The sequence below is a fragment of the Bradyrhizobium lablabi genome (genome assembly GCF_001440475.1).
Taxonomy (GTDB): domain Bacteria; phylum Pseudomonadota; class Alphaproteobacteria; order Rhizobiales; family Xanthobacteraceae; genus Bradyrhizobium; species Bradyrhizobium lablabi.
The window spans coordinates 1-54,700 of record NZ_LLYB01000043.1 but is presented as its reverse complement, the minus strand read 5'-3'; the positions used below and the strand labels follow the sequence as shown (position 1 = coordinate 54,700).

The following is a 54,700-nucleotide window of genomic DNA, read 5'->3' as shown; positions in this document are numbered from 1 at the left end:
CGACAAGCAGCTCGGCACCATGGGATCGACCGCCGGCGGCCACGGCCTCGCGCTGCTCCGGATCGACCGCGTGGCGGATGCGCTCGATGCCGGACTTTCGTTGACCGCCGGCGGCCTTGCGATCCGGCTGACCGATCCGAACGACGTTCGCATCCCACCGAAGCAGACCGTCGCATGAGCAAATCTGCGCGCCTGCACCCTGACGGCAAGCTGCGGTGCCCGTGGCCCGGCGAAGACCCGTTCTACATGGCCTATCACGACACCGAATGGGGCGTGCCCGAATATGACGACCGCGCGCTGTATGAAAAGCTGATCCTCGACGGCTTCCAGGCCGGGCTGTCGTGGATCACGATTTTGCGCAAGCGCGAAAACTTCCGCAAAGCGTTCGACGATTTCCAGCCCGAGAAGATCGCGCGCTACAGCGACAAGAAAGTCCATGCGCTGATGAACGATGCTGGCATCGTGCGCAACCGCGCCAAGATCGAGGGCGCCGTCAACAGCGCCAAGGCCTACCTGAAGATCATGGAAGAAGGCGCGGGCTTCTCCAAATTCCTGTGGGACTTCGTCGACGGCAAGCCCGTCGTCAACCAGTTCAAGACCACCGCGAGCGTACCGGCCTCGACGCCGGTCTCGGTCAAGATCTCGAAAGAGCTCGGTGCGCGCGGCTTCAAATTCGTCGGTCCGACCATCGTCTACGCCTTCATGCAGGCCACCGGCATGGTCAACGATCATCTGGTCACCTGTTTCTGCCACGAGAGCTGCAGCGGCAAGCTGCGCAAGCCCCGCCTCAAGGCCAAATGACGCCGCGAAAATCGTCAGAAGTCGCCACCCGGGCCTGGCAGCGGATGCTGTCGGGGCGGCGGCTCGACCTGCTCGATCCCTCCCCGCTCGATATCGAGATCGCCGACATCGCTCATGGCCTGGCGCGCGTGGCGCGCTGGAACGGGCAGACCAGCGGCGCGCACATCTTCTCCGTGGCGCAGCACACGCTGTTGGTCGAAGCCGTCATGCGCGAGCAGATGCCACGCGTCGACGCCCGCTTCCGGCTCGCCGCGATGCTTCACGACGCTCCCGAATACGTCATCGGCGACATGATTTCGCCGTTCAAGGCCGTGCTCGGCGGCGACTACAAGGTGGTGGAGAAGCGCCTGCTGGCGGCGATCCATATTCGCTTCGGCCTGCCGCCTGTTATCGCCGACGAAATCACCAAGGCCATCAAGGCGGCCGATCGCGGTGCCGCCTATCTCGAAGCGACCCATCTGGCAGGATTTTCGGTCAGCGAAGCGAAGCGCCTGTTCGGCAGGGACCCCGGTCTGCCCGAGGCCACCGTGCGCGACTACCTGACGCCCTGGACCGCAGCGCGGGCCGAGAAGCAGTTTTTGGCGCGATTTACGCTGCTGCTCGGGTGAACGGAGCCCGCAATCCTGCTTTTACCGCCCCACCCGCGGGCCTATAATTGCGATAAAACAGGCCCTTCCAGGGAAACGCTTCGAAGGAACGCCATGCTTCACGTCTGCTCGCTTGCCGCACTTCCCGAGACCGTCAGGGCGACCGGCGCCAGCCACATTCTCACCGTGATGGCCAATGTCGATCAGGTGCTGCGCCCGGCTTCGATACTGGAGGCCAACCATCTGAGGGTGTCGATGGACGACATCACCGAGCAGATGGATGGCTTTGTCGCGCCGTCGGAGCAGCACATCGAGAGGGTCTTGAATTTCGTCCGAGGCTGGGACCGCAGCGCGCCGATGGTGGTGCATTGCTATGCCGGCATCAGTCGCTCGACGGCGAGCGCCTTTGCCGCCGCCTGCGCCCTCAATCCGCACCGCGACGAGATCGAGATCGCCCGGCAAATCCGCGCCCGCTCGCCGATTGCTTCCCCCAACCGGCTGATCGTCAGCCTCGCCGACAGGGCGCTGGGGCGTGAGGGGCGCATGCTGCGCGCGCTGGACGAAATGGGGCCGGGCAGCATGACGGTCGAGGGACGGCCATTCCAGCTCGATCTGGAATAGAATCTGCGCGCTCCTGCGCCGCATGGCGCGAAAAGGCCATATCCTTTGCAGCGCAGCGTGCGACAGTGCCGGCCGGGCGTGATTTGAACTTTTAGCGAACAAAGACGCACACAGGATTGCAACCGGGCTGCGGACGTGGCCGGTTAACGGTTTGATGCGCCCGCCTGGAGGCCCGATGTTCGACGACCCCTTCGTTTTCTTCGCGCTCGTGATAGCGATCGTCGCCCTTATCTTCGCGCGAAAGGCCATGAACCAGGTTGCGGCGCTCCGCGCGCGGCTGGACTTGATGCAGAAACTGGCGACGGCCGCCGCTGCCACCGCCATGCCGCCGCCGCTCACATCGCTGCAGGAATTCGAGCAAAGCCTGCCGCCCTCTTCGCCCGGCGTCGTACCGGAGCCGCCGCCAATCACTCCGGACATGGAATCCGTCGCCCCCGCCGCCATCCCTGACACAACAGAGCAAGCCGCGGACAAGCCAGCGGCAGCAGCACCACCGCCGCCGCTCCCGCAGCCCGATCGAGGCTTCGAGGAAACGATCGGCACCCAATGGGTGGTGTGGGTCGGCGGGCTGACGCTGGCGCTCGGCGGGTTCTTCATGGTGCGCTATTCGATCGAGGCCGGCCTGCTCGGCCCGGGCGTGCGCACGATTCTGGGCGGCCTGTTTGCGCTGGCCCTGCTGCTGGCCGGCGAATGGACGCGCCGCAAGGAGAGCGTGTCTTCCATTGCAGCACTCCCGATCGCCAATATCCCGGCCATCCTGACGGCCGCCGGAACGGCAGTGGCGTTCGCCACGGTGTACGCTGCCTATGCGTTGTACGGCTTCCTGGTGCCGGCCACCGCATTCATTCTGCTCGGGCTGGTGGCGCTGGGCACGCTTGCCGCGGCGCTGCTGCACGGCCCGGCGCTCGCCGGTCTCGGCGTCGTCGGCGCGTTCGTGACGCCTGTCCTGGTCTCATCAGGCAAGCCGGACTTCTGGGCGCTCTACATCTATCTCGCGATCGTCACTGCAGCCGCTTTCGGCCTTGCACGTGTCAGGCTGTGGCGCTGGCTCGCGGTCACCACGATCGCGTTCGCGCTGCTGTGGACGTTCCCCTGCCTGCAATGCGGTCCATCGATGGTCGGTCCACACGCGTTCCACGTGCTGGCTGGTTTCATTCTCGCCGCATTGCTTGTGGTGTGCGGTTTCATGTTCGGCCCACCCGCTAACGAGGGCGAGGTCGAGCCGATCTCGTCCGGCTCGTTAGCGGCCTATTTGCTCGGCGCGACCCTGATCGTGCTGGGCAGTTTTCATGCCGATACCGCGATGATCGTGTTCGGGCTGCTGGTGGCCGGCAGCCTCGCAGTTGCCTGGCGCAGCGATGGCGCCGCCGGCGCCGTCGGCGCCGCCGCTGCGCTGGTATTTGTCGTGTTCGCCGAGTGGGCCGTTCGCGCCAATCCCGACATGCTGGTGCTGCCCGGTGGGCCGTTGCCAGGGATTGGGCCGAACGTCACAGACGGATCGGTGTCGCTGCACCTGATCTCAGCCGCGATCTTCGCCGTGGGCTTCGGCGTGGCGGGATTCCTCGCGCAGAGCCGCTCTGTGGGGCCGGTCATACCGGTGATCTGGTCGGCCGCGGCGGTCTTCACCCCGCTGGCGCTTCTGGTCGCGCTCTACGCCCGTATCGCGCATCTCGACCGCTCGATTCCGTTTGCGATCCTCGCGGTCGCGCTCGCCGCGGCCTATGCGGCCGCGACCGAGATCCTCAGCAAGCGCGAGGACCGCCCGGGATTGCAGGCCTCGATCGCGCTGTTTGCGACCGGCACGCTCGCCGCGCTGGCTCTGGCGCTGACCTTTGCGCTGGAAAAAGGCTGGCTCACGATTTCATTGGCTTTGATGTCGGCAGGCACCGCCTGGATTTCGACACAGCGGCCGATCCCGTTCCTGCGCACGCTCGCTGCCATCCTCGCCGGCATCGTGGTGCTGCGGATCGCTGACGATCCGCGCATTGTCGGTTCCGCGGTCGGTACCACGCCGATCTTCAACTGGCTGCTGTGGGGCTACGGCATTCCGGCGGCATCGTTCTGGGCCGGCAGCATCTTCCTGCGCCGCGGCGGCGACGACGGGCCGCTGCGAACGGTGGAATCGGCGGCGATCCTGTTCACGGTGCTGCTGGCGTTCATGGAAATCCGCCACGCCGTCAATAATGGCGATGTGTACCGGCAGAGCGCCGGCCTCACCGAAGTCGCGCTGCAGGTCTGCGTCGCGTTGGCGATGGCGATCGGGCTGGAGCGTCTGCGTATTCGCACCGGCAGCGTCATCCACAATGCCGGCGCGATCCTGCTCACGGCCTTTGCCGGCCTTGCGACGCTGTTCGGGCTGTTGCTGCTGGAGAACCCGCTTCTCTGGACGATCGATGTCGGCGGCGTCATCATCAACCTGCTGCTGCTCGGCTACGCCCTGCCCGCGGTTCTCGCGCTGCTATTGTCCTATGCCGTCGCCGGACACCGTCCGGTCGCCTATGCCAACACGATCGCGGGAGCGGCGCTCATTCTCGCGCTGGCCTATGTAACGTTCGAGATCCGGCGGCTCTACCACGATTCGTTCATCGCCGAGGGTCCGACCACCGCCGCCGAGCAATACACCTATTCGATCGCATACCTGGCGTTCGGTGTCGTGCTGCTCGGGATCGGCATCCTCTTCAACTCAGAGCGCGCGCGGCTGGCTTCCGCGGTGGTCATCGGGCTGACGATCCTGAAAGCCTTCCTGATCGACATGTCGACATTGACCGGCGTCTATCGCGCGCTGTCCTTCATGTGCCTCGGCCTGGTGCTGGTGGCGATCGGCTGGCTGTATCAGCGGATCCTGTTCCGCAGACAAGCGGCCGCGCCGCCACCTGCGCCGGCCGTTTCCTCAGGGAGTTGATCCGTCAGGCAGCGCGCACCGACTCCAGGAATTTGGCAACCTCGACCTTGAGACGGTTGCTGTCGCCTGACAGCAACTGCGCCGCGGAGAGGACGTGCGACGAGGCAGTCTCGGTCTCGGTCGCGCCGCGCTGTACGTCGGTGATGTTGGCGGAGACCATCTGCGTGCCCTGCGCCGCCTGCTGCACGTTGCGGGAAATTTCCTGCGTGGCCGCGCCCTGCTCTTCCACGGCAGCCGCGATCGCCGAGGAAATTTCTGACAGCTTTGCAATGGTGCCCGATATCTCCTGGATGGCGTTTACCGAATCCTGTGTTGCCGCCTGGATGCCGGTGACCTGCTGGCCGATCTCGCCGGTTGCCTTTGCGGTCTGCTCGGCCAGCGCCTTCACCTCCGACGCAACGACCGCAAAGCCGCGGCCGGCCTCGCCGGCGCGCGCCGCCTCGATCGTCGCGTTGAGCGCGAGCAGATTGGTCTGGCCTGCGATGGTATTGATCAGCTCGATCACGTCGCCGATGCGGGCAGCTGCCTTCGACAATTCGCCGACACGATCGTTGGTCCTTGCAGCCTGATCCACCGCATCGCTTGCCATCCGTGCGGATTCCTGCACCTGCCGGCTGATCTCATTGACGGAAGACGCCATCTCCTCGGTGGCGGATGCGACCGACTGAACGTTGGTGGAGGCCTCTTCCGAGGCTGACGAGACGGTGGTGGCGAGTTCCTGCGCGCGCTCCGCGGTCGAGGTCAGGGTATCAGCGGAAGCCTCGAGCTCGGTCGAGGCGGAGGAAACGGTTTCGACGATCTCGCCGATCATGGTTTCGAAGTCCCGCGTGATGCTGTCGACGCGGCGACCGCGTTCGATTTTGGCCTCTGCATCGCGCGCAGCAGCTTCATCGGCGGCCTTCTTGGCGATCAGCGCATCCTTGAACACCTGCAAGGCGTCGGCCATGACGCCGATCTCGGTCTTCTCGCCGCGACGCGTCACTTCGGCGGTCAGATCCCCGCCTCCGAGCGCCTGCATCGGCTGAACGATGGCGGTAATCCCGCGCGAGAGATCGCGAACGAGATACATGCCGACGCCGACGCCGCAGATGATGACGCCAGCGACGATGCCCAGGACGATCCAGAATGCGAAATTATAACCTTCCGCGGCCTGCCTGGTCGCGGTGTTCGAGCCCCTGTTGTTGAGATCGATGGCCTTTTCCAGGAATCCATCGGATTCGGCGGCGATCACCGCAACCTTCTTGGAGATGGCCTCGCTCGCCTCATGCGGAATCCGCCCGATGCTCTGGCGCGACAGCTCGATGACTTCCTGAACGCCGGTGATGTACCTGTCCCAGGCGCGCGCCCAGTTGTCGTAGATCGAGCGCTCTTCGGCAGAGGTAATCAGCGACTCGTAAGCCTTGCGGTCCTTCGCGATCCGCTCGAGGATGCCGGCCAGCCGCTTGTCGTTGGCGGCCTTCGCCTCCAGCGTTTCCGCCATCACATGGGCGCGCAGCGCAATACGGAACAGGTTGATGTCGGCGCGCAGTTCGCCAAGCACGCGGACGCTCGGCAGCCAGCTTGTGGCGATCTCCACCGTGTGGGCGTTGATCACCTGCATGCTGCGGATTGCCAGCAGCCCCATGCCGGACATTGCGATGAGCATGAATGCGATCACCGCGATGACCTTGGCGCGGATGGAAAGTGCGGACATGGCTAGCTCTCTCAAGCGTTGGAGATAGGCGCCGCTGAATTATGAGGAACCGCCGTCAAATTTCGATGCGCCGGGAATATCCGGCAATCGTAGCCCATCAGGTTCCAAGCGATGGTTAACTGGAAGCTCAGTAAAATTACCCGGATGCGTAAAACTACCCGGATACAGGCGCGCGTCGCGATCGCACGCTAATTGATGGACTCGGCGACCAGGCGAATCCTGAATACCGGCTTCTTGGCTTCGTCCAGAAGCTCCATTTGCCACTCGGCGTTCTGTTTCAGGCTGCGTGAAAGGCTGCCGAGAAGGTTGCCGCAAACCTTGGTCATCTCGGACCAGGCGGCCTCGCGGCTTTCGAATTCGGACCCCTGATCAGATGCGCCCGTATAGCGACCATGGCTGATCCGAAAAAAATACAGCGGCATGATTGTTCTCATGTGTTGGACCGCCCCGGCCTTCCCCTGCCGGCCACCACTTCGAACGAGATTCGCTACCAGGACATGAATACGCCAGCCCGTATGACTACGGGTTCGCATTAGCCAATAGTGGGGGGTGGTCGATAATCCACCGGCTGCGCCGGTGGCCCACGAGGCGGCTGGCTTGTCGAGCCCGGCTGCTGCGGCTGTTGAGCGATCAATCGGTCGAGCGGCGGAGCTCCGAGGTGCCCTCGGCATTGGCGGGGGCGGACTTGGCCGGCTCGGACTTCACCGGCTCGAGCTTGGCGCTCTCGACCGCAGGCGTTTCGACCCGTGCGGTGACTTCGGCACGTGCGTCGACCGCGCGCGAGGAATCCTCCCCCCGCCGATGCAACGAACGTGGCCGCGCCACCGAGCGCGCCATCAGCATCTGCGAGGCGCCCTGATGGCGGAAATCGCAATAGGCGAAGCCCATGCCCGAGACTGAACCGCGGAACGAGCGATCGTCACGCTTGTCGAGATTGAAGCACGGCTCGAACGGCAGCCCCTTGATGGAAGCACAGACGGCCTGGCCGCGAATCTGCAGCGTGTTGCCGGGCAGACGGACATGGCGAATCGGCCCCGAGCCGCTGAACTGGATGGAACCGGCTGCGCCGAGATCGTCGAGAATGCGGCCCGCCCCGCGGGTGCCGTCAAAGCAGGTGAAGGCGAAGACCTTGCCGGACACAAACCTGCGCGCCTCGTCGGCGTTCATCATCCCGGCCACCGCAGGAACGATCATCGCGACTGCCGAGACGGCCCCCAGAACCAAACGCGCAAGCATGCAGCTACTCCAACTTAACCATAGCGCGGGCGCCCGCCTTTACCCCGTGCTTACCATACCAACCGTGGCAACATTGGAGCACGTTGGTTGGTAAAGTCTGAACGCCGTTAGAGAATTTTTACCACGATTCGACCGCGGACCTTGCCTGCGAGGATTTCGGCGCCCGCGCCGATCACCTGGTCCAAACCTATTTCGTGAGTAATATCAGCTAGTTTACCCTTGTCCAAGTCGCTGGCAAGACGGTTCCAGGCAAGCTTGCGCTGCTCGATCGGACACATCACGGAATCGATGCCGAGAAGGCACACCCCACGTAAAATAAACGGTGCGACCGACGACGGTAAATCCATGCCCGCTGCGAGGCCGCACGCAGCAATGGCGCCGCCATATTTCGTCATCGAAAGCAGATTGGCGAGCGTGGTCGAGCCGACGCTGTCGACGCCACCCGCCCAGCGTTCCTTCGCCAGCGGCTTGGCGGGCCCTGCGAGTTCAGCGCGATCGATGATCTCGGCGGCGCCGAGCCCCTTGAGGTAGTCCGCCTCCGATGTCCGCCCGGTGGAGGCGATGACGTGGTAGCCGAGTTTCGAAAGCACGGCGGTCGCGACCGAGCCGACGCCACCGGCCGCACCGGTCACCACGACCGGGCCGCTCTTCGGCGTCAGGCCGTGTCTCTCCAGCGCCAGCACCGACAGCATCGCGGTGTAGCCGGCGGTGCCGATCGCCATCGCATCGCGCGTGGAGATACCGTCAGGCAGCCGCACCAGCCAGTCGCCCTTCACGCGCGCCTTCTCGGCATAGGCGCCGAGATGGGTTTCGCCCATGCCCCAGCCGTTGCAGACGACCTTGTCGCCGGCCTTCCATGCGGGATGCGAGGATTGCTGGACCGTGCCTGCGAAATCGATGCCGGCGATCATCGGGAAACGCCGCACCACCGGCGCCTTGCCGGTGACGGCAAGACCATCCTTGTAGTTCAGCGTCGACCACTCGACCGCGACCGTGACGTCGCCTTCCATCAATTCGGCTTCGTCGAACTGCGTCAGCGCAGCGGTGGTGCCCTTGTCCGCCTTGTCGATCCTGATGGCCTTGAACGTTCCCACGGCAACCTCCCCGGACTTTTCGTATGTCGGGGAGTGTTTACCGCATCAGGCGGGTTGTGCAACCAGGCGCGCGACCGGCCGCTCGACGATCGGCAGGTTGATCAGCGCCGACAGCACACCAAACAGGATCGAAAGCCACCAGATCGGCGTGTAGGAGCCGAACTGCTCGAACACAATGCCGCCGAGCCAGACGCCAAGGAAACCGCCGACCTGATGGCTGACGAAGGCGAAGCCGTACAGGGTTGCGAACCAGCGCGTGCCGAACATCAGCGCCACCAGCGCCGAGGTCGGCGGCACCGTCGAGAGCCAGGTCAGGCCGGAGACGGCGCCGAACATGATCGCCGAGAAGGTCGTAATCGGAAACGAGATGAAGGCGATGATCGCTAGCGCGCGCGTCAAATAGATCAGCGACAGGATATAGCGCTTCGGAAACAGATTCTGCAGCCAGCCGACGCTGAGCGAGCCGACGATGTTGAACAGGCCGATCGCCGCGACCACCCAGCCACCGGTCTGTGACGACACGCCCTGATCGGCCAGATAGGCCGGCAGATGCACGGTGATGAAGGCGAGCTGGAAGCCGCAGGTGAAGAAGCCGAGTACCAGCAGAACATAGGAGCGGTGGCCGAACGCCTCCGCCAGCGCGGTCTTGAATGACTGCTCGTCCCCGACAGATTCGTTCGACGACGAAGAAGTCGAAGGCGGCGTCGCGATTGCGAGCGACAGCGGCACGATCAGCAGCATGAGAAGCGCAAAGACTGTCAGCGCCGCCTGCCAGCCGAAATTATCGATCATGGCGACGCCAAACGGCGCGAACAGGAACTGGCCGAACGAGCCGGCCGCGGTGCCGGCGCCGAGCGCAATGCCGCGCCGCTCGGGCGGCAAAAGCTTACTGAACGCCGACAGCACGAGATTGAACGAACAGCCTGATAGACCGAAGCCGATCAGGACGCCGGCGCCGATATCGAGCGACAGCGGCGCCGTGGAATAGCGCATCAGCAGCAGGCCGCCGGCGTAGAGCAACGCGCCGACGATCATCACCCGCAGGATACCAAAGCGATCGGCGATGGCGCCGGCAATCGGCTGCCCCAGCCCCCACAGCAGGTTCTGCAGCGCCAGCGCGAGACCAAAGACGTCGCGGCCCCAGGCGAACTCGCGGCTCATCGGCTGCACGAAGAAACCGAGGCTGGAGCGCGGCCCGAAGCTCAACAGCGCGATCGCGCAGCCGCAGATGATGATGACGAGCGGCGTGCGCCAGGTGCCGGAGGAAGAACTGGTGTCGCCGGTCGTTACAGTCATTGGTTTCCCCTGGGCGAATCCGCGCCCGGCATTGGCGGGCGAAAGGTTACGGTGAATTAATGCAGTTGCATGAAAAGCCAAGGGGCGGAGGGGAAGAATCTTCCGCTGCAGGGCAGATCTGCAAAATTGGCGAGGGCAATGAGAGCAATTTGGGGAGCAGTAGCCCGGATGGAGCGAAGCGCAATCCGGGCCGGTCTCACGCGTGGCACGGCCGTTCCCGGATTTCGCTTCGCTCCATCCGGGCTACTGGGCTACAGGGTCGAATAGCGTTACCGCTTCAGGATGGCCTGCTCGGCCGAGCTTTGCGCGGCTTCGGCGAGCTTGGCGGAGATCGCAGCCGTCTCGGCGGCGGTGCCCCAGCTCGGCGCATCGCTGCCATTGCCCCAGGCGCGCGGCCGGTAGAAGGTATGCACGCCGGTCTTGTACATCTTCTTCATTTCATTGACCCAGGACGGGCGCACCCAATAGGCGTGGTAGTGCGTCGACTTGTCGACCTCCGGCAGCCAGAGCTGGCCGTCGAGCATCGCCTTCGCGATCTTCTTCGCCCGTTCCCACATGTCGGGCTCGCGGATGACGTCCTTGTTGTTGTCGCAGGCGAAGGTGAACTGGCACGCCAGGTGGCGGTGCTTGTTCTGATAGACCACGCCGCACACGGTCTCCGGGTATTTGCCGGAGAAGGCGCGATTCAACACCACCTGCGCCACCGCGATCTGGCCACGCACCGCTTCGCCGCGGGCTTCGAAGTAGACGGCTTCCGCCAAACACTTCTCCGACTTGGCGCGCGATTTTTCGTCGAACAGGCCGAGCCGTTCAGCCGGCGTCTTGGCGCGCTGGTTGTCGGCGTTGACCTCGCCCTTCGGCGCGACGCTCTCGCCCATCTCGCCGGCCCGCACCGGCCCGTCGGCATCGACGGGAAGCGAGGCCATTACCTTCATGTCGGGATCGGGACGCGTGACCGGCATGACGATGACCGGCTCTTCGCCGGGCTGCCAGCGTTCGATGCTCTCGGGCGAGCCAAGCGACGAGCCGAAGAACAGACTCGAGGTCTTGACGGAAAACCCATCGCGCGGTGGCTTGGCTTCCTTCGGCGCGACCTTGAGCTCTTCCTGCGGTTTGCTCTCGAGCGATAGCGACATGTCCAGCGGCGGCGCGTTCAGCGCGGCCTGCAGCTCGGGATCGAGCGGTGCGCGCGCGACCGGAGGCGCGGTCTCGGTGGTCTTTGCTTCGGCAGTCTTGGCGCCCTTGACCAATGCATTCGAGTTTGCGGGATCCTCGATTGCAGGTGCGCGCTCGGCCGGGCTTGTCGGCTCCGCTGCCGGCGGAGGCGGCGCGATGACCAGGCGGTCGCCCTTCAGCGTGCGATCGACCTTGGGAAAGTCGGCGGCGTGATAGCGCGGCGGCGGCGCCACGATCGGATTGCGCGTCACTGAACCCGTGATGTCGATGCCCTGATTGTCGAGGCTGGCGAGGCGGTAGGTGGCGGTTTGCGGCGACGAGGTTCCGATCGGACGGCCGAACGAGAACGTCGCGACCTGGATGGTGCCGGCGGAGGAGAATACGCGCTTCTGCCAGCGCTCGGCGACGCCCGGCTGGCGCGCCAGCAGCGAGGCGATATCCTGATATCCGATCTCGGTCGGCATCAATGCGAAGATGCAGAGACCGAAGCCGAAGAGCGCGAACCGCGCGCCCTTCGGCTGGTTACGCAACACAAACATTGTACGCTCACGCAACGCTTACACGGGTCGAACGTCAGTACATCCGTGCAATTCGACCTTTTTTGTTGGTATCGAATTTAGGTTGCCGGGGAGTTAATCGGCGTGGCGCGTGCGCTACACGCAAGAGATCGCGCAAATTTTGCGGAGTGCATCAGAAGTGTTGGTAAACAGGCGCGCGATGAAAGTGGTAAATATCCCGTCAACGAAGATGATGAAGAAATTTTATATGCACGTGTGCGTGCAAGTGGATTCACGCAACCGGTCTTGCGAGTTCCAATTCACTGTAGCGTGCTGAAGTATTTCAGCGTCATTGCGAACGAAGCGAAGCAATCCATAGCGCAGCATAACTNTCAGCGCAAAATTGCTTTGCAATTTTGTCGCGAGCTCCTCGCAATGACGGCTCAGACATGTGCGCAAAAACGCAAATGCCCGGGACTGGCCCGGGCATCACGTTGTCTTAGTGATTGGCGATGAAAAAAACTTACGCTTGGCTCACCACCGTCTTGCCGAGCGCGGCCTGCGCTGCGGCCAGCCGGGCGATCGGCACGCGGTAGGGCGAGCACGAGACGTAGTCGAGACCGATCTCGTGACAGAACGCTACTGATGCGGGATCGCCGCCATGTTCGCCGCAGATGCCGACCTTCAGATTCGGCCGGACCTTGCGGCCGCGGGTGACGCCGATCTTCACGAGCTCACCGACGCCGTCGCGATCGACCGAGATGAACGGATCGATCTCCAGAATCCCCTTGCTGACATAGGTGCCGAGGAAGCTCGCCGCGTCGTCACGGCTGATGCCGTAGGTGGTCTGCGTCAGGTCGTTGGTGCCGAAGGAGAAGAACTCCGCGGTCTGCGCCACGTCGCCGGCCATCAGGCATGCGCGCGGCAGCTCGATCATGGTGCCGACCTGATAGGCGAGCTTCTTGCCGGTCTCCTTCATCACCGACTGCGCGGTGGCGTCGATGCGCGCCTTGACCAGGTCGAACTCGGCCTTGGTCGCGATCAGCGGCACCATCACCTCGAGGCCGACGGCCTTGCCGGTGCGCTTCTCGGCTTCGACCGCGGCTTCGAAGATCGCGCGCGCCTGCATCTCGGCGATTTCAGGATAGGCAATCGCAAGGCGGCAGCCGCGGAAACCCAGCATCGGGTTGAACTCGGCGAGATCGCGGGCGCGATCGGCGAGCTTGCGCGGATCGGTGTTCATCGCACGCGCGACTTCCTCGATCTCGGCCTGGGTGTGCGGCAGGAACTCGTGCAGCGGCGGATCGAGCAGACGGATCGTGACGGGCAGGCCCTTCATGATCTCGAACAGCTCGACGAAGTCGGCGCGCTGCATCGGCAGCAGCTTCGACAGCGCGGCACGGCGCGACTGCTCGTCCTCGGAGAGGATCATCTCGCGCACGGTGCGGATGCGGGTCTCTTCGAAGAACATGTGCTCGGTGCGGCACAGGCCGATGCCTTCGGCGCCGAACTTCACCGCGGTGCGCGCGTCATCGGGCGTATCGCCGTTGACGCGAACTCCGAGCTTGCGGACGGCGTCGGCCCAGCCCATCAGCGTGCCGAATTCGCCGGACAGCTTCGGCTCGATCATCGGCATCTTGCCGGCCAGCACCTGGCCGAGCGAGCCGTCGATGGTGATGACGTCGCCAGTCTTGAAGGTGCGCGAGCCGATGCTCATGGTGCCGCGGCCGTAATCGACGCGGATGGCGCCGCAGCCAGAGACGCAGGGCTTGCCCATGCCGCGCGCGACCACGGCGGCGTGCGAGGTCATGCCGCCGCGCGTGGTGAGAATACCCTCTGCGGCGTGCATGCCGTGAATGTCTTCCGGGCTGGTCTCGACGCGCACCAGAATGACGTTGCGGCCGTCGGCCTGAAGTTTTGCTGCCTCATCGGAGGAGAACACGATCTCGCCGGACGCAGCACCGGGGGAAGCCGGCAGGCCGGTCGCAATCACGTCGCGCTTGGCCTGGGGATCGATGGTCGGGTGCAGCAACTGATCCAGCGACGCCGGATCGATCCGCATTACCGCGTCCTTCTTCGAGATCAAGCCTTCATTGGCGAGTTCGACCGCGATGCGCAGCGCCGCCTTTGCGGTACGCTTGCCGCCCCGGGTCTGCAGCATCCACAGCTTGCCCCGCTCGACCGTGAACTCCATGTCCTGCATGTCGCGGTAGTGCTTTTCGAGCATCGTGTAGATGCGGGTCAGCTCCTTGAACGCCTCCGGCATCGCGCTTTCCATCGACGCCTTGTCGGAGCCGGATTCCTGGCGCGCTTCCTCGGTGATGTCCTGCGGCGTGCGGATGCCCGCCACCACGTCCTCGCCCTGCGCGTTGATCAGGAATTCGCCGTAGAGCTTGCTCTCGCCGGTCGAGGGATTGCGCGTGAACGCAACACCGGTCGCCGACGTCTCGCCCATGTTGCCGAACACCATGGCCTGGATGTTGACGGCCGTGCCCCAGGATTCCGGGATGTCGTGCAAGCGGCGGTAGGTCACCGCGCGCGCATTCATCCAGGATGAAAACACAGCGCCGATCGCGCCCCACAATTGCTCGTGCGGGTCCTGCGGAAAATCCTTGCCGGTCTCGCGTGCCACCGCTTCCTTGTACTTGCCGACCAGTTCGACCCAGTCGTCGCCGGACAGATCGGTGTCGAGCGTATAGCCCTGGCTGTCCTTGAACGTGTCGAGGATGTCCTCGAAGTGATGATGCTCGAAGCCGAGCACCACGTCCGAATACATCGTGATGAAGCGGCGATAACTGTCGTAGGCGAAGCGCCGGTCGCCGGAGAGTTCGGCGAGCGCTTCGACCGTCTTGTCGTTGAGACCGAGATTGAGCACGGTATCCATCATGCCCGGCATCGAGGCGCGGCCGCCGGAGCGGACCGACACCAGCAGCGGGTTCTTTGAATCGCCGAACGCCTTGCCGGTCAGCTTGCCGACATGTTCGAGCGCCTTCTCGACCTGCGTCTTCAGCGCGGCCGGATAGGATTTGTCGTGCGCATAAAAATACGTGCAGACCGAGGTCGGAATGGTGAAGCCGGGAGGCACCGGGAGGCCGAGATTCGCCATCTCGGCGAGGTTGGCGCCCTTGCCGCCGAGCAGGTCGCGCAGGCCCGCTTTGCCCTCTGCCTTGCCGTCCCCGAAGGTATAGACCCACTTGCCGGATTTTACCGCCTCAACAGCCGGTTTGCGGACCGGAGCCTTCTTGGCAGCGACCTTGGCGACCGGCTTGGCCGGGGCCTTGCTCAGCGCCTTGCGGGCTGCCGGCGCTGCGGCGGCCTTGGTTCGGGCGGATGGCTTTGATTTCGCTACAGATTTCACTGCAGCCTTCTTGGACTTCGCGACGGCTTTGGCCATGGATTCCAACTATCCGAAAAGGTGAGAAAGATGCGCGCCTTACACCATTTTGAGGGGTTCCGCGCAAGCCGCGAAACCCCGCTTTTCCCGCGCTAGAACCTCAACATCTTGAACACGCCCAGGCCGGCCAAACCGACCACGATCAGGTAGATGGCGACGATGAAATTGAGGAACCGCGGCATAATCAGAATCAGGACTCCCGCGATCAGGGCGACGATCGGGGAAATGTGCGCAGCAGTGATAGTCATTGAAATCTCCGGGATGATGTGGAGGCGGGAAATCGAATCGAGGGCGGCAACTTAGCCGCTGGCGCGGCGGGGGAATAGCAAGACGCTCAAGACCTTCAAGGGGTTCCAGCCTCCGCAACAATTCCCCAGAAATGCCTCGGATGAGGCCGCGGTTTTCCGGAACAATGCCGCACGGGATGAATTGGCACGCATTGTGTGCGCTGGCAAAGCCGGCGCCTCTTCTCGCGAAGGAGTAGATCATGCGGAACAGACTATTTGCCATCGCGGCGATCGCCGGCGCGATGGCCGCCCCGATCGCGGCGCAGGCGCAGACCACGATCGGCACAGCCGGCGGCAGCACTGTCGTCATCGGCGAACATGAAGGCATCGTGGCCGAGCAACGTCCCGCCTTCCGCGAATATATCGTGCGTGAACGCGTGCCGAATTACACGATCCCCGAACGCGTGATCGTCGGCGGCGTGCTGCCGGAAACCGGCGTCACCGTTTACGACGTGCCGCAATCATTCGGCATGACGCCCTATCGCTACACCGTGGTGAACGGCCAGACGATATTGGTCGAACCGCGTTCCCGTCGCATCGTTCAGGTGGTCGATTAGACCTCAGTAGCCTGAACGATTGGTCCGGGCGCCGCGCAAGCGGATGTGCGCGAGATACGACCGGACAAAAGCCCCGCCCGGCGTCCCCTCCGGGCGGGGCTTTCGTTTGTGTGAAAGGTGTCGCGTGATGCGTAGGATGGTAGAGCGCAGCGAAACCCACCGACTTCGTTCCGCGGATCGGCGTGGTGGGTTTCGCTTCGCTCTACCCACCCTACGGGCCACAGGCTATTCCCTGATTTCCAGCCCCGCCTTCTTCACCACCAGCCGGTGGATCTTCTTCCCCGATGAGGCGCTGACGACCTCTTCGTCGAGCAGCACAGTCGCATCCTTCAGCTCCGCCCGCACGACCGCCGGATCGAACGCGACGTAGAGCCGTCCCTGCGCGTCGCGCTGGTCGGCGCCCTCGGTGACGCGCCAGCTCAGATAGAGAATGCCGCTGGGCTTGACGATATCGAGCAGGCGGCGAACCGATGCCGCGATCTCCTTGCGGCCGAGATGCATGATCACGGTTTCGCACAGCACGTTGTCGAACGTACCGATGCCGTTCAGATCGGGCAATTCAGCATGCGCGAACTTGAAAGAGGGATAGCGCCGGCGCGCTTCGTTGAGCAGGCCCTCGGAGGCATCGAAGCCGGCGGCCGAAAAACCGTTCGCGTGAAGCCAGGCGACCTCGCGGCCGCAACCGCAGCCGATATCGGCCGAATTGCCGCCGCGCACAAAAAACCGCTCGACGATTTCCTGCAGATCGACCGGCGCCGGCTGGCCGAGCCAGTCCTTCGCGAACGCCGCCGCATCCTGGTCATAAGCGGCGAGCGTCTGACGATCCATGGTCTAGCCTTCGATCTTGGAAAAATCCGCCACCGCGCGGGTGGCCGCGCGGATTTCGTTCAGTAACTTTAGTCGGTTCTCGCGGACTTTGGGTTCATCGTCATTGACCTTGACCTTGTCGAAGAATGCATCGACTGCCGGACGGAGCTTTGCCATCGCGCTCATCGCGGCAGCGAAATCTTCCTTCTGCACCGCGGCCCCGGCCTCGCTCTTGACCTGGTCGATCGCCTTGGCGAGCGCCTTTTCTTCAGGAAGCGCATAGAGCCCGGCATCGGGTGCCCCGTCAAAGGTGCGCTTGTCCTTCTTCTCCTCGATCGCGAGGATGTTACTCGCGCGCTTGGTCCCCGCAAGCAGGTTCTTGCCGTCGTCGGTGTCGAGGAACTTGCCGAGCGCCTCGACGCGGCGCACCACCAGCAGCAGATCGTCCTGCCCGCCGAGCGCGAACACGGCATCGACGAGATCGTGCCGCGCGCCCTGGTCGCGGAGCTGGACTTTCAGGCGGTCGGCGAAGAAGGCGAGGAGATCGTCCGGAAGTTTTTGGGCATCGTCCTTTTTCGGCAAACCACCCAATGCCGACTTCGCCACGTTCAGGATCGGCAGCCGAAGCGCATTGTCGACGATCAACCTGATCACACCCAGCGCTGCGCGACGCAACGCATACGGATCCTTGCTCCCCGTCGGCTTCTCGTCGATCGCCCAGAACCCAACCAGCGTGTCGATCTTGTCCGCGAGCGCCACCGCCACGCTCACCTGATCAGTCGGAACGCGGTCAGCGGGACCTTGGGGCTTGTAATGATCCTCGCTTGCGGCGGCGACGGAGGCGTCTTCGCCTTGCGCCTGCGCATAGTACTTCCCCATCAAGCCCTGCAGCTCGGGAAATTCGCCGACGACTTCGGTCAACAGGTCGGCTTTGGCCAGATGTGCGGCGCGCTTGGCTTTTTCGACGTCGGCGCCGACCAACGGCGCGATCTCCGCCACCAGACGCTCGATGCGCTTGATCCGCTCAGCCTGCGTGCCGAGCTTCTCATGGAACACGATCTGCTCGAATTTCGGGAGCCGGCTTTCCAGCTTCGTCTTCAGGTCGGTCTCGTAGAAGAATTTGGCGTCGGAGAGCCGCGCGTGGATGACGCGCTCGTTGCCTGATATGATCACCTTGCCGCCGTCGGTGGCCTCGATATTGGCGGTCAGGATGAACTTGTTGGCGAGCTTGCCCGTCTTGGGATCGCGCACCACAAAGCATTTCTGATTGTTGCGGATGGTGGCGCGGATCACCTCGTCCGGGATCGACAAGTATTCCTTTTCGAACGATCCCATCAGCGCGACCGGCCACTCGACAAGGCCCGCCACTTCGTCGGCGAGTACCTGGTCTTCCACCAGCTCAAAGCCCTGTGCGAATGCCAATTCCTTGGCGTCCTCAAGGATGATGTCCTTGCGCGCCTGCGCGTCGAGCACGACCTTTGCGGCCTTCAACTTGGCTTCGTAATCCTCGAAACGGCGCACGGAGATTGCCGCCGGCGCCAGGAAGCGGTGGCCGTGCGTGGTCTGCCCGGCCTCGATGCCGTCGACGACAAACTTCACCACGTCGGGGTCTTCGGTCTCCGGACCGAAGGTCGCGATGATCGAATGCAGCGGCCGCACCCAGGAGAGCGAGCCTGACTTGGCCGAGCGTTCGCCCCAGCGCATCGATTTCGGCCACGGGAAGGTTCTGATGATGACGGGCAGAACCTCGGCCAGCACGTCGATGGTGGCGCGTCCGGGCTTTTCGATCAGTGCGATGTAGAAATCGCCCTTCTTCGGATCGGTCTGGATCTTGGCGTCTTCGATCCGGGCGAGACCAGTCGCCTTCAAAAATCCCTGGATCGCAGCATCGGGGCCGCCAACGCGCGGGCCACGGCGCTCTTCCTTCAGATCGGACTGACGCTGGGGAATGCCGTGCACGGTCAGCGCCAGCCGCCGCGGCGTCGCGAACGCCTTTGCGCCTTCGTAGACGAGGCCCTCGGCGACCAGCTTGTCGGTCACCATGCGGCGCAGATCGTCCGCCGCCTTGGCCTGCATGCGCGCGGGGATTTCTTCGGAGAAGAGTTCGAGCAGAAGATCCGGCATCAGACCGCCCTGCCCGCTTCGGTGTGAACCCAGGCTTCGCCGCAGGCTTTTGCCAGTTCGCGCACGCGCATGATGTAGCTCTGCCGCTCGGTCACCGAGATCACGCCGCGGGCATCGAGCAGGTTGAAGACGTGGCTCGCCTTGATGCACTGGTCGTAGGCCGGCAGCGCCATCAGGTGCTCTTTCTGATTGCCGGCCTCGCGCCAGCCCGCCGCGAGATATTTTTTGCAGGCGTCTTCCGCCATCCTGAACTGCTCGAACAGCATCGCAGTGTCGGCGTGCTCGAAATTGTGCCGGGAATATTCCTGCTCGGCCTGCAGGAAGACGTCGCCATAGGTGACCTTGTCGGCACCCTCGCGGCCGTTGAAGTTGAGATCGTAGACGCGGTCGACGCCCTGAACATACATCGCGAGACGCTCGAGCCCGTAGGTGAGTTCGCCGGAGACCGGCGCGCATTCGACGCCCGCGACCTGCTGGAAGTAAGTGAACTGGCTGACTTCCATGCCGTCGCACCAGCACTCCCAGCCCAGCCCCCAGGCGCCGAGCGTCGGGCTTTCCCAATCGTCCTCGACAAAGCGGATGTCATGTACGCCTGAATCGATGCCGATGGCGGCCAGCGACTTCAGGTACAGGTCCTGCAAGTTCGGCGGCGACGGCTTCATGATCACCTGAAACTGATAATAGTGCTGCATCCGGTTGGGGTTTTCGCCGTAGCGGCCGTCCTTCGGCCGGCGCGACGGCTGCACATAGGCCGCGTTCCAGCGCTTCGGCCCCAGCGCACGCAGGGTGGTGGCGGGATGGAAGGTGCCGGCGCCCATTTCCATGTCGTAGGGCTGCAGGATCACGCAGCCCTGCTCTGCCCAGAATCGCTGGAGGGCAAGAATAAAGCCCTGGAACGAACGTTCCGGGCGCATGTGATCAGGCAAGGCGTCCATCGGCAGAATCGGGCTCGCGAGGGGGTTTTAGAAGCGCGGGACCGTATCGGCGTAGGGACAGGGAATCAAGGCGAAGGAAGAGAACAAGAGACCCGGAATCCTTGGATTCCGGGTCGGTGCTTCGTTCACAGAAATGCGGAAAGTCAGCCCGGGCGATAGGCCCCGGTGACGGGGTCGCGGCGGAGGGTGGGAATATCGGCGGTCTGCGTAGCCTCGGCGACGCGTGCCAGGCGCGCCTCTTCCAGTTCCCGGTTGATGCGGACGGCAGTCTTGTAGGCCCAGCGGACCACGGCGAGCCCTCCCAGGGCACCCGCGAATGCAATCAGCGGCGGCATCGGTCGATCCTTGTCGTTCACGTATCGGCCCCCAATGTTCGCATTCTCGCTGAAGCCGGGCTGCGCCGCAATTGCGCTTTTGGGACTAAATGGCGCGCTCACTTACGCGTTAGAATCCGAATTTGGCCCAAATCGCCCTTGTCTCCAGCGCGGAAATCAGGTCGTCCGGTAGTCCCCCGATACCGTCAGCCAGCGAGCCCGCCCCCGGTGACCTCCGGCCGAGCAGCCCGGAAAGCATCCCGCTTGCCGGCGCAATGACCGGCGTCAGCACCTTCTCGCCGTAGCGCTCGCGCAGCGTCGATCTGATATCGCCAATCTTGTCGGCAAGGCCGAGCGCGACCGATTTCTCGCCCGCCCAGTATTCGCCGGTGAACAAAACGTCGTCGGCGCCCTGGAGGCGCGCGCCGCGGCTGCCCTTGACCAGCGCGATGAAGATGGCGTGGATCTCGCGCTGAAGCGTCTTCAGGCGCGCCACATCACCGGGGTCTTCGGGCAGGAATGGATCCAGCATCGCCTTGTGCTCGCCTGCCGTGTAGAGCCGCCGTTCTACGCCGATCCGCTTGATCAGGTCCTGAAAGCCGAAACTGCCGCCGACCACGCCGATCGAGCCGAGGATCGAGGACGGATCGCAAAAAATCTCATCGCCCGCACAGGCGATCATGTAGCCGCCGGACGCCGCGACGTCCTCGACGAACACCAGCACCGGCAGCTTCTTTTCCGCGGCAAGCTGCCTGATCCGCAAATAGATCTGACGCGATTGCACCGGCGAGCCGCCGGGCGAATTGATCACCAGCGCCACCGCCTTGGCGTGGCGGGTGGCGAAGGCGCGCTCCAGCGTCTTGGCGATGCCGGCCAGCGTCAGGCCCGGCCTGAGCGGCGTCACCGCGCCGATGACGCCCGACAGGCGCACGACCGGGACGATCGCAGCGTCGCGCCGGAATTTCGCCGGAATGAGTTGTTTCATCCGGTCAATGAGGTTCGGCAATCCCGCGCGATCACTTATTTGTTCACTCATGCCGTTACCTCGAATTAACCATTTTTTATCGCACCAGTGTCATTGCAAAGACGCAACGCCGTTTTCGGCCGGAACGCCTTTTGCCTTGCAGATGTTAAGGCTGCAACGGGGCAGCGGAGACTGACATGAAAATCTACCTGCTGATAATGCTCATCGGCAGCCTTCTGGCCGCGATCCACTTTACATCGTCGCCCAAACAACAGTCAGAGACGCTTCCGCAATAGCGTCCTGGACGGCGAATTTGGGGCGCGCGAACGCCTACGGGCTCGCGAGCGGCAAGGTTCCCTTTCCGACCAGAATTTCCTGCACCCTTTGGTTGGGTACGCCTGGCTCGTCATTGAGCATCAGGGCGGGATGGATTTGCGTCGGCGCCCGCCCACCCTTGGTGGCGCGGACGAGGATGCGGTTGGCGGGCGAGCGTGCGTCGCCATGAACCGGCAGAAGTTGCAGGCTCCCGAAACCGTGATCGAGCGCCGAGAGCACCTCGGCCAGAGCATCGGCGCGCCAGATCAGCGTCAGCGTGCCCTTTGACTTGAGAATGCGCCGCGCCGCATGCACCCATTTCGGAAGCGTCGCTGCGGTCGCCATGTGCGCGATGCCGCGCGCAGTGTCCGGCGAGACGCGATGCCGCGCGGAATCGTTGAAGGGCGGATTCGTCAGCACGGCATCGACGCTGTCGGGGCCTAGCCCAGCCGCCGCAAAGGCTGCGGCATCGGCTTCGACATCGAGCACGATCACGTCGGCTTGAATCGCATTCGCCTCCGCATTGGCGCGCGCAAGGCCGGCGAGCACGGCATCAATTTCCACCAGAACGAGATCAATGCCGGCGACACGCCTCGCAACCGCCAGCCCCGCAGCCCCGATGCCAGCACCGAGATCGGCGACGCGGTCGCCCGGACGGGCCGAACTCGCCGCCGCCAGCAGCATCGCATCGTGGCCGGCGCGGTGTCCCGCTTTCAGTTGCTTCAGACGCAATTGCCCGCCGAGAAACGCATCCTCGGTGAGGTCGAGGACAGGGTCACTCATCGGGGCGCAACTCGTGGGCAAGGCCCGCTTCCGCCAGCAGCCGCCGGGCCGCAAGGTTATCATCCTCGTGCACCAGGATACGGCGCGGCAGGATGCCGAGCGATCCCTCGATCACGCTCATGTTCTGGTCCAGCACCAGATGATGGATATTGGCGCCGTCGAGCAGCGCGCCTACAGCGGAAACCAGCACGATATCGTTGGTCCTGACCAATTCCCGCAACGGCTGTGCTCCTTTTTGCCCCGGGTGTGGCGGCGGCGCCGGGCCTGTCAACCGCTTCGTGCCCTTGCCGCCATCACCAGCACTTTCTATTGTAGAACAAGGATAGTGCGAATTGGCCAAAATTGGAGACCCGCGTGGCGGTTATTGTACCTTTCGAGAGCCCGAACGCTTCGATAGACGCGCTGGTCGGGCTCGTCGCCGCCGACATGGAACGGGTCAACGCCACGATCCTGTCGCGGACGGGGTCGGAAGTCACCATGATCCCGGAGGTCGCCAATCACCTGATCTCATCCGGCGGCAAGCGTCTCCGCCCGATGCTGACGCTGGCGATGGCCCAGCTCTCCAACTATTCCGGCGATGGCCATATCAAGCTCGCCGCCGCGGTCGAATTCATGCACACCGCGACGCTCCTGCATGACGACGTCGTCGACGAGAGCGAACTGCGCCGCGGCAAGCTGTCGGCGCGGATGCTGTGGGGCAATGAGGCGAGCGTCCTGGTCGGCGACTTCCTGCTCGGTCAGGCCTTCCGCATGATGGTCGAGGTCGGCTCGCTGCGCGCGCTGGACATTCTCTCTTCCGCCGCCGCCACCATCGCCGAAGGCGAAGTGATGCAGCTTGCGGCGGCCAAGAACACCGCGACCACCGAGGACGAGTATCTTGCCGTCATCCGCGGTAAGACGGCCGAACTGTTCGCCGCCGCCTGCGAGGTCGGTCCCGTCATCGCCAACCGACCCAAGGCCGAACAGACCGCGTGCCGCTCGGTCGGCATGAATCTCGGCATCGCCTTCCAGCTCGTCGACGACGTGCTGGACTATGGCGGCAAGGCCGCGAAACTCGGCAAGAACATCGGCGACGATTTCCGCGAGGGCAAGATCACGCTGCCGGTGGTGCTGGCGTTCCGCCGCGGCAATGACGGCGAGCGCAAGTTCTGGATCAAGGCGTTGGAACGCGGAGAGATCGGCGACAGCGACCTCGATCACGCGATCGGCCTGATGACCAAGCACCGCGCGCTGGAAGACACGATCAGCCGCGCCCAGCACTACGGCGCGATGGCGGTGGACGCCCTGGCGCTATTCCCGGCCTCGCCGATGAAGACCGCGCTCGAACAGGTCGTGGCGTTCTGTTTGGCAAGGTCGCACTAAGCGAAGATTCGTAGGGTGGGCAAAGGCGCGTCAGCGCCGTGTCCACCAACTTCACCTGGTTTGAGGACATGCTTCGGTGGGCACGCTTCGCTTTGCCCACCCTACGAAAGCAATTGAATGAACGGCACCAGTTTCACGCTATTTCTTGCAGCCGCCCTCGTCATCGCAGCCGTCCCCGGTCCCGGAATCTTTTACGTTGCGGCACGCACGCTTTCGGGCGGCAAGCGGGCCGGCATCGCCTCGACATTCGGCACCGCGCTCGGCGGGCTGGTGCATGTGATGGCGGGCGGGCTTGGCGTCTCAGCAATAATTCTTGCCAGCGCTGAACTCTTCACCGCGCTGAAATTCGCCGGCGCCGTCTATCTCGTGTGGCTCGGCATCAAGACGTTTCGTGAGGCCGGGAAATGGGTGCCGGAGCAGGCCGGCGCCGTCGGCACACAACGGGTGTTTCGGGAAGGCGCGCTTGTCGAAGCCTTAAATCCGAAGACCGCTGCGTTCTTCCTGGCCTTCATCCCGCAATTCCTCGACCCGGCCGGCAACTATCCGGCGCTCCAGTTCATGGCGCTGGGGTTGATCTCGGTCGCGCTGAATACGCTGCTCGATATCATCGTGGTGATGATGGCCACGACCGCGCGCGATAGCCTCACGCGCCGGCCGAATTTGCTTCAACGATTGCGGCAAGGCTCGGGGCTGTTCATTGCAGGCCTCGGTATTTCGCTGGCGCTGGCGCGGCGGCCCGCGAGTTAGCCTGTAGGATGGGTAGAGCGCAGCGAAACCCATCACGTCACGCGATTGGTGGTCGATTGATGGGTTTCGCTGCGCTCTACCCATCCTACGCAGAGAATCGCTAACTCAACGTTCCCGCGTGCACCCACCATCCCGGGTGATCGCGGCGGATCTTTTCCGCCGCGCGACCGGCTTCGGCGGTGTTCTCGTAGATCGCAAAGCAGGTGGCGCCGGATCCGGACATCCGCGCCAGCCAGGCGCCGTTGGTGGCGTTGAGCGCCGCGATGACGTCGCCGATCACGGGCTGGACGCGCATGGCGGGCGTCTCCAGATCGTTGGAGTTGGCGGCGAGCGCCTCGACCCATTCTTCCAGCGACGCCTTGTCGTCGGGCCAGCGGTCCCGCAGCAGCACGTCGGTGACGCCGACCAATAGTTCGCCGTTGCGCAGGCCCAGCGCGTTGAACACGTCGCGGGTCGCGACGGGAACGCCGGGATTGACCATCACGCAGGGCATTTTCGGCAGGCTGAGCGGCTGCAGCGCTTCGCCGACGCCGGTCATGACGCAGCCGCGCGAGTTGACGCAGACCGGCACGTCGGCGCCGGTCAGTTGCGCGACCTCGATGATGCGGGGATCGTCGAGCGAAAGCCCGTTCAACCGTGCAAGCAGCCGCAGCGCCGCCGCGGCATCGGCCGAACCGCCGCCGATGCCGGCCGCTACCGGCAGGACCTTGTCGAGCGTGAAACTGCCTGCCTTCATGCCGGGCACGCGTTCAGCCAGCAGACGCGCGGCCTTGATCACCAGATTGTCCGAGGTGTCGCCGCAGGCCTGCGCCAGCGGTCCCGACATCTTCAAATCCAGATCGGGGCCCGGTGACAGCGTCAGCCGGTCGGCACAGTCGGCGAACGCCACCACGCTTTCGAGATCGTGGTAGCCGTCGGCGCGACGGCCATTCACCCGCAAGGTCAGGTTGACCTTGGCGCGTCCCTCGTCACTCAATAGCGGCATTGCCGAACAGCCCCCAAACTCTTCCGTCAGCCGCCCTTGCCGTCTTCTTTCTTCTTGTCGGCAGAAGCCGCAGAGGAAGTGTCTTCGGGCAGGCCATTGGCAATCTTGGCTTCGATCTTCGGCAGTTCTTCCGCCTCGGGCTTGAGGTCGCGGGCATGGGCCCACTGGAACTTGGCTTCCAGCGTCCGGCCAACGCGCCAATAGGCATCGCCGAGATGGTCGTTGATGGTCGGATCCTCGGGCTTGAGGTCGATCGCACGCTCGAGATGCTTCACCGCGTCCTCGAAATTGCCGATCCGGTAAAACGCCCAGCCCAGCGAATCCACGATGTAGCCGTCATCCGGGCGCTGATCGACGGCGCGGCGGATCATCTTCATGCCTTCGTCGAGGTTGATGCCCTGGTCGATCCAGGAATAGCCGAGATAGTTCAGGACGTGCGGCTGCTCGGGCTGCAATTCGAGCGCCTTGCGCATGTCGGCTTCGGCCTTGCTCCACTGCTTGGAACGCTCCTCGCAGATGCCGCGATAATAGTAGGTGACCCAGGTGTTCTTGTCGGTCACGCCGGGCTGCGCGTCGATCGCCAGCGTATAGGTGTTGGCGCAATCGCCGAACTTCTTGCGGCCGCGCTCGATGTTGCCGAGCGCCATGATCGCCTCGATATCCTTCGGCGCCTCCGATGTGACGCCCTTCAGGATCTTGATCGCCTCGTCGCTGCGGTCGGCGGCGTCGAGATTGGTGGCGAGCTGGATCTGCGCGTTGCGCTTGAGCGGCGAAGTGGCCGGCATGCGCTCGTAGACCTTGATCGCCATCTGCGGCTTCTTCACCGATTCATAGAGATCGGCGAGCGACAGCAGCGCCAGCGGATGATTGGGCTGCAAATAGAGCGCAAGCTGCAGATAGACCAGCGCCAGATCCTCGCCGCCGCGGCGGGTCAGCGTGGCGCCGATGCCGTAAAGCGCCTCGGCCGCGCCGGCTTGCGCCGAATCCACCAGCGGCGGCAGTTTCTTGCCGGCCTTGGTGTCGCGCAGGCCTTCCTGCACCAGGGGATGCCGCGGCAGCTTCTTGTCGAAGGCCTCGTAGATGCCGGCCGCCGCCGCGCCATCCTTGTTGCGCGACAGCCAGCGCGCATAGGCATCGGAAACGCGCAGCATCGAATCGTCGAGCTTGTAGGCGCGCTCAAACCGCGTGCCGGCATCCTTGTCCTTGCCGGAGATCTCCATGATCATGCCGGTGTGGAGATCCTTGAAGATCGGATACCATTCGGGGCCGGTCAGCTTATCGATATTGGCAACCGCGGCCTTGGCATCGCCAGCGCCATAGCTCGCCCATCCCGACAGCAACGTCGCCACCAGGTCGGTGATCGGTCCGCGGATCGACTGGTTGATGTTGAGCTGCGCGGCCGGATATTTCTTCTGCTTGAGGTCGCGGACGCCGACCACAAGCCGCGCAACGCGGTTGGCCTTGTCCATCGTCAGGATGCGATCGGCGAGCTTGACCGCCTCGTCGATGTCGCCGTCGGCGAGCGAGGAGATGAAGGCGCGATCCAGCAGTTCGTTGTTCTTGGGATCGGTGCGCAGCGCGGAGCGATAGAATGCCGCAGCCGAGGCCGCGTCACGCTCGACGCTGGCATGCCGCGCGGCCAGATAGCTGCCCGCCGTCGTCAGCGATTTCAGATCGGCCTTGGTGGGGAATTGCGCAGCGCTGTCGGCCGGATGGTCGGGCGTCTGCGCCAAGACTGCAGCCGGTGCGGCCAGTGCGGCGAAAGTAATTGCGGCGATGGTCCAACGATTCATGCGGGTGGAAAGCATCACGGTTCGCCTAGCTCCAGGATGTATGGCGGGATCGTTACGATCGGTCTCTAATGCAAACCCAAGCGGCGGCATCTAGGGCAGCGACAATGCCGCGTTTGGCCCTCAACCGCAAGGATACGGGTTGGCGAATCGGTTGGCAGATGAGGCTCTTAGGGCTCCGATTTGGCCAGCCCAATCCGGAAACGCTCTTACTGTGGCGGTATCGTGGCTGGAGGCGGTATCACCCTCCTCCATCTCACGCAATCGTGGTTGATCCGGCTCNTCTACATGCCCTGGTAATTGGGGCCCCCGCCGCCTTCCGGCGGAACCCAGGTNGATATTGCCGTTCGGGTCCTTCACGTCGCAGGTTTTGCAGTGGACGCAGTTCTGGGCGTTGATCTGGAAGCGCGGACCGGAGGTCTCCTCGACCCATTCATAGACGCCGGCCGGGCAATAGCGGTTCGACGGACCGGCGAAGACGTCGTGCTCCGACGTCTTCTGCAGGTTCATGTCGGCGACCTTGAGATGAACCGGCTGGTCCTCTTCGTGGTTGGTGTTGGAGAGGAACACCGAGGACAGCTTGTCGAAGGTCAGCTTGCCGTCCGGCTTCGGGTAAGGAATCGGGGTGTGCGCCCTCGCCGCATCCAGCGTCTTGCGGTCCGGCTTGGCGTGCGACTGGGTTCCGAACAGCGAGAAACCCAGCGTGTTGCACCACATGTCGAAGCCGCCGAGCGCCACGCCGATGATGGTGCCGAACTTCGACCATAACGGCTTGACGTTGCGAACCTTGTGCAGGTCCTTGCCGACGGCAGAATCGCGCCAGGCGTTTTCGTAGCTGACCAGTTCGTCATTGGCGCGACCCGCGCCGAGCGCTTGCGCGACATGTTCGGCGGCGAGCATGCCGCTGCCCATCGCATTGTGCACGCCCTTGATGCGCGGCACGTTGACGAAGCCTGCCGCGCAGCCGATCAGCGCGCCGCCCGGGAAACTCAGGCGCGGCACCGACTGATAGCCGCCCCCGGTGATGGCGCGCGCGCCATAGGAGATGCGCTTGCCGCCTTCGAACACGGTGCGGATGGCGGGATGCGTCTTGAAGCGCTGGAATTCGTCGAACGGCGACAGATACGGATCATCGTAGTTGAGATGGACGACGAAGCCGACCGCCACCTTGTTGTCGTCGTAATGGTAGAGGAACGAGCCGCCGCCGGTCTTGTTGTTCAGCGGCCAGCCGAACGAATGCTGGATCAGGCCCTTCTGGTGCTTGGCGGGATCGATCTCCCAGACTTCCTTCAACCCGATGCCGAATTTCGACGGCTCGCTGTTGGCGTCGAGCGAATATTTCGCGATCAACTGCTTGCTGAGGCTGCCGCGCGCGCCTTCGGCGAACAGCGTGTATTTGCCGAGCAGCTCCATGCCGCGCGTGAAGGAGTCCTTCGGCTTGCCGTCCCTGCCAATGCCCATGTCGCCGGTCGCAATGCCGCGGACCGCGCCGCTGTCGTCACACAGCACCTCGGCCGCGGCAAAGCCCGGATAGATTTCGACGCCGAGCGCCTCCGCCTTTGGGCCCAGCCAGCGGCAGACGTCGCCGAGCGAGCCGATATAGCAGTGATGATTGTCCATCAGCGGCGGCATCGCGAAGTTCGGCAGCCGGATCGCGCTGGTCGCGGTGGTCCAGTAGAAGCGGTCGTCCTTCACCTGCGTCTTCAGCGGACACTCTGCGTCCTCGCGCCAGTCCGGGATCAACTTGTCGAGGGAAACCGGATCGATCACGGCGCCAGACAGGATATGCGCGCCGACCTCGGAACCCTTCTCCACCACCACGATGCTGAGGTCCGCATTGAGCTGCTTCAGCCGGATCGCCGCGGCGAGGCCGGATGGCCCGGCGCCGACGATCACGACGTCGAATTCCATGGATTCGCGGGGAGGAAGTTCTTCTGCACTCATGATCTGGTCTCAGCCCAATTGAGAACGGCTCTAAAGCGTCCTTGTTTACGATTTTTGGTAGGAGGACAACCATGGAAATGCAATGTGAGGCGGTTTCGCATCCGTCCAATTGATCCTAGATTGGCATAATGGATTTCATCCCCGAACCTGCCCCTAATCTCAGGCAATTGCTGGCCTTTTATCTGGAGGCCGGGGTCGATTGCGCGCTGGCGGAGGAGCCGGTCGACCGCCTTGCCGAACCGGACGCGCCCGCCCCCGCGCTCGTGCCGCGCGAGAGTGCGCCACCTCCTCCGGTTCGGGAAATGCCAGCGGCGATGCCGGCTGTTCCGCGCAGCGAAATCGCGCCCGCGCCGGAAGTTGCGATCGCATCCGCCCGGGAAGCAGCCCGAAGTGCACCGACGCTGGATGAACTGCGTGCACTTCTGGAAAAATTCGAAGGCTGCGCGCTGCGGAACACCGCGACGCGGCTGGTGTTTGCCGACGGCAATCCCAAGGCGCGCATCATGTTCGTCGGCGAGGCGCCTGGCCGCGACGAGGACATCGAGGGCCTGCCCTTCGTCGGACGTTCCGGCAAATTGCTCGACCGGATGATCGCGGCAATCGGGCTCGACCGCAGCAAGGCCTACATCGCCAACGTGATCCCCTGGCGGCCGCCCGGCAACCGGACGCCAACGCCGCAGGAGACGCAAATCTGCCTTCCCTTCATCCAGCGGCAGATCGAGCTGGTGAACCCCGACGTGCTGGTGACGCTCGGCAACCCGTCGACGCAGACGCTGCTGTCGACCCGCGAGGGCATCATGAGAACACGCGGGAAATGGTTCGACTACGATACCGGCACCCGCACCATCCGCGCCATGGCGACATTCCACCCGGCGTATCTGCTGCGCTCGCCGTCCTACAAGCGGATGTCGTGGCAGGATCTGCGCGCGATCGCAAAGGCGCTGGCGGCTTCGTAAATTCGTAGGATGGGCAAAGGCGCGCTTGCGCCGTGCCCATCATCCAGCCCGCGTTCGTGATAGTGGGCACGCTACGCTTTGCCCACGCTACGGATTTATTTAAGCGTCCGCGACCTCGCGGCCCGGCAAGGCTTGCGCCAGGCCGTAACGCTTCGCCAGCAGGCGTGCCAGCCATTCGCGTTCGACTTCGCTGACCTGTGACGCCAGCTCGATCCGTTGCGCGCCGAGATCGATCGTGAGGCGATTGCCGCTTTCGGTCTCGCGCAAACGCAGTGTTTGTAGCTGCGGCCGTTCGAAGTCCGCACGAATCCGCTTTGCGAACACCAAACTCCAGTATTCCCGGGTGCTCTTTCGCGTCTGGGTGTTGAGCTCGAGCGGCGGAATCCCGGAATCATAGGCAATGCTGCCGCGCCTCAGTTGCAGCGCTTCGGGTACGGTCGGACGAAATATCCGATAGGCCGTCAGCGCGGCGAAGATGCCGCCGACGGTCCAGCCGCCAAGCCAGAAGATGAGGAAGGCATCGCCGAAGACACCGCCCTTACAACAGTCCAGTGATGGCTGACTTCTCTCCCATGATCCATCCGCCCAGCCAAAACAGCAGGAACGCACCGCCGAAATAGCGCATCGAGCTGGCTGTTGCCGGAATGATGACGGTCGGATCGACGTCCTTACGATCGATCGAGATCTGCGAGCCCGCCGGCGGATTCAGATCCATGTCTCGCACTCACTTTCCTGGCGCTACTGCGCCTTCGGCCGCACGATGGCCCAGCCGACGCGCAGCAGCGGCTGGCGGCCGTTCACCATCCATTCGAAGACGCGCGGCACTTCCGGCACCAGGCCGGGAAAGCGTTGCGCGATATCGGGCGGCGGCATGCCTGAGGTATCGGAAGCGCGCCAGACCACGACGCCGCCGGTCTCGCTGAATTTCGCGACCGAAAGCCACGGGGTTTTTTCCGGCGTGGCATCGAGCAACAGATGCGGACGTCCGCGGTGCATGGCGACGATTCCAGCCAATTGCGGATCGCCGGTCACCGCGCGCAGGCGCTGGTTGGTTCGGCGCTCAAAATTGTCGCCGAAGAAACTCGCGATCGCCTTCGCCGGCAGCGCGGTCGGCACTTCGTTGTCCCCGGTCCAGGGCAGGAACAGGCTCGTCGCAATGGCCGCCACGGCCGGCGCGACAACGGCCGCAGCCCACACCGTTCGCAAGAGGCGCTGGCGCCGCAGATGAAGCAGGTCGCCGGTCGCCACGATGACGGCCAAGCCCGACATCAGCAGGGCGACGCCGGCGCCGCCCACCACGTGATCGAGGTTAAAGATCCCCGCAATCAGGCTTCCGAGCAGTCCGGGCGCCAATGCGAAGAAATAGACGAAGTCGCGCGCCAGCGGGTCGACCGGCGGCCGGTAAATGATCGGCGCCTCCTCGGCATGGCGGGTGAACCAGCCGGAGTTGAGGATTACGAGCAGCACGATGGCGGACATCGCCAGCACCAGGCCGACGAGCAGCCAGCCCCATTGCATCGCGCGCGCGCCAAGGTCGGAGAACGCGGGCCATGGCGGCATCGCGAGCGCATCGGCGCGGAGCAGCCAGATCAGATAGGGCAAGACCAGGACGGCGATCACGAGCAGCGCATAGAGCGGATCGAGCGACATCAGCACGCGCCGCCTCCGCTCCGTGGCCACGGCAAATCCGGCAAGCAGCAGCAGCAATCCAAGTGCCGCCGGCGTCGTCAGCAACAACAGCCCGGCCTCGATCGACCAGGCGAACCAGGCGTTGCGACGGTTCTGGCCGATCAATTGCCAGGAATGCAGCAGCAGCAGCGCCCATAGCGGGCACGCCAGCACCATGGGTCCGAATTCGACGCCGGGCGAGCTGAAGGCCACCACCGTCATCGACAAGAGGACCGCGAGCACCGCCTGCTGCCCGCCGACAATGGCGCGCGCCAGTTGATAGTAGATCCAGAAGGTGACGACGGCACAGACCTGCGCCAGGAGGTAGACGCCGAACATGCTGTTGCCGGCGGCGCGGAAGGCGATGTCGGCAAGCCAGAACGCCAGCGGCGGACCGAGCGAGGTTCCGACCTGATATTCCCGCCCAAAGGCCAGCACGGTCGCGAGGTCGCCGGGCGGGCTGCGATAGAGCAGCATCGGCAGGAACAGCCAAAGTGCGGCCTGGACCAGCACCACGAGCAAGACCACCAGCCGCGGCCGGGCGCGGATCAGTTCGACAACGAGCGAGGTGAAGCGCATGAAACGTCCGAATGCCCGGGCCTGGCGGCCCTGTCCCCAAGCCTGTCCCCCAAGCACATTTGATAGAGCGCAGGAGCCGCCGAGGCAACCGATCTCAGATCGTGACGGAGATATCGGAAGCGATCTCCCCATCCGCCGTGAAAAGATCGGGCTCGACTTCGACCGTCTCCGGAAAATGCTTCTGCCGCGCGGCAATCACGGGCGCGAAAAACCGGCGGTGGTGGATGCTCGGGCCGAGCCGGTCCAGCGCCTCGCGATGTTCCGGCACGGCGTAGCCCTTGTGGGTCTCGAAGCCGTAGCCCGGGCAGTCCAGCGCCAATGCGCTCATCAGGCGGTCGCGCGTCACCTTGGCGATGATCGAGGCGGCCGCGATCGACATGACGATGCCGTCGCCGCCGATCACGGCGTCACAGTCGCAGGGCGCGTCGATCTTGTCGCGGCCGTCGACGAACACGTGCTTGGGCATCTCGGGCAGCGCGCGCACGGAGCGCGCCAGCGCCCAGAGCGAGGCGCGCAAAATATTGTCGCGATCGATCCGCGCCGGCGAAGCAAAGGCAACCGCAAAGGACGCGGTCGCGCAGATCTCCTCGAACAGTTCCTCGCGGCGCTCCGCCGTCAGCCGCTTGGAATCGTCGATGCCTTTGGGAATCCGCTTGGGATCGAGGATGACGGCGGCCGCCACCACCGGTCCCGCCAGCGGCCCGCGTCCGGCCTCGTCGCAGCCGGCAACCGGCCAGACACCGCGCTTGATCAGCGCCCGCTCCCGGCGAAAGCTCGGCGGCGCGACGGCAATCACGCCTTTGGGTAGTCCGGCCTGTTCCATGCCGGCTTTTTTACCCGATTTTCTGTCAGTTTTTTTGGCGGACTTGTCCCGAATCATGGCCGGGATCGTGCGCAAGCGCGCGGCGGCGCGCAACCGGGAACCCGGCGCAATTCCCGTTATTCAGCACGACGCCGCCGCCATTCCCGGGCCTCAATCACATAAACGTCCCGGCTGCCGCGCTTGGGGTCCGCAATCGTCCGCAGGCGGTGCATTCCAAGCTTTTCGAGGGCATGAATGGACGGCGCGTTTCGTGGATCGACCAGTCCGAGCAATCTGCTGCATTTCAATTGATCGAACCCAAAGACGAGCTGCGCCTCGCCGATTTCGGTGGCGATCCCCCTGCCCCATGCCCGGCGGGCAAGGACAAAGCCGAGCTCAAAATCGTCGGCTCCCAACGCGTCACACGGGGACAGGCCGGCAAAGCCGATCACTTCGCCTGTGGGCTTTTCCGTGAGAATCGCCATCCCCGTGAGGCTGCCGCCGAAGGTGAAGAATTTTCGGACGAAATCCTCGGCGGCCTCCCTTGCCATCGGCGCTCCGGCGAAAGCAAAGCGCATCACATCGCCGTCGCCAAAAATCAGATCCTGCAGAATCGATATGTCATGTTCAGTCGTCGTCCGCAGCGTCAGCCGCGGCGTCGTCAAAATGACGAGCGGCTGCTCTTCCGATGCTGGTGTGGGTTTGCGGTCCATCGAGGCGCAATACAGCAATTCGCCGCCAGAGAGAAGCGGCGCTGCCATGACACCACGGGTTTTAATCCGGCAGATGAACCCGCCGGTCGTCGCCGACCTCGATGCCGGGCGCGACCACCACTTCCCAGGCGTGGTTGTCGGGATCGGCGAAATAGCCGGAGTAGCCGCCGTAGTCGGTTTTGTGCGCGGACTTCAACAGCGACGCGCCGCAGGCGATGGCGAAATCCAGCACCGTGTCGACCTCCTCGACCGAACTGCAATTCCAGGCGAGTGTCACGCCGCGAAAGCTGGTCGGCCGCGGCTGATCCGGCAACGTGGCGTCGCTCGCAAGTTGGTCCCACGGGAACAGCGCGATCACGGTGCCGCCGGTGTCGAAGAAGGCGACGGCCTCGCCGGTCGTACGCATTCTTCGGGAAAAACCAAGCGCTTCGTAAAAGGCGATGCTGGCGCGCATGTCGCTCACGCCGAGCGTGATGACGGTGAACCGCGGGATGGGCTTTATATTGCTCATGCTACTCTCTCTCCCCGTCATTGCGAGCGAAGCGAAGCAATCCAAAGCGCGGCGTAACGGAAAGAATGGATTGCTTCGTCGCTTCGATCCCTTGCGCAAACGCTTCGCGTTTGTCGCAGGCAATGACGACAACGCCTCAGAACAAACTCAGTTGCTGCCCGCTTCGCTTCGGCTTGACGAAATGATCGGTCGTCAGTTTCGAACGCCGCTTGTTGAGGCCGAGCTTCTCGCAGGCGATTTCGAAGCGGCGGCCGATCATCCAGGCCATCGGGCCGGTGCCCTTCATCCGTGTGCCCCATTGCGAATCGTAGTCGCGCCCGCCGCGCATGTCGCGGATCAGGGTGAAGACGTGGCGGTAGCGGTCCGGATAGTTCGCCATCAGCCATTCGCGAAAGAGGTCGCGTACCTCGAGCGGCAGCCGCAGCAGCACGTAGCTCGCTTCCTTGACGCCGGCATGCGCCGCGGCATCGAGGATGCGCTCGATCTCGGAATCGTTCAGCGCGGGGATGACGGGTGCGACCATCACGGTCGCGGGGATTCCGGCTTCCGACAATTGCCGTAGCGCCTCAAGCCGCTTCGGCGGCGTCGAGGCGCGCGGCTCCATGGTGCGCGCGAGCTTGGGATCGAGTGTGGTCACTGATAACGCGACCTTTGCCAGATTGCGCTTCGCCATCCGTTGCAGAATGTCGATGTCGCGCGTCACCAGCGCCGATTTGGTGACGATGCCGACTGGATGGCCGGCGCGATCCAGCACTTCGAGAATGCCGCGCATGATCTTGTGCTCGCGCTCGATCGGCTGATACGGATCGGTGTTGGTGCCGATCGCGATCATGCGCGGCTCATAACCGGGCGCCGCCAGTTCCTTCTCGAGCAGTTCCGGCGCGTCCGGCTTGGCGAGCAGCTTGGATTCGAAATCGAGCCCGGGTGACAGACCGAGAAAGGCATGCGTCGGCCGCGCGAAGCAGTAGACGCAGCCATGCTCACAGCCGCGATAGGGATTGATCGAGCGGTCGAAGCCTATGTCGGGCGAAACGTTGCGGGTGATGACCTTGCGCGAAGTGTCCAGCGACACCGTCGTCTTGAACGGCGGCAGGTCGTCGAGGCTCTGCCAGCCGTCGTCGAAGGCGACGCGCGCCTCGGCCTCGAACCGCCCGCTCTGGTTGGACTGCGCGCCACGGCCGCGCCGCCGCTGCTTTTCGACGGCAACAGCAAGCTCTGGGAAAGGTGTCGCACCCGCCGGCTCGGAGAGCGGCGTGACCGGCGGGTGCTTGAGGGCATGAGAGGATGCTCGGCTCATGGAAAGAACATAGCACGAGAAAGGAACAAATCAAGAACATCATCGACAACAATTCGCACGATGTCCACATGCCGGAAAGGACACCGGTGCCGCATGCCTTAAAAAACCGCACGCACACGGCTGTTTTGAATGTGACAAGGTGATAACAGTGCAGCGTTTTTCACCGTTTGAGCCAGCGAAGCCTCATTCATGTTGAGCGTGATCGTTCCGACCGAAGGAATAGAACAGCCGGCCGTCGCAACGCTGGCGGCGCTGGTGCCAGGCGCCGCAGCCGGAGTGATCTCCGAGGTGCTGCTGGTCGACGGAGCCGGTAACGGCGTGATCGAACGGGTGGCCGACGTGGCCGGCTGCCGCTTTCTCGAATTTGAGGGAACACGGGCCGCAGCGCTGGCCGCCGGCGCACGGGCGGCGCGCTCGCCATGGCTGATGTTCCTGCACGCCGGCGCGGTGCTCGACAGCGGCTGGATCGACGAGACCACGCAGTTCATCCAGACCGTGTCGGGCAGCGGCCGGCCGCGCGCCGCCGTCTTCCGCTATGCCCGCTCGCCCTATTCCGACACGCGACTGCGCGACGGCTTCAAATTCGTCGCCCGCATGATTGCCGGACCGTCGGCGGAACAGGGGCTGCTGATCGCCCGCGATCATTATGAGAGGCTCGGCGGCTACCGGCCCGATGCCCGCCGCTCCGAGGCGCGGCTGCTGCGCCAGCTCGGCCGCTCTGCGCGCACCCAGTTGCGCAGCCGGATCATGGTCGTCGCCTAAAGCGGTACTCCGCAGGGCCGGACACAAAATATCGAAAACAACCCGATGCAAAGTAGAAACGGCACGAGCCGGACGCGCCAGCCCTCGCGAATAAACTTGCCAAAGTCAAATATATATTTGACAATGGCAAATATCGAGGTGACCAATGTCGCAAATGAATTCCGAACAAGAAGTCGCGGCCGTTCGCGCCTTCAACCGCTTCTACACCCGCAAGCTCGGCATCATCGAGCCGAAGCTCCTGCACAGCCCGTTCACGCTGCAGGAAGCGCGCATCATGTACGAGATCAGGCATCGCCCGGCCTGCACCGCCACCGACCTGACCCGTGACCTCGGTCTTGATCCCGGCTTCCTGAGCCGCACGCTGCAAGGGCTGCAGCGCCGTCAGATCGTCACGCGAAGGCCCTCAAAGGACGATGGCCGTGTCAACGAGCTCTCGTTGACCGCGAAGGGCCGCTCCGCCCAGGCCGAGCTCGAGCGCATGACAAACGAGGAAGTTGGAAGCCTGCTCACCGCGCTGGACGGCAACCAGCGCGCCGCCGTCGTCCGCGCCATGACGACAATCGAGCAGACGCTGGAGCGCCCGACGGCGAAGCCGGCGGCCTTTATCCTGCGCAGCCACCGGCCTGGCGACATCGGCTGGGTGATCTCGAGCCAGGCAAGGGCCTATGCCGAGGAGTACGGCTGGGACATCAGCTACGAGGCGCTGGTCGCCGAGATCTGCGCGCAGTTCATCAGGAACTTTGATCCTTCGCGCGAGCATTGCTGGATCGCGGAAGCAGGCGGCGAGCCGCTCGGCTCGATCTTCCTGGTGAAAGGCAGCGACGAGGTCGCCAAGCTGCGGCTGCTATTGGTGGAGAAAAAAGCGCGCGGGCTCGGCGTCGGCCGCGCGCTCGTCGAGCAGTGCATCCGCGGTGCCCGCGAGAAGGGCTACAAGGAAATGACGCTGTGGACCCAGAGCATCCTTGTCGCCGCGCGCGGCATCTATCAGGCCGCAGGCTTCCGTCGCGTCAAGGAAGAGCCGCATCATAGCTTCGGCGTCGACCTCGTCGGCGAAACCTGGGAAATGAAGCTGTGAAGCCGGCGCGTCGCGATAGCCCGCGGCGCGTGACGCCAGCAATCATCGACTTCCATATCGCGCGCGCCCATCAGTTGCGCGCGGAGGCCTACCGCGACGTCGGGCGCGCGCTATGGACACTCCTGGTCAGGCTGAAGCGCCTTGTGCTTTAGGCCGCCGCAGGTGCTCGTCCAGCCGCGGCATGATCTCGACGAAATTGCAGGGCCGCGTGCGGTAATCGAGCTGGGCGGCGAGGATGCCGTCCCAGGCGTCGCGGCAGGCCCCCGGCGATCCCGGCAGGCAGAAGATGAAGGTGGCACCCGCTACGCCCGCGGTCGCGCGGCTCTGCACCGTCGAGGTGCCGATCTTGGCATGGCTCAGCATGTGAAAGGCGATGGAAAAGCCATCCATCCGCTTTTCGAACAGCGGCTCAATCGCTTCCGGCGTGACGTCACGGCCGGTGAAACCGGTGCCGCCGGTGGTGATGATCGCATCGACGCCCTCGTCGGCGATCCACCGCTTGATGATGACGCGGATCGCATCGACGTCGTCGACGATGATCTCGCGCGCGGCCAGATGATGCCCCGCCGCCGTCAGCCGGTCCGCCAGCGTAGCGCCGGATTTGTCGTCGGCCAGCGAGCGCGTATCCGAGACCGTCAGCACCGCGATGTTGAGCGGCACGAATTGTTTTGTTTCGTCGATGGAGGACATGACTGCTTTTCCCCTCATGCCCGGGCAAGAGCGCGAAGCGCGTCTTCGCGCAGACGTCCGGGCATCCGCGTCTTCGAACTCACTTGAAAGTATAGCCGTGGATGGGCCGGGACGTCTTGCGCGAAGACGCGCTTCGCGCTTCTGCCCGGCCATGACGGCAAAATACTTCCTTGGCTTCAACTTACAATGCGCCGGCTGCGAACGTGTTGCAGGCCTGCACGGTGCCCTGCTGGTAGCCGGTCATGAACCATTGCTTGCGCTGCGTGGCGGAGCCGTGGGTGAAGCTGTCGGGCACCACCCTGCCCGTCGACTGCCGCTGCAGCGTGTCGTCGCCGATCGCGGTCGCCGTCTTCAATGCCGCGTCGATATCGCCGGGCTCGACGAAGCCGGGACGCTTCTTCTCCTCGCGATTGACCCAGACGCCGGACAGGCAATCCGCCTGCAGCTCGACCTTGACCTGCAGCGCATTGGCTTCCGCCTTGCTGCCGGCCTGCTGCTGCAGCCGGTTCACGCGCGGCAGGATGCCGAGCAGGTTCTGGATGTGATGGCCCGCCTCATGCGCGATGATATAGGCCGTCGTGAAGTTGCAGGCGGATTTGCCCGAACAGCCGCGAAAGCGCGTTTCGACTTCGCGGAAGAAGGCGGTGTCGAGGAAGATCTGCTTGTCCGGCGGGCAGTAGAACGGTCCCATCGCCGACTGCGCCATGCCGCAGCGGCCGCCATTGGTGGCGTTGCGGAACAGCACGATGCGCGGCCCGGTATAGTTCTGGCCGCTGGACTGGAAGATCTCGCTCCAGCGATCGTCGATCTCACCGAGGATGCCGGCGATCATGCTGCCGACTTCGTCCTTCGGCGCACCGGTCTTGGCCGGCCCCGAGCGGCGATCGGTCTGATAGGACGGTGCCTGCTGGCCGCCGGTCAGGATCTCGGCGCCGCCGATCAGGATGCGCGGATCGATGCCGAAGGCATAGCCGACCAGACCGAGGATAATGATGGTGCCGATGCCTAATCCGCCGCCGCCCATCGGCAGCCCAAAACCACCGCCGCCACCACCCATTCCGCCGCCGCCCTCGTCGCGACGGTCATCGATGTCGTCGCTGCGGCGGAAATCATCGTAACGCATGGCGCTGTTTCCTCATCCCCGGCTGTTGGTCCGAATTACCCAACGCGGCAATCACGTAAAATTTCCATTCCATTAATCAATAGCCCGCCCGGCAAAAATTGCCTAGTGCGCAAGCCGTCGCAATCTCTGCTGGCAATGTTGCCGATGAACTCTCTTTGCATTCTGCATCGATAACATTCTTGGTTAAGTCGATTTTTACTTTGGCGGGTCAATGTATCGCCAGTCGGTTGTTTAGTCCCGCGTCGCCGACAGCGTCGCCTGAGTCAGAGTAATTGAGTCATGGTAGTGTCGCGTCGCGGGGCGTCTGCAAGGGCGCCCCGCACTAAATTTGAGTCTGAGTCCAGCGCTCGTATCGTCGTCGGCGATTGCGTCGCGGAGATGTCGAAGCTTCCGGCCGGTTCGGTCGATCTGGTATTCGCAGACCCTCCATATAACCTGCAGCTCAAGGGCGATCTCAAGCGCCCCGACGAATCCCATGTCGATGCCGTCAACAACGACTGGGACAAGTTTTCATCCTTTGGCGCCTATGACGATTTCACCCGCGCCTGGCTGCTCGCCTGCCGCCGCGTCATGAAACCGTCGGCGACGTTGTGGGTGATCGGATCCTATCACAATATTTTCCGCGTCGGCGCGATCATGCAGGACCTCGGCTTCTGGGTTCTGAATGATATTGTGTGGCGCAAGACCAATCCGATGCCGAATTTCCGCGGCCGCCGCTTCACCAATGCCCATGAAACCATGATCTGGGCGGCGCGCGACGAGAAGGCCAAGGGCTATACGTTCAATTATGAAGCCCTGAAAGCCGCCAACGAGGACGTGCAGGCGCGTTCCGACTGGCTGATACCGCTGTGCACCGGCGAAGAGCGCCTCAAGGGAGCCGACGGCAAGAAGGTGCACCCGACCCAGAAGCCGGAAGGCCTGCTGGCGCGCGTGCTGCTGTCGTCGTCAAAGCCCGGCGATCTCGTGATCGATCCCTTCAACGGCACCGGCACCACCGGCGCCGTGGCAAAACGTCTCGGCCGCCGCTACATCGGCTTCGAGCGCGACCGGACCTACGCGGCTGCGGCCGAAGCACGCATCGCAGCGGTCGAGCCGCTGCCCGAGGCAACGCTGGCGCCGTTCATGACCGCGCGCGACGCCCCGCGCGTCGCCTTCTCCGAGCTGATCGAGCGCGGCATGATCCCGCCCGGCACCAAGCTGGTCGACTCCAAAAAGCGTCATGGCGCGCTGGTCCGTGCCGACGGCGCCATCATGCTCGGCGACAAGGTCGGCTCGATCCACCGCATCGGCGCGGTGGCGCAAGGCTCCGGCGCCTGCAACGGCTGGACCTTCTGGCACGTCGAGACCAAGAACGGCCTCAGGTTGATCGACGAGCTGCGCGCCGAGATCCGCTCGGAAATGGCGGCGGGTTAAGAGGCGGTTTACCTCGTCACCAGGCGTCCGGCTGCGCAGGCCTTTGGCCGCGCCAAAGCACGGCAGCGTGCGCATTGCTTGCGGAGGCGACCTGACGCACAACGCGGTTTGCCCGCCTCTTGCGCAACCACCCCGATCAAAGGGGCATGGCAGCCGTGCCGGACGCGGGGGTGGTCGCGCGCCTTTTCGCCCTTATCTTAGTAGACAGTTGCGACATTCATTCTCCCCATGAGACTACTGCCATGCGCACGCGAGGCTCTGAGTCCTTCATTGTGCTGCCGCTGCTGCCGATTTTCCTGATCGGCGTATTTCCGATGCTGCTGCTGAGCCTGCTGGGTCCCGCCGGATTGATCATCCTCGGCATCCTGGTTGCCTGCGCAGGCCTGACCGACATCCTCGACGCCAGCGGCACCTTCAGCGAGCAGATCATCGTCCACGGCTACGCGCGGGGATCGGAGCGGGCGGGACAACGCACGGCGCTGCGCACGGAAATGCGCTTCGCCTCGATCATGATCGCTGCCGGTGCGGGCCTGGCGGTCGCCGGCATTGGCGGTCTGGCGCTGTCGTAAACGGTGGCGGGCGCGCCGGTCACGAACTCGTCGCTTGCGCATTCAATAAAAATTTGAGCATGGACGTGGCTCCCGGCGGCCATGCCGCCGCGTGCCGAGACAAGTTTCCTTGCAAGAAGCAATGGGGGAGAAATTCCAAATGCTCAAATTCTACTTCAACGGATCGCCCAACCCGACCAAGGTCGCCCTCTTCCTCGAGGAAGCCGGCCTCGCCTACGAGCCAGTCGCGGTCGACACCCGCAAGGGCGACCAGTTCAAGGCGGGATATCTCGCCATCAATCCGAACGCCAAGGTGCCCGCGATCGACGACGACGGCGTCACGGTGTTCGACAGCAACGCCATCCTGCTCTACCTCGCCGAAAAGACCGGCAAGTTTCTTCCCGCGAACACGCCGCAAAATCGCGCGCAGATGCTGTCCTGGCTGATGTTCGTGGCAACCGGCATCGGGCCATATTCGGGACAGGCGGTGCACTTCAAGCATTTCGCGCCGAAGGACCAGAACCACGACTATTCCAACAACCGCTATCAGTTCGAGGCGCAGCGCCACTACACTGTTCTCAACGACCATCTCGCCGGCCGCAAATATATGGTGGGCGACACCTATACCATCGTCGATATGGCGCTATGGGGCTGGGCGCGGATGGCCGCCTTCGTGATGGGCGAGGACGCCGCCGCCAAATATCCCAACGTCAAGCGACTGGTCGACGAAATCAGCGCGCGCCCTGCGGCGGCAAAAGCGATCGCGCTAAAGGACAATTTCAAGTTCAAGACCGAGATGGACGACGAAGCCCGCAGCAACATGTTCAAGCATATGTCGGTGAAGGCCGCCTGATCGGACCTAACTCAGCAAAAACGGCGCCCTCGCGGGCGCCGTTTTCATTTCAGACTTTGTTGTTTCCAGAACGGCTTGGCGACGTCATTGGCAACTTTCGACCAGCAGGTGCCGATATCCTGAAACTCGCGCTCGCTCATTGCGGCCAGCAGGCACCGGTCACGGCTGCGTTGGCGCCACGCCCGCACAAGCGCGAGCGCGCTTGCCGCTATTGCAACGACCCTGGACCGCTTCAAGCCCAGCCGCCGATGCAACCCGCGCGCCGCGTAAACGCTGCTCAACGTCTCAAACCGTAGCGGCAAACTTCCGCTCTGCGGGGAACGGCCCGAGCACGCGCTCGACCAGCGCGGAATCGCAGTATTCCTTGATCTCCTTGATCTTGCCGTCCTCGATGCGCCAGACCATGCAGTATTGGTTGTCGTAGCGCTCTCCGCTCTTGGCCACATTGTCGCCGCGCGCTTCGACGACGACGTAGTCGCCTTCCGCGATGAAGTTGAACGCCAGCGTCCGCGGCCGCGCGGCGGCAAGCAGCGAGCGCAAATGCCCCATCAAGCCGTTATTGATCGCCTCGCGGCCCCTGAACTCACCAGACCATGAATACTGGCCGGTGACGACCCAGGTGACATCCTCTGCCAGGTTGTCGAGAAAGGTCGTCCCGCTCCGGTTGGCAGAATCGGCATAGACCTGTTGCACGAGTTTCTTGTTCGCTGCTGCGCTCATGGCGGCTTCTCCTTTTGACAATTTATTGGTCAAGCTTTGGGAAATGGTCGACCCACTTCGGGTTCGAGCGGCAACCGCAGGGCGTTCGCGACATGGCCGACCGTCCGGTAGTAGCCGGCCATCACCAGCAGTTCGAGAATGGCCTCGTCGTCGAACGCCGGACGCAGCGCGCTCCATAGGTCGTCGCTGACGTCGCAACGCTCATGCAATTCATCGGCAAGCCGGATCAGCACGGCGTCGGCCGCGTCCCAGCACGCGCTCGCGGCATTGCCATGCACGGTGGCGCTGACCTGCGCCTCCGTCAGCCGCGCCTCCTCGGCAAAGTAATGCACGCGCATGCCCCATTCATACTCGCAGCCGCACCGCGCCGTGACGCGCAGCAGGAAAACTTCGCGCTGCCTTAGACTGACGTGCGAATCCCTGAGATAGGCGGGCGCGCCATTGATGAAGCGCTCGAACAGCGCCGGATGCCGTGCCAGCGTCGTGAATAGCCGGAACGGCGGCATCCAGGATCGCGGCAGTCTGTCGAAGATGGCCTGCACGTGCGCGTCATAGGGCTCAGTGGCAGGCTTCAGGCGATCGGTCATGCAAGTCCAGCTTCGTTGTTTGCTGGACGTAATCTCGCGCAGGCATCACCATTCTTCCAATCGATAGAGAATATGATATATATTCATCATATGAATTTGAATTCGCTTGACCTTAATTTGCTGGTCGCGCTCGACGCCCTGCTGAAGGAAACCAGCGTCAGCCGCGCCGCGATGCGGATCGGGCTGTCGCAGCCGGCGGCGAGCCATGCGCTGCAGCGGCTGCGCGACCTGATCGGCGACCCGCTGCTGGTGCGAACCGGCGCGCGCATGGAATTGACGCCGCGGGCACAAGCGCTGCGCGCGCCGCTGGCGCAGGCGCTCGACCAGGTGCGCTCGCTGTTCGTCGCCGACGCGTTCGACGCCGCCAGAAGCGAACGTCAGTTTCGCCTGATGATGCCGGATCTGGCGGTCGAGCTGCTGATGCCACCGCTGATGGAGAAGATCACGAAGGCCGCGCCGAACGTCCGGATCGACGTGGTGCCGTGGCGGGGTCCTGCGATCTTCACCGCGGAATTCGCCCGTACCATCGATCTCGTGATCTCGATCGGCAACGCCTTCACCGGCTTCCACCGGCAGCGGCTCTACACCGACAGCGACGCACTCGCCGTCCGCCGCGGCCACCCCGCCGGCACGCGGCTGAAGCGGATCGAAAGTTTTCTCGACGCCCGCCATGTCGCGGTCGTGATCCGCGGCCAGAGCGAGGACCTGATCGATATGTGGCTGCGCCCCAAGGGCATCGAACGGCGGATCGCGCTGGTCGTGCCCGGCTATATCGAGGCGCTGCATGTTGCCGCGCGCACCGACCTCGTCGCCTTCGTGCCGCGCCGCCTGATCGGCGCGCTGTCGAAGCAATTATCGCTCGCGACCGTCGCGCCGCCGCTCGACCCGGGCATCGACGAGCAGTACATGTTCTACCCGACCCGCGCGCAGATGGATCCGGGCTCGATCTGGCTGCGCAACCTCATGCTCGGCATCGGCCGCGAGATGGAGCGTGGGAGGAAGGCTTCGTAGAGTGGGCAAAGCGAAGCGTGCCCACCACTAAATATTGAGATCGTGAAGGTGGGCACGGCGCTATGCGCCTTTGCCCACCCTACGAGCTAAATTCTAAGCTTTCTCATCGGCCAGCACCTTCTGCACCGCCGGCCGCCCCTCCATCCGCTGGCGATGCGCGACGACCTTCGGCAGCTTGGATAGATCGACTCCGTCGCCCTCCAGCCAACCGGCGATGGTGTAGAGATAGGGATCGCAGATCGTGTACTGCTCGCCCATCACCCAGGGCCCTTTGAGCATGTCGCGCTCGATCAGCGTGAAGCACGCGGTCATCGTCTCCGGTACCTTGCGCTTGAAATCGGCGAACGACGTTTCCTCGGTCGCCCAGCGCGCGCCGCGCATCTTGTGGGCGTGCGCGACATGCACCGTGGAACAAAGATAGCTGTTGATCGACTGCACCTGTGCGAATGCAAAGGAGTCCTGCGGTGCGAGCTTCGCGTTCGGAAAGCTCTGCGCAATGAACGCAAGGATCGCCGGCGTCTCGGTCAGCACCCCACTGTCAGTCACCAGCGCGGGCACGCGGCCTTTGGGGTTGATCTTGAGATAATCCGGACTGTTCTGCTGGTTGTTCTTGAAGTTCAGCCGTTCGGCGCTGTAGGGCGCGCCGACCTCTTCGAGCGCGATATGCGAAGCCAGCGCGCAGGTGCCGGGGGCGTAGTAAAGCTTGAGCATGGCGGTCCTCATGGGGAAAGCCGGACGTTACCGGCATACCCCTGAGCCGTCCACCCCCGGTGGGTGGAGTATCCTTTGGCGGTTCAACTCGCCCGCGGCTGAAGCTTGCCCTCGATGTAGACGCTGACGATCGTATCGTCGGCGGGATAATGCTCAGGCGCCACCGCCGTAAGCTGGGCCTGAATGCACTTCCACGCGCCGTTCTCGAACAGATAGGTGTCGGTATACGTGGTCATGCCGGTCACTTCATGGCCATCGCGGCGGCGAATGTGCTTGTTGGTGGAACGCACCAGCGCAACATCGCCGACCACCGTGATCAGTTCGTCGCGAACGTCCCAATAAACGATGACCTCTGGATCGAAGGCGGTCGCCCAGTATTTCAGGTAGGTCGCGCGATCCCAGCGCTGGCCGGTGGGCCAGATATTGATGAAGCTGGGATGCAGGATGGCGTCGTGCGAGGGCACGTCGCTGGTCACGAAATTATGGATGAAGCGGGCATTTAGCGCACGCAGCTCATTCATTGTCTCGGCCGATTGATGGTCGCGCAAAGCAGCCTGCATCTCGATCTCCCGGGGTTGTTCAAAGGGCCATCTGGCGCGCCTTCTCGGCGGTCGCGTCATCAGCTGGAAAGAAGCATTCGATCTTGATCTGCTGCAGCGCAGCGTCCGTCGGCATCGCCAGCGTCGTGAAGGTGGAAAAGAACGCCAGGCGATAGTCGCCTTTCGCGAGCTGCATCGTCATGACCGGCGACGACGCCGACGAATGGCGCGGCAGCCGCCATTCGGCCGACAGCCCGGGATAGACCATGATCTCATCGAGCAGTTGCGCCGCGGCGCGGCTGCCTTGCGCGACATCGCGGTGCAGGATCTGGATCAACTGCCGTGCGAACTCGTCCCAGTTCAGCATGAACTGCCGCAGGCCCTTTGGATGAAAGACGACGTGCATCGCATTGTCGGCAAGCCCGTTTTCCATCTGGTATGAATCGCGAAACGGCTTGAGCAGACGCGCCGACGCCTGATTGCGGATGCGAACATCCCAGTGCCCGTCGATCACGATGCCCGGATAGGGCTCCTGCTGCCGCAGGATGAAATCCAGCGCCTGCCGCACCGGCTGCAGATTTTCGGCCGCCAACCCCTTGTCGCCATAGGGCGGCACGAAGCCCGCCGCAACATGCAGAGCATTGCGCTCCTCGAGCGGCAGGTCGAGCGCGCTGCCGAGCAACTGCACCATCTCGCGGCTCGGCTGCGAGCGGCCGGTCTCCAGAAAGCACAGGTGCCGGGCTGATACGTTGGCATCCGCCGCCAGTTCGATCTGGGTCAGGCGGCGAACGCTCCGCCAATGCTTTAGCAGGCGACTGAAATGTCCAGCCGATAGCTCGTGCGAGTTCGTGTCCGAAACACCCATGCCGGCAATCTAGACTATCGCATCAGAACGGCAATTACCTCCGATGTAAGTGACCCGTCCCGCAATTCCTTGCAGAGTGAACCCCTTGGAGACCAAAGCTCGAGGGAAGCATTGATGGACAAGAGCGCAATCGCGACCACCGTCACGCACTATATGGCGGCATGGAACGAGCCTGATGATACGGCCAGACGCGCCTTGCTCGCGCAATGCTGGGGCGAAGACGGCGTCTATCTCGATCCGAACGTCTCGCTGGCCGGGCGTGAGGCGCTGGCGAAGAAGATCGGCGAAGTGCTGGCGAGCCGGCCCGGGGCGCGGCTCGAGTTCATGAGCGGTATCGACGTCCATCACAACGTGGTCCGCTTCCTCTGGCGGCTGGTGCGCGCGGACGGAACCTGCGGCGACACGTCAATCGACTTCGGCGAGATCGGCCCCGACGGCCGGCTGGTGAAGATCGTAGGGTTCTTCCGTAAACCAAGCCGTCTGCTCATAAACTTGGTGACGCGAAATCTATGTTCGCTTTGCTCACAAAGGCGACCTAGGTCGTGGCGGTGCAATATGTCGCGATGGACCATGAGCAGACTCATGCAAACGCAACGAACGAGGTGCACGGACGCACCCACGTGTGGGATCAGCAGCACAGCAAGGCACTTGAGGCGCAGATGCTCGCCACGCCGGACCCGCAGGTATTGCGGACCCCGACCTGATTGCCCGCCAGATGGTGACGCGCGGTCGAGGCTCCGGCGTCGTGGACTACAATATCCAGGTCGCCGTCGTCTGCCGACCTATGGCGCGGACGAACGAATTGCTCTCAGGTCTTTGAGATCGCTTGCGATGCGAGCAAGGCGCTTGCTGAGCTGCGTGCGGTTGTGAGCCTCGATCTCGGGTCGCATGCTTTCGCCCGGCGAGTAGCGCGACTTTGGTCGCCGACAATTTTCCGACCTGGTCGCTCGCCTATATCGCGACGCGCCGACAAGACCTGACGCTAATCCGCCACTTGGTGGTTTCCGGATGCGTTGAAGTTATTCTTCGGACTGTACCCGGAGTCGTGTAGATTGCGGATATAGAGGGCGCGGTCGCTGCGATTCACAGCGCTCGGCCCGGCGACTGGCGGAGACGCGCGCATACTGGCAAATGCGTTCATCGGTTGGCGATTCGTCCGCTGCGCGGCCAGAGCGGTAGAAGTGGCGAGGGTGAGGATAGCAAGACTGACAAGAATGCTTTTGCTCATAGTCAGCTCCTCTGTATCCACCCCGTGGAGCGCAACCGAATTTATACCCACGGGAATATTAAGCCAGTCACGAAACAGCGACGCCAGCGAAAGCGCGAACAACCAAACACGAAGCAATCCCGAGTCTCAAAGTCGGCAAGCAATACCGGCTATACCCCTCAAATAAACGGAGCTGCTCGCAATGTTGCGCATGCAGCACGACGCGGATGGAGTCTCAGCGTCCTAATTCTGGGACCGACTCGACAGCGCGCAGTCGCGATCGATTTCGCGGGCACGAAACGATGGCCAGCACTCTGGCACGTGATCGATGGTCGCTCGGCGGCAACCTTTACGTTTTAGCGCCGCTTCCTCATCGTCGCGCGCGAAGCTCCGTGCCACGGTTAGGCGGACCTTACGTGGAGCTAGCTATATTTGGTGTTGCCGGGCCTTCGCAGTTGCCCCCTGCCCTCCCTCATGCCATGACGCCTGGGAAGCAACAGGGGCGTACCATGACTGTTCTCATCGCGGGTGGCGGCATCGGCGGGCTGACGCTGGCGCTCAGCCTGCACCAGATCGGCATACCTGCCAAAATATTCGAGAGCGTGCCCGAACTGCGGCCGCTCGGCGTCGGTATCAACGTGCTGCCGCATGCGGTGCGCGAATTGATCGAACTCGGCCTGCACGACAAGCTCGACGCGGCGGCCGTGCGCACCAAGGAGCTCGCGTATTTCTCCAAGCACGGCAAGCCGATCTGGAGCGAGCCGCGCGGCATCGAGGCCGGTTACAAATGGCCGCAATTCTCGATCCATCGCGGCACGCTGCAGCAGATCCTGCTCGATGCCGTGATCGAGCGGCTGGGAAGAGAGAATATCCTGACCAGCCACCACCTCTCCGGCTGGACCGATACGGAGAACGGCATCCGCGCCGAATTCATCGACAAGGCGACCGGCCAATCGCAAGGCAGCCACGACGGCGTGCTGCTGATTGCCGCCGACGGCATCCATTCGGCGGTCCGTGAAAAGCTTTATCCCAATGAAGGCCCGCCGATCTGGAACGGCCGCATCCTGTGGCGCGGCATCACCGACAGCGACGCCTTCCTGTCCGGCCGCACCATGATCATGGCCGGCCACGAAATCCTGAAGTTCGTCTGCTATCCGATTTCGAAGCAGGCCGACAGCAAAGGCAAGTGCAGGATCAACTGGGTGGCCGAACGGCACATGCCGCCGACCTACCAGTGGCGGCGCGAGGACTATAACCGCACGGCAAAACTCGAAGAGTTTCTGCCCTGGTTCAAGGACTGGAAATTCGACTGGCTCGACGTGCCCGGCCTGATCGAAAACTGCCCGCACGCCTACGAATATCCGCTGGTCGATCGCGATCCCGTCGGGCAATGGACATTCGGCCGGATCACCTTGATGGGCGATGCCGCGCATCCGATGTACCCGATCGGCTCCAACGGTGCATCACAGGCCATTCTGGATGCCCGCGTCATCACCCGCGAGATCCAGGCGCAGGGTCCCACCAATGCCGCGCTCGCAGCTTATGAAGCCGAGCGCCGCCCGGCGACGACGGACCTCGTGATGCTCAACCGCCGCAACGGTCCCGAGCAGGTGATGCAGATGGTCGAGGAGCGTGCGCCCAATGGCTACAACGTCGTCACCGACGTGCTGTCGCTGCAGGAGCTGGAAGATATCGCCGCCAATTACAAGCGTGTCGCCGGCTTCCAGGTCGAGGGCCTCAACGCCAAGCCGCCGATCGTCCAGCTCACGCCGGAAGCGCCGCGGGCCGCAGGCTAGCGGGCGCTATCGCCTTCACCGTCTCGACCAGCCGCGCGCTGGTCGTGGCGGTCGCCAGCACGGTGCCATCCTCGGCCATCAGCCGCCCCTCCACGAAGGCAACGGTCTTGCCGAGCTGTGTGACAGTGGCCTCGCCGGTGATCGGGCCCGGCCTGGCGGGGCTGAGAAAATTCACCGTCATAGTGATGGTCGCCGTGTAGAGTTTTCCCTCGGTCATGACGAACACGGCCGGCCCCATCGTGTCGTCGAGCATTGCCGAGAGAATGCCGCCCTGCACGAAGCCGGCCGGGTTGCAGAAATCCCGCTTGCCGTCGAAGCCGATGCGGATCCAGCCGTCCTTCGGCCGCGCGTCGAGCAGGTGCCAGCCGAGCAGTTTTGAGGACGGCGGGGGTTTTAGATTATCAAGAGCGGTCTCGACCATGGGAACCTCCGTGAGGCTCTCTGGTAACGCAACCCTGCTGCCAGCATGGTGTCAGCAGGATGAGCGTCATTCGCCGGAACGAGCGGCCGGTTTTGACAATTTCCAGGTCTGAGCCGGTGAATTTGGCTGGTGCCCGTCCGACGCCGCGGCTATGAAGCCGGTGCTGCGCGTCCTGCGCACCGTAAGCGTCTCACGTCAGGCAACGCATTCAACCGGTCGGCTCGACCGAGGTGGAATGCATCATACGCGCCCGTGATTGACCGACCGAAATTCCAATGAGTGATATCATGACCCCCTCTCCTGCTCCGCGCCGGCGCGGAAAATTGCCTGCGCGCTATGCGGCGATCGTCATGCCGCTGGTGCTGTCGGTGCTGATGACGTTCGTCGTATCCGCGATTTCGACGCTGAGAAGTCTCGGGCCGACATCAGCCTTTCTCGCGACCTGGCCCGCCGCATGGGCGATCTCGTGGCTGGTGGCGTTTCCGACCCTGCTCGCGGTGCTGCCGCTGGTGCGAAGGATCGTAGCGCTCGCCGTCGAGACATCGCGGCCAAACTGAAGGCAAACGGGCGCCGCCCGCGCGGTCGCGCCCGTTTCATTCCCTCAGCCTTCCCGGCACTGATTCCGCAGAAGTACGGAACGTTAATGCTTGCTCAACCATGCCGTTTCACGCGCGATTTAACACGATCGCATTGGCGCGAGCGGGCTTTAACATGTTGGAACGGGATCGCGCGAAAAAGGTCTGCAAACCGGAACCACGCCAATGCGCAATTTGCTGCAAAAGCTCGCTGACCGCCTGCATGCCATCGAAGACCGCCTGACCGTCCAGATGCAGATCGCCACGGCGGCGGCGGTCACGTCCGTTCTGCTGGTCGGAGCTCTGGCCGGCGGCGCAGCCTTCGTCAGTTATCGGAACACCGCTTCGCTGGTGAACAGCAGCCTCGCGACGGTGGCCTCCTCCACCTCCGGCCGACTCGACCGCTTCATGGCCGAACGTCAGCAGGAAATGAATCTTTTCTCGCAATTGCAGCCCCTGCAGAAACTGTGGCGGGATGATCCGGTCGAGCTTCGACGTTCGCTGGAGCAACTGCAATCGACCTTCTCCGATCTCGCCTGGATCGGCTTCGCCGACGTCAACGGCAAGGTCGTGGCCGCAACCGGTGGCCTGCTCGAGGGCGCCTCAGTCGCGGCGCGGCCCTGGTTCAAGGAGGGCCTGCAGCGGCTCGCGATCGGCGATGTGCACGAGGCGGTGCTGCTGGCGTCGCTTCTGGCGCAACGGGAAAACGGCGAACCCTACCGGTTCGTCGACCTCGCCTTTCCCGTCAAGGATTCCTCCGGCAAACTGCTTGGCGTGCTCGGCGGGCATCTGAACTGGGACTGGGCGAGCCAGTTGATCACGGATGTCGAAGCCAATGACGGCGACACCGACACGCGGCTTTCCATTATCGACAAGAACGGGGTCGTCCTTGTCGGCCCGGACAAGGGCACGACCCGCTACAGCGGCGAGCAGCTCGCCAATATTCTCAAAAAGCGCAAAGGCGCCTTCTCCGAAATCTCGGGCGACCAGCGCATGCTCACGGCGTTCTATGTCGGCATGGGTCACCGCGAATATCAGGGATTGAACTGGATCGTGACCGCAAGCCAGCCGACCGGTATCGCGCTCGCCGCCGCCATATCGTCGGCGGAAATTATTCTGGGCATTGGCGCCGTCACGGCCCTGATCGGCCTCGGTCTGGCCGTCGCCATTTCCCGGCGGATCGCGCGGCCCATCATCGCCCTTACAACGGAAGCCGACCGGATCGGACGTGCTTCGGGTCCAACCATGCTGGCGCGGCAAAGCGGTTCGGTGGAAGTCGTTCAGCTCACGCGGGCGCTGCGTTCGCTGCTGCGACGCATCGGCTTTGCCGAAGAGCGAACCAGGGAAGCCGAACTGCGCGCCACCGAAAACGCCCTGCAGTTCAAGGACGACCTCGTCAAGCTGCAGAAAATGGCTGACACCGACTATCTGACCGGGCTGATGAACCGGCGCGCCTTCCTCGCCGTCGCCGACGACACGGCGGAATTCTGCCGGCGCTACAAGCGCGGCATGGCGACCCTGATGATCGATATCGACCATTTCAAGAAGATCAACGACACCCATGGCCATGCGGCCGGCGACGATGCGATCAAGGGAGTCGCTGACATTATCGGCCAGTCGATCCGCACCACCGACAAGGCCGCCCGCTTCGGCGGGGAGGAGTTCGTGGTGCTGCTCCGCGAGATCGATCAGGAAACCGCCATGCTGCTGGCCGAGCGTATCAGGAGCTCGATCGAGCAAACCACCATCAGCCATGGCGAGACGAGCATTCCCGCGACCGTCTCGATCGGCGTCGCGATCAATGCGGAAAGCGACCGCGACGTCCAGGACATGATCGAACGCGCCGATCAGGGCCTCTATGTCGCCAAGAAAACCGGCCGCAACCGGACGTTCCTGATGGCAGCCTCCGAGGGACGGGAAGCCCGCGCCGCCTGAACTTCAATCCAGCCCGTGCGCGATCGCCTTGCGCATCACGTTGGGCAGCGCCTCGTCGGCCAGCGTCGCGACCGGCACCCAGCGCATGCCCGCCGGCGGCCGCGTGCGCGCGGCCACATCCGCGGTGTAGATCACGAGCTCGAGCGGAAAATGCGTGAATACGTGGGTGACCACGCCGACCTTGCGGTGCCAGCGCGTTATGCCTTTCAGCTCGGGTGCCTGTTTGAGCGCCGCCTTGTCGTCCTGCCCGGCCAGCCAGTCCGAGCCCGGCACTTCGGTCATGCCCCCGAGCAGGCCTTTTTCCGCCCGGGTGCGCACGAGGAGTTCATCGCCGCGCGTGACGATGAAGGCGGCCCCGCGGCGTAGCGTCCCTGACTTCTTCGGCGCCTTGCGCGGAAAACTCTCCTGATCGCCGCGCAAGCGGGCGGCGCAATCCTCGTTCAGCGGACACAGCGCACAGGCCGGCTTCTTCGGCGTGCAGATCGACGAGCCGAGGTCCATAAGCGCCTGCGCACTGTCGCCGGCGCGAGAGGCACCCAGCAGCGTCGCCGCCAGTTCCTGGATGCGCGGCTTGGCCTGCGGCAGCGGTTCCTCCACCGCATAAAGCCGCGACACCACCCGCTCGATATTGCCGTCGACCGGCATGGTCTGGATGTCGAAGGCAATCGCCGCGATCGCCCTTGCCGTGTAGGGACCGATGCCTGGCAATTGACGCAGGCCTTCCTCGCTACCGGGAAACACCCCGCCATGGTCGCGCAGCACCGCGACCGCGCAGGCATGCAGATTGCGGGCGCGCGAATAATAGCCGAGCCCGGCCCACATCCGCAGCACATCGTCCTGCGAGGCGCGGCCGAGCGCGCCGACATCCGGCCAGCGCGCCAGAAACTTTTCGAAATACGGCCCGACCGTTTTGACCCCGGTCTGCTGCAGCATGATCTCGGATAACCACACCCGGTACGGATCGGCCCGCTCGCCGGCCGCCGCCCGCCACGGCAGCCGTCGGCGATGGCGGTCGTACCAGTCGAGCAGCAGCGCGGGGCGGGAGGCGCTGCTTTCTGCGGCGGTCTGTTTCTTGCGGGCGGCGAGTGAGGGCACACTTCATCTTAAAATCGGATTCGAGCCATGACCAGAGTTTACAAACTATAACGCAACGCGTTATAGTTGCGCATGATTCAGAGCTTCTCCGATCCGGAAGCAGAGTTGATCTGGTCCGGACGGCGAAGCCGAAGACTACCGGCCGATATTCAGAACATCGCCCTGAGGAAACTTCGTCTCTTAAATCAGCCGCGGATACTCGCCGATCTCCGTGTTCCGCCTGGCAATCGACTTGAGGCTTTGAAGGCAGACCGGCAGAGCCAGCACTCGATCCGGATCAACGACCAGTGGCGGATATGCTTTGTCTGGCATGAGGGAGGACCGACGCATGTCGAAATCGTCGACTACCACGACTAGGGGCGGATTGCTTCAAAACCCGCATCCCGGCGAAATCCTGCTGGAAGAATTTCTCAAGCCGATGGGGCTCAGTCAGAACGGACTGGCGCGTGCGGTTCACGTGGCGCCGCGCCGGATCAATGAGATCGTATTGGGCAAGCGGGACATTACCGCCGACACCGATCTGCGGCTCGCGCGCTACTTCGGTATGTCCGAAGGATTCTTCCTCGGGCTGCAGATGGACTACGACCTGATGCAGCGGCGGCGTGAGATTGACCGCGATCTGAAGGCGATTCGTCCGCGTGCGGCGTGACCGCGGCAGCCGGCTCGGATAGAGTCGCCCCATGTCCAAGCCCGGCCCGTTCAGCGCAAAACCCCTCTCCGTCCTGCTCAGCGACGTCTTTTCCGACGCGTACGCAAAACAGGGGTTTGCAGCGCGCGAGCTGGTGACGCGCTGGGCCGACATTGCGGGAGCCGAAATCGCCGCCCATTCCGAGCCCCTGAAGATGCAGTGGCCGCGGCCAGTTGAGGGGCAGCCGCAGGAACCGGCGACGCTGGTGCTGCGGGTGGAAGGACCGATGGCGCTGGAGATCCAGCATTCGTCCGACGTCATCCTGCAGCGGGTCAACCGCTTCTTCGGCTGGAGCGCGGTCGGCCGGCTGGCGCTGCGGCAGGCGCCGCTGTCGCGCCGAAACCGCGCC

The 54,700-nt window shown here is 63.7% G+C and carries 58 protein-coding genes (1 of these 58 cut by a window edge); 23 read left to right on the top strand and 35 right to left on the bottom strand.

Annotation, left to right across the window (positions count from 1 at the left end):
- From ygfZ to CQ14_RS05060, 5 genes are all read left to right on the top strand, one after another.
- Positions 1-178, top strand: partial view of a CAF17-like 4Fe-4S cluster assembly/insertion protein YgfZ gene (ygfZ, locus tag CQ14_RS05080; protein ID WP_057856841.1) — the final stretch only. 704 nt of this gene lie to the left of the window's left edge; the window shows 178 of its 882 coding nt (coding positions 705-882); the start codon falls outside the window, past its left edge; the stop codon is at positions 176-178.
- Positions 175-801 carry a DNA-3-methyladenine glycosylase I gene (locus tag CQ14_RS05075; protein WP_057856840.1) on the top strand — a complete coding sequence of 209 codons (627 nt, stop codon included), beginning with the start codon at positions 175-177 and terminating at the stop codon, positions 799-801. Before ygfZ ends, CQ14_RS05075 begins: the two co-directional genes overlap by 4 nt.
- Positions 798-1,409 (top strand): YfbR-like 5'-deoxynucleotidase, encoded by a 612-nt coding sequence (locus CQ14_RS05070; RefSeq protein WP_057856839.1) that lies wholly within the window; start codon positions 798-800, stop codon positions 1,407-1,409. Before CQ14_RS05075 ends, CQ14_RS05070 begins: the two co-directional genes overlap by 4 nt.
- 93 nt (positions 1,410-1,502) lie before the next feature.
- Positions 1,503-2,009 carry a tyrosine phosphatase family protein gene (locus tag CQ14_RS05065; protein WP_057856838.1) on the top strand — a complete coding sequence of 169 codons (507 nt, stop codon included), beginning with the start codon at positions 1,503-1,505 and terminating at the stop codon, positions 2,007-2,009.
- A 175-nt stretch (positions 2,010-2,184) separates the two neighbouring features.
- Positions 2,185-4,911, top strand: a complete 2,727-nt coding sequence (locus CQ14_RS05060; RefSeq protein ID WP_057856837.1) for a DUF2339 domain-containing protein — start codon at positions 2,185-2,187, stop codon at positions 4,909-4,911.
- 4 nt (positions 4,912-4,915) lie between these two features.
- Here the strand turns inward: CQ14_RS05060 and CQ14_RS05055 are convergent, their stop codons facing one another.
- From CQ14_RS05055 to CQ14_RS41885, 8 genes are all read right to left on the bottom strand, one after another.
- Complete coding sequence (locus tag CQ14_RS05055) at positions 4,916-6,604, bottom strand: methyl-accepting chemotaxis protein (RefSeq protein WP_057856836.1); 1,689 nt, start codon at positions 6,602-6,604, stop codon at positions 4,916-4,918.
- Positions 6,605-6,792: 188 nt separating this feature from the next.
- Positions 6,793-7,026 carry a DUF6894 family protein gene (locus CQ14_RS05050; protein ID WP_057856835.1) on the bottom strand — a complete coding sequence of 78 codons (234 nt, stop codon included), beginning with the start codon at positions 7,024-7,026 and terminating at the stop codon, positions 6,793-6,795.
- A 208-nt stretch (positions 7,027-7,234) separates the two neighbouring features.
- Positions 7,235-7,840 carry a hypothetical protein gene (locus CQ14_RS05045; protein ID WP_057856834.1) on the bottom strand — a complete coding sequence of 202 codons (606 nt, stop codon included), beginning with the start codon at positions 7,838-7,840 and terminating at the stop codon, positions 7,235-7,237.
- A 107-nt stretch (positions 7,841-7,947) separates the two neighbouring features.
- Complete coding sequence (gene acuI / locus CQ14_RS05040; protein ID WP_057856833.1) at positions 7,948-8,934, bottom strand: acrylyl-CoA reductase (NADPH); 987 nt, start codon at positions 8,932-8,934, stop codon at positions 7,948-7,950.
- A 45-nt stretch (positions 8,935-8,979) separates the two neighbouring features.
- Positions 8,980-10,230 carry an MFS transporter gene (locus CQ14_RS05035; protein ID WP_057856832.1) on the bottom strand — a complete coding sequence of 417 codons (1,251 nt, stop codon included), beginning with the start codon at positions 10,228-10,230 and terminating at the stop codon, positions 8,980-8,982.
- A gap of 269 nt (positions 10,231-10,499) precedes the next feature.
- The gene (locus CQ14_RS05030; RefSeq protein ID WP_057856831.1) at positions 10,500-11,945 is read right to left on the bottom strand and encodes a cell wall hydrolase; all 1,446 of its coding nucleotides are present in this window, start codon (positions 11,943-11,945) and stop codon (positions 10,500-10,502) included.
- Between the two features lie 481 nt (positions 11,946-12,426).
- Positions 12,427-15,297 (bottom strand): pyruvate, phosphate dikinase, encoded by a 2,871-nt coding sequence (gene ppdK, locus CQ14_RS05025; protein WP_057856830.1) that lies wholly within the window; start codon positions 15,295-15,297, stop codon positions 12,427-12,429.
- Positions 15,298-15,389: 92 nt separating this feature from the next.
- Positions 15,390-15,545 (bottom strand): DUF3096 domain-containing protein, encoded by a 156-nt coding sequence (locus CQ14_RS41885; RefSeq protein ID WP_082649707.1) that lies wholly within the window; start codon positions 15,543-15,545, stop codon positions 15,390-15,392.
- A 239-nt stretch (positions 15,546-15,784) separates the two neighbouring features.
- Between CQ14_RS41885 and CQ14_RS05020 the strand changes: the two genes are divergently transcribed.
- A complete protein-coding gene (locus CQ14_RS05020) occupies positions 15,785-16,141 on the top strand; it encodes a DUF1236 domain-containing protein (RefSeq protein ID WP_057856829.1) in 357 nt (118 codons plus the stop codon).
- 225 nt (positions 16,142-16,366) lie between these two features.
- On the opposite strand, the gene CQ14_RS05015 is transcribed toward CQ14_RS05020, so the two are convergent.
- The 7 genes from CQ14_RS05015 to CQ14_RS04985 all read right to left on the bottom strand — a co-directional run bounded on the left by CQ14_RS05015 (position 16,367) and on the right by CQ14_RS04985 (position 22,603).
- Positions 16,367-16,969 carry a class I SAM-dependent methyltransferase gene (locus tag CQ14_RS05015; protein WP_057856828.1) on the bottom strand — a complete coding sequence of 201 codons (603 nt, stop codon included), beginning with the start codon at positions 16,967-16,969 and terminating at the stop codon, positions 16,367-16,369.
- Between the two features lie 3 nt (positions 16,970-16,972).
- Entirely contained in the window at positions 16,973-19,072 is a 2,100-nt protein-coding gene (gene glyS, locus CQ14_RS05010; RefSeq protein WP_057856827.1) for a glycine--tRNA ligase subunit beta, read from the bottom strand.
- Positions 19,072-20,007: a glycine--tRNA ligase subunit alpha gene (locus CQ14_RS05005; RefSeq protein WP_057856826.1), complete on the bottom strand. Its 936-nt coding sequence runs from the start codon at positions 20,005-20,007 to the stop codon at positions 19,072-19,074. Before CQ14_RS05005 ends, glyS begins: the two co-directional genes overlap by 1 nt.
- Positions 20,008-20,150: 143 nt before the next feature.
- Complete coding sequence (locus CQ14_RS05000; RefSeq protein ID WP_028346932.1) at positions 20,151-20,342, bottom strand: hypothetical protein; 192 nt, start codon at positions 20,340-20,342, stop codon at positions 20,151-20,153.
- Between the two features lie 109 nt (positions 20,343-20,451).
- Positions 20,452-21,357 carry a S49 family peptidase gene (locus CQ14_RS04995; protein ID WP_057856825.1) on the bottom strand — a complete coding sequence of 302 codons (906 nt, stop codon included), beginning with the start codon at positions 21,355-21,357 and terminating at the stop codon, positions 20,452-20,454.
- A 258-nt stretch (positions 21,358-21,615) separates the two neighbouring features.
- Positions 21,616-22,383: a tRNA1(Val) (adenine(37)-N6)-methyltransferase gene (locus CQ14_RS04990; RefSeq protein ID WP_057856824.1), complete on the bottom strand. Its 768-nt coding sequence runs from the start codon at positions 22,381-22,383 to the stop codon at positions 21,616-21,618.
- On the bottom strand, positions 22,376-22,603 hold the full coding sequence (locus tag CQ14_RS04985; protein ID WP_057856823.1) for a putative signal transducing protein: 228 nt from the start codon (positions 22,601-22,603) through the stop codon (positions 22,376-22,378). The genes CQ14_RS04990 and CQ14_RS04985 overlap by 8 nt, the downstream gene beginning before the upstream one ends.
- 134 nt (positions 22,604-22,737) lie before the next feature.
- Here CQ14_RS04985 and CQ14_RS04980 point away from each other — a divergent pair, with 134 nt between their 5' ends.
- Entirely contained in the window at positions 22,738-23,745 is a 1,008-nt protein-coding gene (locus tag CQ14_RS04980) for a polyprenyl synthetase family protein (RefSeq protein ID WP_057856915.1), read from the top strand.
- A gap of 117 nt (positions 23,746-23,862) precedes the next feature.
- Positions 23,863-24,492 (top strand): LysE family translocator, encoded by a 630-nt coding sequence (locus tag CQ14_RS04975; RefSeq protein WP_057856822.1) that lies wholly within the window; start codon positions 23,863-23,865, stop codon positions 24,490-24,492.
- Positions 24,493-24,592: 100 nt separating this feature from the next.
- Here CQ14_RS04975 and CQ14_RS04970 read toward each other — a convergent pair whose 3' ends face one another.
- From CQ14_RS04970 to CQ14_RS04960, 3 genes are all read right to left on the bottom strand, one after another.
- Positions 24,593-25,477: a 4-(cytidine 5'-diphospho)-2-C-methyl-D-erythritol kinase gene (locus CQ14_RS04970; RefSeq protein ID WP_057856821.1), complete on the bottom strand. Its 885-nt coding sequence runs from the start codon at positions 25,475-25,477 to the stop codon at positions 24,593-24,595.
- 26 nt (positions 25,478-25,503) lie between these two features.
- A complete protein-coding gene (locus CQ14_RS04965; RefSeq protein WP_057856820.1) occupies positions 25,504-27,285 on the bottom strand; it encodes a tetratricopeptide repeat protein in 1,782 nt (593 codons plus the stop codon).
- A 318-nt stretch (positions 27,286-27,603) separates the two neighbouring features.
- The coding region (locus CQ14_RS04960) for an electron transfer flavoprotein-ubiquinone oxidoreductase (protein ID WP_245320195.1) at positions 27,604-29,211 on the bottom strand (1,608 nt) is incomplete at its 3' end.
- 128 nt (positions 29,212-29,339) lie between these two features.
- On the opposite strand from CQ14_RS04960, the gene CQ14_RS04955 reads away from it, so the two are divergent.
- Positions 29,340-30,167 carry a uracil-DNA glycosylase gene (locus tag CQ14_RS04955; protein ID WP_057856819.1) on the top strand — a complete coding sequence of 276 codons (828 nt, stop codon included), beginning with the start codon at positions 29,340-29,342 and terminating at the stop codon, positions 30,165-30,167.
- 99 nt (positions 30,168-30,266) lie between these two features.
- On the opposite strand, the gene CQ14_RS43255 is transcribed toward CQ14_RS04955, so the two are convergent.
- The 7 genes from CQ14_RS43255 to CQ14_RS04925 form a co-directional block, all read right to left on the bottom strand.
- Complete coding sequence (locus tag CQ14_RS43255) at positions 30,267-30,776, bottom strand: hypothetical protein (RefSeq protein WP_156434688.1); 510 nt, start codon at positions 30,774-30,776, stop codon at positions 30,267-30,269.
- A complete protein-coding gene (locus CQ14_RS43250; RefSeq protein ID WP_156434687.1) occupies positions 30,706-30,882 on the bottom strand; it encodes a hypothetical protein in 177 nt (58 codons plus the stop codon). The genes CQ14_RS43255 and CQ14_RS43250 overlap by 71 nt, the downstream gene beginning before the upstream one ends.
- A gap of 23 nt (positions 30,883-30,905) precedes the next feature.
- Positions 30,906-32,414 (bottom strand): glycosyltransferase family 39 protein, encoded by a 1,509-nt coding sequence (locus CQ14_RS04945; RefSeq protein WP_057856817.1) that lies wholly within the window; start codon positions 32,412-32,414, stop codon positions 30,906-30,908.
- Positions 32,415-32,508: 94 nt separating this feature from the next.
- Complete coding sequence (gene rnhB, locus CQ14_RS04940; protein ID WP_057856914.1) at positions 32,509-33,294, bottom strand: ribonuclease HII; 786 nt, start codon at positions 33,292-33,294, stop codon at positions 32,509-32,511.
- Positions 33,295-33,353: 59 nt separating this feature from the next.
- On the bottom strand, positions 33,354-33,929 hold the full coding sequence (locus CQ14_RS04935) for a GNAT family N-acetyltransferase (protein WP_057856913.1): 576 nt from the start codon (positions 33,927-33,929) through the stop codon (positions 33,354-33,356).
- A gap of 61 nt (positions 33,930-33,990) precedes the next feature.
- Positions 33,991-34,440: a VOC family protein gene (locus CQ14_RS04930; protein WP_057856816.1), complete on the bottom strand. Its 450-nt coding sequence runs from the start codon at positions 34,438-34,440 to the stop codon at positions 33,991-33,993.
- Between the two features lie 136 nt (positions 34,441-34,576).
- Positions 34,577-35,737, bottom strand: a complete 1,161-nt coding sequence (locus tag CQ14_RS04925) for a PA0069 family radical SAM protein (RefSeq protein ID WP_057856815.1) — start codon at positions 35,735-35,737, stop codon at positions 34,577-34,579.
- A gap of 189 nt (positions 35,738-35,926) precedes the next feature.
- On the opposite strand from CQ14_RS04925, the gene CQ14_RS04920 reads away from it, so the two are divergent.
- The 3 genes from CQ14_RS04920 (at position 35,927) to CQ14_RS48080 (ending at position 37,726) form a co-directional block, all read left to right on the top strand.
- Positions 35,927-36,499 carry a glycosyltransferase family protein gene (locus CQ14_RS04920; RefSeq protein ID WP_057856814.1) on the top strand — a complete coding sequence of 191 codons (573 nt, stop codon included), beginning with the start codon at positions 35,927-35,929 and terminating at the stop codon, positions 36,497-36,499.
- A 145-nt stretch (positions 36,500-36,644) separates the two neighbouring features.
- Positions 36,645-37,574 (top strand): bifunctional helix-turn-helix transcriptional regulator/GNAT family N-acetyltransferase, encoded by a 930-nt coding sequence (locus CQ14_RS04915; RefSeq protein WP_057856813.1) that lies wholly within the window; start codon positions 36,645-36,647, stop codon positions 37,572-37,574.
- Positions 37,571-37,726: an RSP_7527 family protein gene (locus CQ14_RS48080; RefSeq protein ID WP_430650135.1), complete on the top strand. Its 156-nt coding sequence runs from the start codon at positions 37,571-37,573 to the stop codon at positions 37,724-37,726. The genes CQ14_RS04915 and CQ14_RS48080 overlap by 4 nt, the downstream gene beginning before the upstream one ends.
- On the opposite strand, the gene moaB is transcribed toward CQ14_RS48080, so the two are convergent.
- Positions 37,701-38,264, bottom strand: coding sequence for a molybdenum cofactor biosynthesis protein B (gene moaB, locus CQ14_RS04910; protein ID WP_057856812.1), 564 nt, complete (start codon positions 38,262-38,264; stop codon positions 37,701-37,703). The genes CQ14_RS48080 and moaB overlap by 26 nt on opposite strands.
- Before the next feature lie 181 nt (positions 38,265-38,445).
- On the bottom strand, positions 38,446-39,387 hold the full coding sequence (gene ypfJ / locus CQ14_RS04905; protein ID WP_057856811.1) for a KPN_02809 family neutral zinc metallopeptidase: 942 nt from the start codon (positions 39,385-39,387) through the stop codon (positions 38,446-38,448).
- A 279-nt stretch (positions 39,388-39,666) separates the two neighbouring features.
- Between ypfJ and CQ14_RS04900 the strand changes: the two genes are divergently transcribed.
- The 3 genes from CQ14_RS04900 to CQ14_RS04890 all read left to right on the top strand — a co-directional run bounded on the left by CQ14_RS04900 (position 39,667) and on the right by CQ14_RS04890 (position 42,201).
- On the top strand, positions 39,667-40,800 hold the full coding sequence (locus CQ14_RS04900; protein WP_057856810.1) for a site-specific DNA-methyltransferase: 1,134 nt from the start codon (positions 39,667-39,669) through the stop codon (positions 40,798-40,800).
- Positions 40,801-40,946: 146 nt separating this feature from the next.
- Positions 40,947-41,369 carry a hypothetical protein gene (locus CQ14_RS04895; RefSeq protein ID WP_245320193.1) on the top strand — a complete coding sequence of 141 codons (423 nt, stop codon included), beginning with the start codon at positions 40,947-40,949 and terminating at the stop codon, positions 41,367-41,369.
- Between the two features lie 139 nt (positions 41,370-41,508).
- Positions 41,509-42,201 carry a glutathione S-transferase family protein gene (locus tag CQ14_RS04890; protein WP_057856808.1) on the top strand — a complete coding sequence of 231 codons (693 nt, stop codon included), beginning with the start codon at positions 41,509-41,511 and terminating at the stop codon, positions 42,199-42,201.
- Between the two features lie 285 nt (positions 42,202-42,486).
- Here the strand turns inward: CQ14_RS04890 and CQ14_RS04885 are convergent, their stop codons facing one another.
- Positions 42,487-42,921 (bottom strand): nuclear transport factor 2 family protein, encoded by a 435-nt coding sequence (locus tag CQ14_RS04885; RefSeq protein ID WP_057856807.1) that lies wholly within the window; start codon positions 42,919-42,921, stop codon positions 42,487-42,489.
- 29 nt (positions 42,922-42,950) lie between these two features.
- A complete protein-coding gene (locus CQ14_RS04880; RefSeq protein ID WP_057856806.1) occupies positions 42,951-43,508 on the bottom strand; it encodes a carboxymuconolactone decarboxylase family protein in 558 nt (185 codons plus the stop codon).
- Positions 43,509-43,598: 90 nt separating this feature from the next.
- On the opposite strand from CQ14_RS04880, the gene CQ14_RS04875 reads away from it, so the two are divergent.
- On the top strand, positions 43,599-44,519 hold the full coding sequence (locus tag CQ14_RS04875; protein ID WP_057856805.1) for a LysR family transcriptional regulator: 921 nt from the start codon (positions 43,599-43,601) through the stop codon (positions 44,517-44,519).
- A gap of 93 nt (positions 44,520-44,612) precedes the next feature.
- Here the strand turns inward: CQ14_RS04875 and CQ14_RS04870 are convergent, their stop codons facing one another.
- The 3 genes from CQ14_RS04870 to CQ14_RS04860 form a co-directional block, all read right to left on the bottom strand.
- Entirely contained in the window at positions 44,613-45,230 is a 618-nt protein-coding gene (locus CQ14_RS04870) for a glutathione S-transferase family protein (RefSeq protein ID WP_057856804.1), read from the bottom strand.
- A gap of 83 nt (positions 45,231-45,313) precedes the next feature.
- Complete coding sequence (locus tag CQ14_RS04865; RefSeq protein ID WP_057856803.1) at positions 45,314-45,790, bottom strand: nuclear transport factor 2 family protein; 477 nt, start codon at positions 45,788-45,790, stop codon at positions 45,314-45,316.
- 19 nt (positions 45,791-45,809) lie between these two features.
- Positions 45,810-46,634, bottom strand: coding sequence for a helix-turn-helix domain-containing protein (locus CQ14_RS04860; protein ID WP_057856802.1), 825 nt, complete (start codon positions 46,632-46,634; stop codon positions 45,810-45,812).
- Positions 46,635-47,176: 542 nt separating this feature from the next.
- Between CQ14_RS04860 and CQ14_RS43245 the strand changes: the two genes are divergently transcribed.
- Positions 47,177-47,338 carry a hypothetical protein gene (locus CQ14_RS43245; RefSeq protein WP_156434686.1) on the top strand — a complete coding sequence of 54 codons (162 nt, stop codon included), beginning with the start codon at positions 47,177-47,179 and terminating at the stop codon, positions 47,336-47,338.
- A 278-nt stretch (positions 47,339-47,616) separates the two neighbouring features.
- Here the strand turns inward: CQ14_RS43245 and CQ14_RS04855 are convergent, their stop codons facing one another.
- Positions 47,617-47,862 carry a hypothetical protein gene (locus CQ14_RS04855; protein ID WP_156434685.1) on the bottom strand — a complete coding sequence of 82 codons (246 nt, stop codon included), beginning with the start codon at positions 47,860-47,862 and terminating at the stop codon, positions 47,617-47,619.
- A 488-nt stretch (positions 47,863-48,350) separates the two neighbouring features.
- On the opposite strand from CQ14_RS04855, the gene CQ14_RS04850 reads away from it, so the two are divergent.
- On the top strand, positions 48,351-49,637 hold the full coding sequence (locus CQ14_RS04850) for a flavin-dependent oxidoreductase (RefSeq protein WP_057856800.1): 1,287 nt from the start codon (positions 48,351-48,353) through the stop codon (positions 49,635-49,637).
- On the opposite strand, the gene CQ14_RS04845 is transcribed toward CQ14_RS04850, so the two are convergent.
- Positions 49,606-50,058, bottom strand: coding sequence for a PaaI family thioesterase (locus tag CQ14_RS04845; RefSeq protein ID WP_057856799.1), 453 nt, complete (start codon positions 50,056-50,058; stop codon positions 49,606-49,608). The two genes, CQ14_RS04850 and CQ14_RS04845, sit on opposite strands and share 32 nt — an antisense overlap.
- A 287-nt stretch (positions 50,059-50,345) precedes the next feature.
- Here CQ14_RS04845 and CQ14_RS04840 point away from each other — a divergent pair, with 287 nt between their 5' ends.
- Together CQ14_RS04840 and CQ14_RS04835 are read left to right on the top strand one after the other, a co-directional pair.
- Positions 50,346-50,615 (top strand): DUF2798 domain-containing protein, encoded by a 270-nt coding sequence (locus CQ14_RS04840; RefSeq protein ID WP_057856912.1) that lies wholly within the window; start codon positions 50,346-50,348, stop codon positions 50,613-50,615.
- A gap of 204 nt (positions 50,616-50,819) precedes the next feature.
- A complete protein-coding gene (locus CQ14_RS04835; protein WP_057856798.1) occupies positions 50,820-52,568 on the top strand; it encodes a sensor domain-containing diguanylate cyclase in 1,749 nt (582 codons plus the stop codon).
- Between the two features lie 3 nt (positions 52,569-52,571).
- On the opposite strand, the gene mutY is transcribed toward CQ14_RS04835, so the two are convergent.
- The gene (gene mutY / locus CQ14_RS04830; protein WP_057856797.1) at positions 52,572-53,663 is read right to left on the bottom strand and encodes an A/G-specific adenine glycosylase; all 1,092 of its coding nucleotides are present in this window, start codon (positions 53,661-53,663) and stop codon (positions 52,572-52,574) included.
- Positions 53,664-53,735: 72 nt separating this feature from the next.
- Here mutY and CQ14_RS41875 point away from each other — a divergent pair, with 72 nt between their 5' ends.
- From CQ14_RS41875 to CQ14_RS04820, 3 genes are all read left to right on the top strand, one after another.
- The gene (locus CQ14_RS41875; protein WP_082649705.1) at positions 53,736-54,020 is read left to right on the top strand and encodes a type II toxin-antitoxin system RelE/ParE family toxin; all 285 of its coding nucleotides are present in this window, start codon (positions 53,736-53,738) and stop codon (positions 54,018-54,020) included.
- On the top strand, positions 53,992-54,312 hold the full coding sequence (locus CQ14_RS04825; RefSeq protein WP_057856796.1) for a HigA family addiction module antitoxin: 321 nt from the start codon (positions 53,992-53,994) through the stop codon (positions 54,310-54,312). The genes CQ14_RS41875 and CQ14_RS04825 overlap by 29 nt, the downstream gene beginning before the upstream one ends.
- Before the next feature lie 31 nt (positions 54,313-54,343).
- Positions 54,344-54,700 (top strand): DUF721 domain-containing protein (locus CQ14_RS04820; protein ID WP_057856795.1); only part of this gene is annotated, 357 nt, incomplete at its 3' end.

Coding starts and splice junctions, on each gene's coding strand:
- CQ14_RS04895 (WP_245320193.1), top strand. CDS start 40,947: ATGGCAGCCGTGCCGGACGCGGGGGTGGTCGCGCGCCTTTTCGCCCTT.
- CQ14_RS05005 (WP_057856826.1), bottom strand. CDS start 20,007: ATGGACGCCTTGCCTGATCACATGCGCCCGGAACGTTCGTTCCAGGGC.
- CQ14_RS04965 (WP_057856820.1), bottom strand. CDS start 27,285: ATGCTTTCCACCCGCATGAATCGTTGGACCATCGCCGCAATTACTTTC.
- CQ14_RS05065 (WP_057856838.1), top strand. CDS start 1,503: ATGCTTCACGTCTGCTCGCTTGCCGCACTTCCCGAGACCGTCAGGGCG.
- CQ14_RS05030 (WP_057856831.1), bottom strand. CDS start 11,945: ATGTTTGTGTTGCGTAACCAGCCGAAGGGCGCGCGGTTCGCGCTCTTC.
- CQ14_RS04920 (WP_057856814.1), top strand. CDS start 35,927: ATGTTGAGCGTGATCGTTCCGACCGAAGGAATAGAACAGCCGGCCGTC.
- CQ14_RS05060 (WP_057856837.1), top strand. CDS start 2,185: ATGTTCGACGACCCCTTCGTTTTCTTCGCGCTCGTGATAGCGATCGTC.
- glyS (WP_057856827.1), bottom strand. CDS start 19,072: ATGCCGGATCTTCTGCTCGAACTCTTCTCCGAAGAAATCCCCGCGCGC.
- CQ14_RS04835 (WP_057856798.1), top strand. CDS start 50,820: ATGCGCAATTTGCTGCAAAAGCTCGCTGACCGCCTGCATGCCATCGAA.
- CQ14_RS05000 (WP_028346932.1), bottom strand. CDS start 20,342: ATGCCGCCGCTGATTGCATTCGCGGGTGCCCTGGGAGGGCTCGCCGTG.
- CQ14_RS05035 (WP_057856832.1), bottom strand. CDS start 10,230: ATGACTGTAACGACCGGCGACACCAGTTCTTCCTCCGGCACCTGGCGC.
- CQ14_RS04990 (WP_057856824.1), bottom strand. CDS start 22,383: ATGAGTGACCCTGTCCTCGACCTCACCGAGGATGCGTTTCTCGGCGGG.
- CQ14_RS05015 (WP_057856828.1), bottom strand. CDS start 16,969: ATGGATCGTCAGACGCTCGCCGCTTATGACCAGGATGCGGCGGCGTTC.
- CQ14_RS04900 (WP_057856810.1), top strand. CDS start 39,667: ATGGTAGTGTCGCGTCGCGGGGCGTCTGCAAGGGCGCCCCGCACTAAA.
- CQ14_RS04915 (WP_057856813.1), top strand. CDS start 36,645: ATGTCGCAAATGAATTCCGAACAAGAAGTCGCGGCCGTTCGCGCCTTC.
- CQ14_RS04850 (WP_057856800.1), top strand. CDS start 48,351: ATGACTGTTCTCATCGCGGGTGGCGGCATCGGCGGGCTGACGCTGGCG.
- CQ14_RS04930 (WP_057856816.1), bottom strand. CDS start 34,440: ATGAGCAATATAAAGCCCATCCCGCGGTTCACCGTCATCACGCTCGGC.
- CQ14_RS04870 (WP_057856804.1), bottom strand. CDS start 45,230: ATGCTCAAGCTTTACTACGCCCCCGGCACCTGCGCGCTGGCTTCGCAT.
- rnhB (WP_057856914.1), bottom strand. CDS start 33,294: ATGATTCGGGACAAGTCCGCCAAAAAAACTGACAGAAAATCGGGTAAA.
- CQ14_RS05075 (WP_057856840.1), top strand. CDS start 175: ATGAGCAAATCTGCGCGCCTGCACCCTGACGGCAAGCTGCGGTGCCCG.
- moaB (WP_057856812.1), bottom strand. CDS start 38,264: ATGTCCTCCATCGACGAAACAAAACAATTCGTGCCGCTCAACATCGCG.
- CQ14_RS04875 (WP_057856805.1), top strand. CDS start 43,599: ATGAATTTGAATTCGCTTGACCTTAATTTGCTGGTCGCGCTCGACGCC.
- CQ14_RS05020 (WP_057856829.1), top strand. CDS start 15,785: ATGCGGAACAGACTATTTGCCATCGCGGCGATCGCCGGCGCGATGGCC.
- CQ14_RS04995 (WP_057856825.1), bottom strand. CDS start 21,357: ATGAGTGAACAAATAAGTGATCGCGCGGGATTGCCGAACCTCATTGAC.
- CQ14_RS41885 (WP_082649707.1), bottom strand. CDS start 15,545: ATGACTATCACTGCTGCGCACATTTCCCCGATCGTCGCCCTGATCGCG.
- CQ14_RS05055 (WP_057856836.1), bottom strand. CDS start 6,604: ATGTCCGCACTTTCCATCCGCGCCAAGGTCATCGCGGTGATCGCATTC.
- CQ14_RS05050 (WP_057856835.1), bottom strand. CDS start 7,026: ATGCCGCTGTATTTTTTTCGGATCAGCCATGGTCGCTATACGGGCGCA.
- CQ14_RS04845 (WP_057856799.1), bottom strand. CDS start 50,058: ATGGTCGAGACCGCTCTTGATAATCTAAAACCCCCGCCGTCCTCAAAA.
- CQ14_RS04890 (WP_057856808.1), top strand. CDS start 41,509: ATGCTCAAATTCTACTTCAACGGATCGCCCAACCCGACCAAGGTCGCC.
- CQ14_RS43250 (WP_156434687.1), bottom strand. CDS start 30,882: ATGGATCTGAATCCGCCGGCGGGCTCGCAGATCTCGATCGATCGTAAG.
- CQ14_RS04860 (WP_057856802.1), bottom strand. CDS start 46,634: ATGGGTGTTTCGGACACGAACTCGCACGAGCTATCGGCTGGACATTTC.
- CQ14_RS04855 (WP_156434685.1), bottom strand. CDS start 47,862: ATGAGCAAAAGCATTCTTGTCAGTCTTGCTATCCTCACCCTCGCCACT.
- CQ14_RS05070 (WP_057856839.1), top strand. CDS start 798: ATGACGCCGCGAAAATCGTCAGAAGTCGCCACCCGGGCCTGGCAGCGG.
- CQ14_RS04880 (WP_057856806.1), bottom strand. CDS start 43,508: ATGACCGATCGCCTGAAGCCTGCCACTGAGCCCTATGACGCGCACGTG.
- CQ14_RS04865 (WP_057856803.1), bottom strand. CDS start 45,790: ATGCAGGCTGCTTTGCGCGACCATCAATCGGCCGAGACAATGAATGAG.
- CQ14_RS04970 (WP_057856821.1), bottom strand. CDS start 25,477: ATGCCGCTATTGAGTGACGAGGGACGCGCCAAGGTCAACCTGACCTTG.
- ypfJ (WP_057856811.1), bottom strand. CDS start 39,387: ATGCGTTACGATGATTTCCGCCGCAGCGACGACATCGATGACCGTCGC.
- CQ14_RS04955 (WP_057856819.1), top strand. CDS start 29,340: ATGGATTTCATCCCCGAACCTGCCCCTAATCTCAGGCAATTGCTGGCC.
- CQ14_RS04975 (WP_057856822.1), top strand. CDS start 23,863: ATGAACGGCACCAGTTTCACGCTATTTCTTGCAGCCGCCCTCGTCATC.
- CQ14_RS04825 (WP_057856796.1), top strand. CDS start 53,992: ATGTCGAAATCGTCGACTACCACGACTAGGGGCGGATTGCTTCAAAAC.
- CQ14_RS05045 (WP_057856834.1), bottom strand. CDS start 7,840: ATGCTTGCGCGTTTGGTTCTGGGGGCCGTCTCGGCAGTCGCGATGATC.
- CQ14_RS04925 (WP_057856815.1), bottom strand. CDS start 35,737: ATGAGCCGAGCATCCTCTCATGCCCTCAAGCACCCGCCGGTCACGCCG.
- CQ14_RS04885 (WP_057856807.1), bottom strand. CDS start 42,921: ATGAGCGCAGCAGCGAACAAGAAACTCGTGCAACAGGTCTATGCCGAT.
- ppdK (WP_057856830.1), bottom strand. CDS start 15,297: ATGGCCAAAGCCGTCGCGAAGTCCAAGAAGGCTGCAGTGAAATCTGTA.
- CQ14_RS41875 (WP_082649705.1), top strand. CDS start 53,736: ATGATTCAGAGCTTCTCCGATCCGGAAGCAGAGTTGATCTGGTCCGGA.
- CQ14_RS04935 (WP_057856913.1), bottom strand. CDS start 33,929: ATGGACCGCAAACCCACACCAGCATCGGAAGAGCAGCCGCTCGTCATT.
- CQ14_RS04945 (WP_057856817.1), bottom strand. CDS start 32,414: ATGCGCTTCACCTCGCTCGTTGTCGAACTGATCCGCGCCCGGCCGCGG.
- CQ14_RS04840 (WP_057856912.1), top strand. CDS start 50,346: ATGACCCCCTCTCCTGCTCCGCGCCGGCGCGGAAAATTGCCTGCGCGC.